Raw genomic sequence first — 53,418 nt, forward strand, 5'->3', positions numbered from 1 at the left:
CCTAACTCTATTATACTACTTTACATATGAAAAAGCCGTTAGAAATACAATTCTAACGACTTTGTCTTCAGTCTGAAGGCTTTACAGAGCCTTTTTTTTGTGTTATACTATTCTTTGTGCGAAATAACAGCAGGGCAAAATGAAGCTCGTCAACAGAAGGTCAGCAAGAAGAGTAATCGTTGCTGTTTCGATGAAGACCTCCTGCACGAATCAGGTTTGCCTAAGACGTTATTTCCTACAATATATTTATTTTATTGAGGAGGACATAACTATGTCACGTTATACAGGACCATCTTGGAAACAAGCTCGTCGTCTTGGCTTGTCATTGACAGGTACAGGTAAAGAATTGGCACGTCGTAACTACGTACCAGGTCAACACGGACCAAACAACCGTTCTAAATTATCAGAATACGGTTTGCAATTGGCTGAGAAACAAAAATTGCGTTTCTCTTACGGTTTGGGTGAAAAACAATTCCGTAACTTGTTCGTACAAGCTACTAAAATCAAACAAGGTACCCTTGGTTTCAACTTCATGCTTCTTTTGGAGCGTCGTTTGGATAACGTAGTTTACCGTCTTGGTTTGGCAACTACTCGTCGTCAAGCACGTCAATTCGTAAACCACGGTCACATCCTTGTTGACGGCAAACGCGTTGATATCCCTTCATACCGTGTTGAAGTTGGTCAAGTTATCTCAGTTCGGGAGAAGTCAATCAAAGTTCCAGCTATCTTGGAAGCAGTTGAAGCTACTCTTGGCCGTCCTGCTTTCGTATCATTCGATGCTGAAAAGCTTGAAGGTTCATTGACTCGCTTGCCAGAGCGCGACGAAATCAACCCAGAAATCAACGAAGCACTTGTCGTAGAATTCTACAACAAAATGCTCTAAGATATTCTATATCTTCAAAGCCCTGTTTATGGGCTTTTTGTGTATGTTTAGGAGGTTCTTATGTGGCGTAAGTATCTTGTCGCTGTCTTGCTGGCAGTCCTGGGGCTTGCTACTATCTGGTTCTTCGTTGGTCAAATTAGTCAACCAGCTGTAGCTGAGTCTGATTATGCAAAGGCAGTAAAAGATTTTCAGGAAATTAGTATTGAGGATTTGGAAGAGAAATTAGGGACGGATGAAGACTTTATTCTCTATATTGGTCGCGAGACTTGTCCTTATTGTCGTGCCTTTGTTCCAAAATTGCATCAGGCTGCTAAGGAAACGGAGATTCCAGTCCTTTACATTGATAGTGAGGAGGATCCAACTGGAAAATTGGAGCTTTTCCGTCAGGCCAGTGGGATTAAAACAGTTCCAAGTCTGACCTATTTTAAGGACGGTAAACTGTCCGCCTTTCTTCAAAAAGGTAGCCAGGCCACTGAAGAAGAAATCACACAATTTCTGCAATTGCTCTCAGAATAAGTATAATGCGCAGGCTATCTAGCTTGTGCATTTTATTTCATGTAAATCAAAAATCATTTCAAAATTTTGTGAAAAATATCTCAAAAATAATTGAAAACTCTTTCACAAAATGGTATAATGTGAATATCATAACAAATCGGAGGAGTTTATGAAAAAGAAAACTTTGTTAGGCTTGCTTTTTAGCCTAGTTGCAGTTCTATTTCTAGTCGCATGTGGTGGTAAGGCTGAGAAAACAGTTACATCTACCTCTTCTTCAAGCACAACAGAATCATCTTCAAAAGAAGAAGCTGTTTCAGGTGCGTCACAACGTGAATACACGGACCCATCCGAATTGAAAGACAGCTATGATGTTGTCGTAGTTGGTTCCGGTGGTGCAGGTATGGCATCAGCAATCGCTGCTAAACAAGCAGGTGCGACAGTTACCGTTCTTGAAAAAATGCCAATTATCGGCGGGAACACGTCTAAGTCATCTGGTGGTATGAATGCCTCAGAAACTAAGTTCCAAAAGGAGCAAAATATTCCTGATACCAACGACCTCTTCTACGAAGAAAGTCTTAAAGGTGGTAAGGGAACAAACAACCCTGAATTGCTGCGTTACATGGTAGATAATTCAGCAGAAGCTATTGATTGGTTGGATAGCATTGGTATCACACTTAGTGACGTTACCTTCTCTGGTGGTTTCTCTCAACCTCGTATCCACCGTCCAGCGGATGGTTCAGCAGTTGGTGGCTACCTTGTCAATGGTCTTTACAATAACTTGATGGAAAATGAGATTCCAATCTTTGTCAATGCGGATGTGACTGAAATCACTGAAAAAGATGGCGCGGTTTCAGGTGTCAAAGTGAAAGTTGCTGGCGAAGAAAAAACAATTGCTGCTAAGGCTGTTGTCGATGCGGCTGGTGGTTTTGGTGCTAATATGGACATGATCACCAAGGAAAAACCTGAATTGGACGGTTATGTAACAACCAACCATGAAGGTGCAACTGGTGACGGTATTGCCCTCGCTCAAAAATTGGGTGCAGCAACTGTCCAAATGGACCAAATCCAAATTCACCCAACTGTATACCAAGAAGAAGGTCAGGATCCATTCCTTGTATCGGAAGCAATCCGTGGGGAAGGTGCGATCCTTGTCAACAAGGAAGGAAACCGTTTCTACAATGAAATGGAAACACGTGATAACGTTTCTGCAGCTATCAATGCTTTGCCAGAAAAACACGCCTTCATCGTCTTTGGACAAGATCTTCGTGAGCATTCTAAATCAATCGATACTTATGAAGAGCGTGGTATGACAGTTAAGGCTGACACAATCGAAGATTTGGCAAAAGAAATCGGTATTCCAGCTGAAAACTTGAAAGCAACTATTGAAAAATGGAATGGCTATGTGGCCGCCAAAGACGATACAGAATTTGGTCGTAAAACAGCTATGGACCGTGATATTGCCAAAGGTCCATTCTATGCGATTAAGATTGCACCAGGGATCCACCATACAATGGGCGGTCTTAAAATCAATACCAATACAGAAGTATTGAAGGAAGATGGTTCAGCAATTCCTGGTCTTTATGCGGCAGGTGAGGTTACTGGTGGCGTACACGGTAACAACCGTATGGGTGGTAATGCCGTTGCGGACATAGTAGTCTTCGGTCGCCAAGCAGGTACAAAAGCTGCTGAATTTGCGAAAAAATAATCAATGATATAACGGAAAGGGTTCTTCGGAGCCTTTTCTTGTTGTCTACTTTTATCAATGATATACTGGAGTTATGAAGAAAAAAGTTATCCCAATTGTTTTATTGCTTAGCCTGATTTTGGTTTGGCGTCTTTCTTTTCATCAATCGGTCGCTGCCTATCCAAGCGTTACCTTGACCAAGGAGGATCAAATTTGGATTATCAGTGATCTCCATTATCTGTCACCAACTTTATTTGATTCAGGAGAGGCTTTCTCCTATATCGAAAAGACGGCTGCTGGTAAGGAGCTCCGCTATGGAAAAGAGCGGATGGATGCTCTTTTGGAGCAGGTCAAACGGGATAAGCCCAAGCATTTGCTGGTCAGTGGAGATTTGACCCTCAATGGTGAAAAGCAGAGCATGCTGGAGTTGGCGGAGTATTTTGGGAAGATGGAGAAAGCTGGTACCCAGGTGCAGGTGATACCCGGAAATCATGATATAGCCAGTGGCTGGGCGCGCGCCTTTAAGGGAGACCAGCAGGAAGTGGTTGCTCAGGTTTCCCATAAGGATTTTGCGGAGATTTTTGCAGATTTTGGTTATAATCAAGCGGCCAATCGCGATGCCCATTCTCTTAGTTATTTGAGCAAGGTTTCTTCTAATCTGTGGTTTATCATGTTGGATTCCAATATCTACAGCGATGGGATGGGAAAAGGAGGTCCAAAGACCAATGGTCGGATTAAGAAGGAGACGCTAGACTGGATGGAGGAGCAGTTGCAGGCGGCTGAAGAGGCTGGTGTGCAGGCCCTTCCAGTTGTTCACCACAATGTCCTTCGGCAGCACCACATACTGTCCAAAGGCTATACTCTGGATAATGCGATAGATGTCAAGCGGCTATTGGATCGCTATGGGGTTCAATTTGGTTTTTCTGGCCATACGCATGCCCAGAACATTGTTTCAGAGGACCTTGGAAAGACCACTTATACTGAGGTGGTGAACGGAGCCTTTTCAGTCTATCCTGCTGTAATAGGTCAGGTGACTGTGGATAAGTCTGGCTTAGATTATCAAAAAGGGCAATTGGATACGGCTTTTTGGGCAAAAAATGCTCAGCCTACAAATCCAGATTTGCGTGAATTAACAGCTCATATGCAGTCTGTTTTTGACAATAGTAGCGACATTATGGTCCACCGGATGATGCACGATGAGGGTTGGTACTCTACGGAGGTTGCGGAGAGCATTTCTCGGTTTATGGTACCAGTCAATCGCGCTTACTTTTCTGGTGAAAAGATTGACCAGAATTGGTTGGCAAAGGATGTTTATTCTAGCCAGGCTTATAAGGAGCTAAGCAAGGTCAATCCTAAGAGTTTCCTTTATGATTATGCCGAACATATCTTTTTACGAAGTCAAGAAAGGGATGTGGAGAAGTTTTTTATGGAAATGAAACCCTAGTTTTCCACAGAAAATGTCATTTTTACACAAGTTTTCCACAGTTTGTGCAAAACTCGTTCATAGATTTTCAAAACCCGGCATTTGTCGGGTTTTTGTGCTATAATGGGAATAGAAAAACGTTTTCAAAAGGAGTATCCAATGCAAGAATTAGGACAAACAGGTTTACAGGTATCACGGATTGCTTTGGGCTGTATGCGCATGGTAGCCCTGTCAGATCAGGAAGCTAGTCGGGTCTTAGAGACCAGTCTGGAAGAGAGAATAAACTTTTTCGATCACGCCGATATTTATGGTGGCGGTCAATCGGAAATCCGCTTTGCCTCTGCCATGAAGGAGCTGGGTATCAGGCGCGAGGACATCATTCTCCAGTCCAAATGCGGTATCCGCAAGGGCTATTTTGATTTTTCAAAAGACTATATTTTGCAGTCGGTTGATGGGATTTTAGAGCGCTTGGATACGGACTATCTGGATGTGCTATGTTTGCACCGACCGGATGCTTTGATGGAGGCAGAGGAGGTAGCTGAAGCCTTCTATTTGCTAGAAAAAGCCGGTAAGGTTCGCCATTTTGGCGTCAGCAACCAGAATATTTACCAGATGGAACTGCTCCAGTCCTATTTGGATAAGCCCTTGGCTGTAAATCAACTCCAGTTGTCGCCTGCCCATACGCCTTTGATTGATGCGGGTCTCCATGTCAATATGAAAGATGATGTGGCTACGATGCGGGATGGTGGACTGATTGATTATTGCCAGCTCAAAAAAGTCACTATTCAGGCTTGGTCCCCCTTCTTGATTGACTTACAAAAGGGGATTTTTGCTAACCATCCAGACTATACAGAGCTCAATCGCACCCTTGAGGAAATAGCAGAGCGCTACCATGTTTCACATGAAACAATTGTCGTAGCTTGGATACTGCGGCATCCTGCGAAGATTCAGACCATTGCCGGTTCTATGAATGTAGATCGTTTGAAACGGATTGCTCAGGCCAACAAGTTTGAACTGACTCGTCCGGAATGGTACGATATTTACAAGAGTGCAGGCAATTTCTTGCCTTAGGAGGGGATATGAATTGGGAAATCAAGGCCTTTGACCAATTAAGTTTACAGGAGCTTTACAGCATCTTGACACTGCGAACGGATGTCTTTGTTGTAGAACAAGCTTGTCCCTATCCTGAAGTTGATGGAAAGGATCCAAACTGTCTTCATCTTTTGGGAACTGATGAAGGAGATTTAGTAGCTTACTTGAGAATCTTGCCGGCTGGTCTAAGTTATGATGAAGTTTCCATCGGTCGTGTGGTCATCCAGCCAAGTCATCGTGGCAAAGGTTTAGGTCGCCCAATGATGGAGCAGGCAATTCACTATATTACAAACGAATGGAAAGAAAGTCAGATTAAAATCGGTGCCCAAGCCTATTTGGAAAAATTCTATCAATCGCTTGGCTTCGAACCTATTTCTGAAGTATATTTGGAGGATGATATCCCACATTTGGATATGTTATACCGTAAACCAGTCAACTAGGGGCTGGTTTTTCGATTTTTCTCAGCAATTTCCCCCAAAAATGAGCCATTTTATGGTAGAATGAATAGGTATAAAATCAGTAAAAGAGGAAGAAAATGAAACGTTCTATGTATGCTGGACGTGTTCGTAAGGAGCATGTCGGACAGGAAATTACTTTGAAAGGTTGGGTCGGCCGCCGTCGTGACTTGGGTGGTTTGATTTTCATTGACTTACGTGACCGCGAAGGTATTATGCAATTGGTGATTAATCCTGAGTCAGTTGATACGGAATTGATGGCAAAAGCAGAGGGACTTCGCTCTGAATTTGTTATTGAGGTGACAGGAACAGTTGTGGAGCGTGAGCAAGCTAATGACAATATCCCAACAGGAGCTGTTGAACTACAAGTATCCGGTTTGACAGTGTTGAACACGGCCAAGACGACTCCATTTGAAATCAAGGACGGGATTGAAGCTAGTGATGATACCCGCCTTCGTTACCGTTATTTGGATCTTCGTCGTCCAGAAATGCTCAACAACTTCAAATTGCGTGCAGCCGTAACCCACAGCATTCGTAACTACCTAGACGAGCTTGAATTTATCGATGTGGAAACACCAATGTTGACCAAGTCAACGCCAGAAGGTGCGCGTGACTACTTGGTGCCATCTCGTGTATCAAAAGGTCATTTCTATGCCCTTCCGCAAAGTCCGCAGATTACTAAGCAGCTCTTGATGAATGCAGGTTTTGACCGCTACTACCAAATCGTTAAGTGTTTCCGTGATGAAGACTTGCGTGGGGACCGTCAACCTGAGTTTACACAGGTGGATTTGGAAACCTCATTCTTGAATGAAGTTGAGATCCAAGACGTAGTAGAGGGTTTGATTGCCAAGGTCTTGAAAGATACCAAAGGAATCGATGTGACCTTGCCCTTCCCACGTATGTCCTATGACCATGCGATGAACTTCTATGGTTCTGACAAACCAGATACTCGTTTTGAGATGCTTTTGCAAGACTTGACAGAGGTTGTCAAGGAAGTTGACTTCAAAGTCTTCTCAGAAGCACCAGTTGTCAAAGCCATTGTGGTCAAGGGTGTGGCGGATAGCTACTCACGTAAAGACATTGATAAATTGACAGAATACGCTAAACAATTTGGTGCCAAAGGTCTTGCTTGGGTTAAAGTAGACAAGGGAGAATTAACGGGCCCAGTTGCTAAGTTCTTGACAGACATTACAGCAAACTTGACAGCAAGTTTACAACTTGAAGACAAGGACCTAGTTCTCTTTGTGGCAGATGAATTGGAAGTTGCCAACAATACCTTGGGTGCCTTGCGTAATCGCTTGGCTAAAGAGCAGGGATTGATTGACGAAAGCAAGCTCAACTTCCTCTGGATTGTGGATTGGCCAATGTTTGAGTGGTCTGAAGAAGAAGGTCGCTACATGAGTGCCCACCACCCATTCACCTTGCCTACAGAAGAAACGGCTCATCATTTGGATGGTGATTTGGCACAGGTGCGTGCAGTTGCCTACGATATTGTCTTGAATGGTTATGAGTTGGGCGGCGGTAGCCTTCGTATCAACCAAAAAGACATGCAAGAACGGATGTTCAAGGCTCTTGGTTTCTCAGCTGAGGATGCCCATGAGCAGTTTGGTTTCTTGCTCGAAGCTATGGACTACGGTTTCCCACCACACGGTGGCTTGGCTATCGGTTTGGACCGTTTTGTCATGCTCTTGGCAGGTGAGGACAATATCCGTGAAGTAATTGCCTTTCCGAAGAATAACAAGGCATCAGATCCGATGACACAGGCACCAAGTACGGTTGCATCAGCTCAATTAGAGGAATTGGCTTTAGATATTACACTTGAAAATGAATAAATTTTTCAGAAAACAGCGTGTTCTTTTCTTAAGAAAGGCCAGAAAGAATAAATTTTGGTCAGTTATTTCGGGGATTTCTCGAGAAAAATATGCAGAACGGATATCGGGGTCCATTATTTATGGACTCCTATCTAGTATTGCGGTGAATTTTTTCTTTCGACCAGGGAATGTCTATTCTTCGGGAGTGACAGGTATAGCTCAGATAGTTTCTGCTTTAGCTGCTTCTTATGCAGATTGGAATGTACCTATGGCTGCGGTATATTATGCCCTCAATATTCCCTTGCTCATTTTGGCCTGGTATAAAATTGGCTACAAGTTTACAATTTTTACCTTTATCACCGTATCTCTTAGCTCCTTGTTTATCCAGTTTATGCCTCCAGTTACCTTGACGACAGACCCCTTAGTTAACGCCATTTTTGGTGGACTGATGCTCGGTACAGGAATTGGTTTTGCCCTCAGGAATAATGTGTCCAGTGGTGGTACGGATATTGTTTCCATTATCATTCGTCAAAGGACGGGACGGCAAGTTGGTTCCATTTCTTTGATTGTTAATATCCTGATTATGCTGATTGCGGGGATGACATTTGGTTGGAAATACGCTCTTTATTCGATGGTGGCACTTTTTATTTCCAGTCGTATGACAGATGCTATTTTTGTCAAGCAGAAGCGAATGCAGGCTATGATTATTACCAATCAGCCTGAGCGGGTTATCAAACAAATTCACAAAAAACTCAATCGTGGAGTGACCATCATCAATGGTGCGGAGGGTGCCTACAATCATGAGCAAAAGACTGTTCTAATTGTCATAATCACTCGTGCTGAGTTTAGTGAATTTAAGCAAATTATGAAAAAGGCAGATTCTCAGGCTTTTGTATCCGTAGCGGATAATGTCAATATAATTGGTCGGTTTGTGGAAAGTGACTAATTGACAAAAAACTACATATAGGAGTACAATAGTATTTGTATTCTATATGTAGTGTTTTTCTTCGGAGAGGAGACTTATGAAACCAACCGTTTACCTAGTTTATATTAGCCTGAGTGGCAATACGGAGAGTTTTGTCAAACGCCTGAAAGACTTTTTCCAGTTCCAGACCGATTGGCAGGTGGAGACTGTTCATGTCAAAGACCTGGTCAAGCAGGATATTCCTTTCTATCAGCTAGATGCACCCTTTGTCACCTTTTTACCAACCTACTTAGAAGGTGGAAATGGAGTGGACAATGGAGATGTGGAGATTTTGACCAATCCTCTTGGAGATTTCATTGCTTTTGAGAACAATGCAGAGCTCTGTCTGGGTGTTGTTGGTTCGGGCAATCGAAATTTCAACAACCAATATTGTCTGACTGCTAAGCAATATTCTGAGCGCTTTGGATTCCCTGTTATTGATACCTTTGAACTTCGAGGTATGCAGAATGATATTGAGAGAATTGGTCGGAAAATCATAGACTTAATGTAAGATGAACAACCCAGTCAAGAACTGGGTTGCTTTATATCATGCAAAAAACTCACCAGCATAAGCTGATGAGTTCTAAGGAGATATGAAAAATATTTAGGATTGACTATAGTATACTCTAGGGGGGCAGTTCAGACATCGGTCTAAAGTCCTATTTAGTTTCCAAAATACAAATGCTTTGTCCAGCAAGGGTGATTTGTTGGGCTTTATTATCGTCAACGGGTGGGAAGCTGAAACGAATGGTTCGTTCTTCTTCATTTTCAAAAACAAAATCGCTATCCGCAAAGTTGATAATAAACTGGATAGTCTTGTCGCCATTTGTGACTTGATAGCGGAGGACATACTCAGTCAACCAGTAGAAGTCACAGGTTTCTTGGATGGTTTCATAGCTGTTCTGGCTGAGAATTGGATTGTCCTTCCGGAAGGCAATTAACTCTTGAATAAATTGAATATGTTCCTTATAACGAATTGCCCGTGTCCAATCTAGGCGATTGATTCTATCCGGAATATTGTAGCTATTATCAATCTCATCTTTGGTACGGAAGAATTCTTGTCCGCTATGGATAAAGGCCATCCCTTGAGAAATGAGGACCAATTGTAGACCAAAGCTAGCAGCTCGTTTTTGTTGCTGAGGTGTCCAGTCTGGATGTTCAATATGGAAGTAGTCAAAGGCAGTCGCATTGTCATGACACTCGATGTAGTTCAGTGACTGTTGCGGTGTGATGAAGTGGCTGTAGCGGCTTCCCGTCAGGAGGTGTTGCACTTTTTCGTGTAGTTGTTTGTCAACTAGACGGGTAGGGTTGAGCAATAGTTTCTTAAAGGTATCACGATAGTCATCGTTGAAGAAACTCACTTCTGGGAGCTGGTCTGCATTGTACTGGTGGGCCAGTTTTTCATAGTCTAGACCAGTTGCCATCTTCCACCCTTCGCCATAGAGATAGATATTTGGATGAATGGCTAACAATTCTTCTTGGATTTGGTTGATGGTTTGGATGTCCAAAATGCCCATCAAGTCGAAACGGAAGCCATCAAAACCATAGATACTAGTCCATTGGCGGAGGGATTGCTTGATGTAGTTTCGGACCATGCTGCGTTCGCTAGCGACATCGTTGCCGCAGAAGGTACCATCCGTCCGCATACCATGCTCGTTGTAACGGTAGAAATAACCAGGGACAATTAGCTCGAATGCGTATTTCTCAGCATGATAAACATGGTTGTAAACAACGTCCATATTGACGGAAATATCGGCATCGTGATAGGCTTGGATAGCTTCTTGGAGTTCTAGAATGCGGGCATAGGGATCATCTGGTAGGCTGGAGAAGGAGCCTTCTGGCAGGTTGTACTGCATAGGGTCGTAACCCCAGTTATAAACAGCTTGGGGTTTGTTTTCATCTACGCTACCAAAATCGTAAACAGGAAGAAGCTGAATATGGGTAACGCCCAGATTTTTGATATAGTCCATTCCCAGTTTCATACCGTCCAAGACAGGTGATTCGGTCAGACCGAGGAATTGACTACGGTGTTTGAAGCCAGCTTCTGTCTGCCAAGAGAAGTCGCGGACACTCATTTCATAGACAATAGCTTGAGAAATCGGTCGTTGGGTCTTGGCGCGACGAACCTTATGAAGTTTATTTGGGTTGATGACATAGCTATCGCCAGAGTTTGCCTTGGATGAAAGGGCGTAGGGGTCATGAACAGAAATCCACTCGCCATTGACTTTGTGGAGATAGTGGTAGCTTTGACTGTCCAAGTCACCCTCTACTGTGACCTGCCAGACACCTTTTGAACCCTTTTTCATAGCATATGGTGTCCCCTCAAGGACTAAAAATACCTGCTTGGAGATAGGTGCCCAGAGTTTGAAACTTGTGGACTGAGGGCTATAAGTTGTCCCCAAATCACTGCCATCATAGGTATAGTTTTGTTCGAAAATAGCAGAGCGGACAATATGACCATAGCCTAGCTCTGTTTTATTGCGGTCTTGGTCGTAAATGGCATAGTCCTTGTCCAAATTTAAGGCGTGTAGACTGGTCAGATAGTAGAGAACTAGGTTTTCTACCTCTAGACAGGAATGAATGAAAAGTTGAGATGTGGCATCGTCGGACTCGAGGGAAAAACTCATGTGCTCGGTATCAAATCGTTTTTCCATAACCAAGCGAATAGTAGCTACATCATCTAGAAATGCTTGAAATTGTCGTAATGCCATGAGCCGAACGGCTCCTTTCTAAGTTAAAGTTCAGTAATCGTATGCGGAATGACACGACGGTAGCAAACCTGCTTGTCTTCCTTATTGTCGCTGATGATTTGGTGCAGGGTATTGAAGGCCACGCGTCCCAGCTTGATGGCGTGGACATCGACATAGACTTCAATATCCAATTTTGGTTTGACAGAGTCAAAGGAGATGATAGGGAGTTTTGTACCGACTTCGTTGAGGTATTTGACAATCCCTTCTGCCACCATGGTATCGGTTGTGACGATAGCATCAATATCTTGTTTGAGTAATTTTTTTGAAATCTTGTAGGAACTGTCTTCCAATAGGAAACCAGACACAAACTTGACCTTGTTTTCATCAAGAGGGATATTATGAGATTTGAGGGCGTTTTTATAGCCAGTATAGCGGTCTTGGGAAACGACTAATTCCCTGTTCCCAGCGACAAAGGCAATATTCTTGTAGCCCTTATTGATAAAGTAATTGGTCGCTTCAAATCCAGCCTGGATATTGTCATTGTCGACTAGGGAGATAAATGGAGAATCTGCCTTACCGAGAATGAGGAAGGGAAACTTATGCTGAATGGCTAACTGGACCAGTGGGTCATCTGGCTTGGAATAAAGGAAAATTAGACCATCAACTCGTTTTCCGTAGACCATCTGAGAAATAGCTTCCAATCGCTGCTCTTCATTTTTTCCCGTAGAAATTTGAATCGCATAATTGTGGTCAGCAGCCACCTGTGAAATGCCACGCAGGGCTGTTGGGAAGAAAGGGTTTTGGTAGAAGATATCAGAATCTTCAGGAAGTATCAAGCCAATCACTTGTGTGTAGCTGGAAACCAGACTACGAGCATTGAGATTTGGGTGGTAGTTAAGGTCCGCCATAGCCTTTCTAACTAGGTCTTTGGTTTTTTGACTAATAGAAGAGCTGTTTTGGATGACGCGGGTCACCGTAGACGGCGACACACCAGCCAGTTTGGCTACGTCCTTGATGGTTGCACGCATAGGAACCTCCTAAAGTTGATTACGGAATTTTGTTTTGAAAAATACCCACAAGAGACAGAGGACAAAGAGGATATTTTGAATGGTTAAGATAGTTGTTACAGGCTGACCAAAGAGTCCAATCAAGCAGGCAATCAGACTTGGCACACCCAGGCAATTCAGGGCGAAGTTATAGCACTCCTTGAAGGTTTCAAAGTGGAAGAAACGAGATTTCTTGGTCAGATAGAGAAAGAGACTGGCCCCCAAGAGGATAAAGAGTAGATTGGCTGCCAAGATAAAGCTTGATACCAGGCTGATACCCAGCCCAATCAAAGCCTTGTTTGCCTGGTACCAATTTTTAGAGATGGCCTTGGTTAGCTTTTCCTTACTAGAAAAATCATCGGCGGTCATGCCAGTGTAACCCAGCTCAGCCAAGGTATCGCTGCCCTTGCGAATGGTCAGCATGTCCTGGCCAAATTGATAGGAAAAATCCGAGCTCTGGCTGACTTGATTGCCAAAGGTGATTTGGTCTGAAATGCCCTGTCCTGTGTAGGTCAATTGATTGTTTTCCAGCTGGCTATGTTGCTGTAAATCCTCGACCACCTGGTCTGTCAGTGGTGCATAAACACCCTCGACAAAATTGTCCAAAGGATAGCTTTCTAGACTCAAGGTCTGTAAGGAAGTCGGCAGGACCAAGAGGGCCACCAAAAAGACGGTGGTAAAGAGACGCTGCCAGAGAGTCAGCAAGCGACGGTTATCAAACATTTTCCGAGCAGAGAAAATACTGGAAAAATAAGAAAATGGATAAGGCAGCATGGAGTGTCCTTTCTAGGAAGAAGTGTCTATGGTTGAGTCTGTATCTGAACAGCCTTGGTTTCTCGATCAAGTCAAGGCAAAGGATATGACCGAAAAAGGGAAAAGGTGGGATAAGGTACTACCCCTTATCACCACCGCTAGTTAAACCAGATACAAAGTTCTTTTGTAGGAAGAAGAATAGAATACTGATTGGGAGGGCGATGAGAACAGCCCCTGCTGCAAAATAGGCAACCTTGAGGTTTTTCACATCTGAGATGAAGGTTTGCAGACCAACGGCAACAGTATAGAATTCTTTTTCACGAAGCAAGAATTTGGAGAGGATGTAATCTCCAAATGGTCCCATGAAGGCCCAGAGTGCTTGTACGGCAATCATTGGGCGTACCAATGGCAGAACGATTTGCCAGAAACGTCTGAAGTGACCAGCACCGTCCAGTTTTGCAGATTCATCCAGAGAGATTGGCACTGTATCGAAGTAGCCTTTCATGAGCCAAGCGTTCATCGGGATACCACCACCAACATAGAGAAAGATGAGGAACCAGCTTTGGTTGAGTGCATTGAGCATGAGGGCCATAACGAAGAAGGCTGTAAGGGCAGCCATGGTTGGCACCATTTGAATAATCAGGAAGAAGACCAAACTCTGCTTACGAGCGATGAAATTATAGCGACTGTAAGCGTATCCCGCTAGTACCACTATACTGGTTTGGATAAGCATTGTCAAAACCGCGATAATCAGCGTGTTGAGGTACCAGGTACCGTAGAGAGTTTCGGTAAAGAGTCCCTTGAAATTGTCCAAGGTAAGTGCTATCGGTTCTAACTTGAAGGCTACCACGTTCCCTGACTTAAAGGCAGACATAATGGTAATCAAGAGAGGATAGATGATAATAATAGACAGGGCAATCAGATAGAGATAGGTCAGGGTTTGCCCTAGTTTGCGTTTGAAACTTACTGACATTTTCATCTTATACATCCTCCATTTCAAAAGCATTTAATTTCTTGAAGGCAATCATGGAAATACTGATGACAATCATGGAAATAATCAAGGTTACGGCAGCCGCCATTGAGTATTGTGGAGCTGTACCTGTGGTCAATTTGTAAATCCAAGAAATCAAGATATCGGTTGAACCAGCACCGCCACCGACACTACCAGGACCACCATTGTTAAAGAGATAGATGATCGAGAAGTTGTTGAAGTTGAAGGTGTACTGACTGATCAGAGTAGGAGCAGCCACTGCCAAGATCATTGGCAAGGTAATGCTACGGAATTTTTGAATGGCACTTGCACCATCAATGTAGGCAGCCTCGTACAAATCGTTTGGAATAGATTGCAAAATACCCAAGGTCAAGACATAGATATAAGGGAAACCAAGCCAGGCCTGCATCATGATCAGGGCTACTTTTGTCCAAAACGGATCGGTCTTCCACGGAATCAGGAAATTATCGATAAATGGCAAGAATTTGCTGAGGAAAGGCAAGACCTGAGTGTTGATAGCGCCGACACTATCGTTGAACATGTTACTGAAGGTCAAGATAGTCACAAAGGCAGGTACTGCCCAAGGGAGCAAGAAGATAACACCGAAGATGCGTTTGCCCTTGATAAATGGCTGGTTGGCAACGATAGCCGTAAAGATACCAATGACAATCTGTGCTGTTGATGCTGCCAGAGCCCAGATAATGGTCCAACCAAGGACAGAACCGAAGGCGGCACGGAAGGTGCTGAGTTTCCAAATATTGCTAAAGTTGGTAAAGCCAATCCAGTCTAGAAGAGCACCTGGTGGCAGGTGTTGGAAGTCGTAGTTGGTAAAGGCGATGAAAAGAGTCACCACAACCGGGAAGATGATAGCAAAGGTCATGGCAATGTAAGACGGAATAATCAAGAGATAGGGGAAACCATTCTCATAGATGCCTTTGATCATGTCCTGCAGGCTTGTCGCTACTGGTAGACCAGCATTCCAGCGTTTGGCTGTAGAGTGGGCATCCTTTAGGTTTAGGGCGTAGAAAGCAAGATAGACAACTGTAATGATGAGGTGGAAGGAACCACGGATCAACATGAAGAGGGAGTTGTCACGGCCGCGTTGGCTACCAAGGGTAATCAAGTTTCCAATTTCTCCACCTGCTATTGCAATGAAGTAGACTAGAAAAGCGGCAGTTACACCCAGGAAGATGTAGCCTTTGGCTTTCTGCTTGTTGTAAATCTGTCCCAGTCCAGGAAGGAGGGACATCAGGAGGGCTTTGGTTGGGTTTTGTTTCATATCATAGTCTCCTTAGGTGTTATGGTTATTTGACAGAAGAACCGAGTGCTTCAGTCCTTTTGTGAAACAACCATTACTGGTTATTTCTAACAAAAAAGTGGGGCTAGGCCGCTTGCCCAGCCCTACTTCTATGGTTGATTAGTTGCTGTATTTTTGAGCGATTGTATCTTCAATCAATTTCACAGCGTCAGTTGCAGCTGTTTTAGCGTCTTTTGCACCGCTTGCTGCTTCGAAGAGCATGTTAGCAGCTGGTTCCCAAACTGTGCTCATTTCTGAGATGTTTGGCATTGGTTGAGCTGATGCGAATTGGTTGATAACCGCTGTAGTCAACTCATCGTTTTTGCCAACTGCGTATTCACGAGCTTCTGTGTTAGCAGGAATTTCGTTGGTTGCATCGTAGAAGGCTTTTTGTTGGTCAGTTGATGTCAAGAAATCAACGAGTTTTTGTGCCAATTCAGGGTTTTTAGAACCTGAAGGAACGATCCAAGCTTTACCACCACCGAATGCAGTGTACTGTTTGCCGTCAGCAAGAGTTGGGATAGTTGCTACACCGTAATTGAGGCCTGCGTCTTTGTAAGATGCTGCTTTCCAAGGACCTTCGATGATTGCTGCTGCCTTACCGTCTGTGAATTGTGTGTTGATCAAGTTATTAGCAGCTGAACTGTCTTGGAGACCTTGAGGCCATTTTTCATACCAAGTTTTAGCGTATTCAATCGCCTTGATAGCACCGTCGTTAGCCAAACCGATGTCTTTTGGATCCGTACCGTTAGCACCAAATACATAACCGCCGTAACCGCCAAGCAAACCGTAAGTGTAGTAGAAGTTTGTCCAGTCAGCTAGGAAGGCAGTTGTTTTACCATCTTCCCCTTCAAAAGCGTACTTGCTGTCTTCTGCCAATTTTTCAAGATCCGCAAAGGTTTTTGGAGCTTCTGACAAGAGGTCTTTGTTATAGTAAAGAACCAATGTCTCGATAACAGCTGGTGATCCGTAAACCTTACCACCGTTGCTTACAAGTGCTTTAGTCGTATCGTCTGTCTTGCTAGTGTCAGCCAATGTCAACTCAGACAATTGACCTTCTGAACCAAGGCTACCTACGCGGTCGTATGGTGCCATCATGACGTCTGGAGCCGAACCAGATTGGTTGTCCAATGAAAGGTTGTCAAGACCTGTGAGGGCATCACCTGTTTTAACTGTAACGGTTACACCATTTTCTTCTTCAAAGGCAGCTTTGGCTTCGTTAATGTAGCTTTCGTACTGACCTTCAACGTAGATGGTCAATTCTTTTCCTGCTTCAGCAGAATCAGATGAGCTTGACGAGCTTGAATTTGAACAAGCAGCCAAAACAGCAGTTGATGCAGCGAGAAGAGCAACGCTCTTGAGCAAATTGAGTTTCATATTATTCCCTCCAAGAATAAAGTTTTGATGTTATCGCTTGCTTGTGCAAACGATTTCCTAACGTGAATTAATTATACACCATTATAAAAACGTTTGCAAGCGTTTTTATAAAAATTTTTAAAATTTTTTTCTGCTAATGAATTCAGCACAGAAAAAGTCTTTTATTATCACTCTTTAGAGTTCGAAGCTAGTGATTTATTGAGCAAATTTTCATAGGAATTTTTGAAAGAACTTGATTTGTTACCGTTTACATAGTATAATAGATGGAAAGCAATCGTTTGCGCCCTGACGCAGATAACCATTCATTAATAAAGGAGAAAAATATGAAAGTGAGACAAAGTGGAGTACTCATGCACATTTCATCATTGCCAGGTGCCTATGGCATCGGCTCCATGGGGAAATCAGCCTATGAATTTGTAGACTTTTTGGTACGAGCCAAGCAACGTTACTGGCAGATTTTGCCATTGGGAACCACCAGTTACGGTGATTCTCCCTATCAATCATTTTCAGCCTTTGCAGGGAATACGCACTTTATTGACTTGGACCTACTGATTGAAGAGGGCTGGTTGACAGAGAAAGATGTGCAGGGTATTGACTTTGGTCAGAGTGCAAAAGAAGTAGATTATGCCAAAGTTTTTACTGCCCGCCGTCCAATTTTGGAGCAGGTTGTTGCCAATATGAAAGAGGCAGGTCTGCCACAAGACTATTGGAATTTCTTGGGTGAAAATGATTTTTGGATCCATACTTTTGCAGAATATATGGCTATCAAGGAGCATTTTGACAACAAGTCCTGGATTGATTGGGAGGATCAGGGAGCACGTTTGCGCTACTATGATACCTTGGAATACTACCGTCATCTCTTGGTGGAGCGCATCGATTACCACCGCATCACCCAGTATTTATTCTTTAAGCAGTGGCAGGCTTTGAAGGCTTATGCCAATGCCAAAGGAATTGAGTTTGTTGGGGATATGCCCATTTATATCTCGGCAGATTCTGCTGATATGTGGGCCAATCCACATTTCTTTAAGACGGACGAAGAAGGGAAACCGAGCGTAGTTGCGGGTTGTCCACCAGATGCCTTTTCAGAAATCGGTCAGCTTTGGGGCAATCCGATTTACGATTGGGAGGCCATGAAAGCAGATGGTTTTACTTGGTGGGTTGCTCGTCTGCGCGAATCCTTTAAAATCTACGATATGGTCCGCATCGACCACTTTATCGGCTTTGCCTCTTTCTGGGAAATTCCTGCGGGTGAAGAAACGGCTGTCAACGGCTATCGTGTTGAGGCGCCGGGCTTTGAATTGTTCGATACCATAAAACGCGAGCTGGGCGATTTGAATATCATCGCGGAAGATTTGGGCTCTGTCACAGATAAGGTGATTCAATTACGCGATTGGACTGGTTTCCCGGGCATGAAGGTCATCCAATTTGCCTTCGATCCAAACAGAGACAGCATTGAAATGCCTCATAATCATACCAATAATGTGGTTGCCTACACAGGAACACATGATAATGATACGATTATGGGCTGGTATGAGAAGGATACGACGGCTGAGACGCGGGCCTTTTTGGACAAATACAGCAACCGAAGAGAGGATGAAACGATTACACATGCCCTCTTCCGCTTGCTCTATGGTTCACCAGCCTTTATGGCCGTTGTGACCATGCAGGATTTGCTGGGGCTGGATAGCTCGGCACGGATGAATTTGCCCAATACGCTAGGTAGAAACTGGACTTGGCGCATGGAAGGAGGTCAGTTGACCGATGCCATTGAGGCTGAATTGCTGGATTTGACAGAAATCTACCGTCGGGTCAATGTGGCTTTGGTGAGTCCAAAAGATAGTGAAGAAGACTAAAAAGAACTCCTCTGGGTTTGCTCAGAGGAGTTAATATTTTCATTTATTTTTCCGTACATAGATCCAGTAGCTGACCCAGTAATAAATCAGGTAGAGCAGCCAGGCTAGAACCGTAAGAGCCAGTAGGCTGTTCAGGACCTTGGAGACGCTTGGGAGAAGCCAGTTTATCAGCAAAGTTGTTACAAAAATCGCTATCCCTGCATAGGTCGGTAGTTTTTTCATCTCAAAGCCCTCCTTTGTGATTATTATATCAAAATCATATTGACAAAACAAATATAAGCGTGTAATATAATGTAAAAAGGAGTATTCTTATGAAAAGACCAATTCATCTCTATATTTTTGTAGCTCTATCAGCTATTGCCAGTCTCTTGCGGGTCTACAATGCATTTTTCTCACATTATAATGAGGAAGCCATGCTTCAACTGGTGCAAAGTGCTCCAAGTATAGACGAAAACTTCCTCATCTATACCAAGGAGGCTATCGGTTTCCAAACAAATCTTATCAATAAGGTTCTGGCAGCGCTTTTGCTGTTGACCGTAGTAGCAACAATCGTCTTCCTCTTCATGAAAAAGAACGAGCAGGCCTCCTTTACCTATCTCGGTTATGTCTTTGGAGCCTTGTTATTTAACACCTACGCCTTTATTGGTGGTAAGGGCTTAGTCTCTATCTTCACGGATGAATTGACCCGCCAAGGAACATCTGCAACCTTGATGGGAGGCTATATTGTCAATATTGTCTTGTTTGCTATCTATTTTGGTGTGACTGTATTTTTCCATTTGCGTAAGCCCAAGGAAAAGCCAAATGCAGCAACCAATGCAACCGACATCTAATAATTAGAAAATGCACAGCTGATGTAGCGTGTGCATTTTTTGTTGCTTAAGGTAGGGCAATGTAGCGACGAGCACCAGAATAGGATAAGTAGCTCAACCACTGCTTGCCTTCTGCCTGGACGATTCGGTCATAGTTGACGCTTTGACCGACGTTATAGTAGGCTAGAATTGAAGCTGATAAACTAGCTTGATTTCGAATGGCCAATCGGTTCTTGAAGGTATAGGTGCCCGACGAAGGTAGGGCCGGTGTGCTTGGGCTGGTTGGTGCAGGTTTTGGAGTAGGTGTGGTCGTAGTAGTAGCGGTTGTTGTCAATTTTTTAATCGGTATATAGCGACGATTTCCAGCAAAGCTGAGGTAGCTAATCCACTGGTAGCCGTCTGCTTCCAAGACACGGTCGTAGTTAACGCTTTGCCCTGCTTGATAGTTTGCCAAGGTTGGACTAGCTATTTTTGCCTCAGCCTTGATGGCGGTTTGGGCGGTGAAAGTGTAGGTTCCGCTTGGAGCTAGGTTGGTTGTTGAACTTGCAGGCTTGGTTGGTGTCGTCGAGACCGGTGTAGTGGTAGTCGCTCCAGAATAGCCGGTCAAGTCCTTGAAATGAATATAGCCGCTGACTGAATTTTTATGAATCCAGCGTTTATTGTAACTTTCATTATAGTTAAAATTATATTCTTCAATCTCTACCATATCACCATTGATAGCGGATACCCAGGCCACGTGCATGCTATTCCACCAAGCAACAGAGCCGATGGCAGGGTTCATGTCTACGCGGTAGCCTTCACGTTGGGCGCGGTAACCCCAAACATCGGCATTACCGTAAGCACGCGGTAGGGTAAAGCCGTTTGTAGTACTGAGGCGGAAGGCGACGAAGGATGTGCACTGGCGCGTGTACATTCCCCAAGGGTCGACCTGCCAGCCAATTTTATAGGGATAGTTGTCCCCAAGGGCTGCAGAAGTGGTTGTTGTGCTAGCTGTTCGCATTTGGTTACTTGGAGTGACCGCAGTGCGCGCGGTCCCAGTATTTGTCGTGGTATTGCTTGTCCCAGCTGTTTGCGGGATTGTTATGGTTCTGGCTTGGTTTTTGGAAATGGCAGAGCTACTGCTGGTAGTTGCAGGAGCTACTGCTTGTATCGTACTTGTATTTGTTTGTGGGGTAATCACTTCTTGTGGCTTGGAAATTATTCCTGCATCACTGGTCTTTGTAGCAGTCGTTTGCTGGCTGGCTTGGTTTGTATTGGTAGAAGATGTACTTGTTTCAGTACTTGTTTGACTTGCCTGACTCGTTTGAACTGGGCTACCTGCTTGTGCCGTAGAAGGATTGGTGGTAGAAGCTGTCGTACTAGCCGCAACCAGTTGGGCATTTAGCAGACTGACAGTTGCCAGCAGGACTGAGGCAGCACCGAAAGAATATTTTCGGATAGAAAAGCGTGATGCATGGTGTGTAAGTGATTGTTTTGTCATTCAGACTCCTTTTAAAAATTTTTTATGTGGAAGTTTCGGAGGCAGCCAATCATATTGTTCAGGATTGGGGGTTAGAACCTGTATTCACATCTCGGCATTTGAGCTAATTAAGGTAGCTTACTTGTGACTACAGTTTCTTAGTTCTTTATGAAATTTAGATTTATATTGAATGAACCTCACATTCAGATTCGTTGCATATACTCAATGAAAATCAAAAGTAGCCTAGGAAACGACGCCGAAGGTAGAACTGGAGTTCACCAAGGCAAGTTGACAACGGATAAGATGATTTTCGAAGAGTATTAATCTGGATATGACCTTCATTGAGCATTCGGAGTTGATTGACTGCTCCTCGCCTCCTCACTTACTCTGTTCGCAAGTCGGCTGGAATTTTTCCAAAAAAATTGGGAAAAATAAAAAATCCTTAACCAAAATGGTCAAGGATTGGGATGAATTACATTTTTTCAGGGGCTTGGACACCGAGAAGGCGGAGAGCCTCTTTGAGAACGACACCAGTTGCGTAGGCAAGGGCCAGACGGCTGTCACGTTCTGGGCTTTCGTCCAGGATACGTGTGTGGGCGTAGTATTTGTTGAAGGCTTGAGCCAGATTGATAGCATATTTGGCAATCAAAGATGGGTCAAATTTGTCACCGGCACGTTCAACAACATTTGAGAAGTTTTGGATGTGCTTGATGATATCCCAGCTTTCTGCGTCAGCCAGCTTGTAGTCATTGTCAGCGCTTGGTGTAAAGTCAGCCTTGCGCAGGATAGACTGGATGCGGGCGTATGCGTATTGAACATAAGGACCAGTCTCACCTTCGAAGGATACCATAGCCTCTAGGTCAAAGTCATAGCCGTTGTCGCGGTCGGTTTTGAGGTCGTAGAACTTAACAGCTCCGACACCGACTGCATGCGCGACTTCTTCCTTGTTTTCCAGGTCTGGATTTTTAGCTTCGATTTGAGAAAGGGCGCGTGAGATAGCCTCATCAAGCGTCGGCTCGAGCAGGATAATATTTCCCTTACGAGTAGACAATTTTTTCTTGTCTTTTGTCACCAAGCCGAAGGTGATATGTTTCATATCGTCGCTCCAGTTGAAACCCATTTCCTTGAGAACAGCTTTCAGTTGCTTGAAGTGGTTAATTTGCTCCTGACCAACGACGTAGATGTTTTTCACGAAGTCATAAGTGCGCTTGCGGTACATAGCTGTAGCCATGTCGCGGGTGATATAAAGTGTGGCACCGTCTGTTTTCATAATGAGGGCTGGTGGCAGGTTGTAGCTTTCCAAATCTACAATGCGGGCACCTTTAGACTCATGGAGCAGGCCTTTTTCTTCTAAGATTTGAATTCCTTCATCCATCTTGTCATTGTAGAAGGCTTCACCGTTGAAGCTGTCGAAGGTAACGCCTAGCTTGTCGTAGATGCGGTTAAATTCCACCAAACTTTCGTCGCGGAACCATTGCCACAATTCTTTTGCTTCAGGGTCGCCGTCTTCCAATTTTTTGAACCATTGGCGAGCTTCTTCGTCCAGTTCAGGTTTTTCTTCGGCCTCAGCATTGATACGGACATAGAGTTTGAGCAATTCAGAGATTGGGTCAGCTTCAACCGCTGCCTTGTCGCCCCAGAGTTTGTAAGCAACAATCAGCATACCGAACTGTTTGCCCCAGTCGCCCAGGTGGTTGATACGAATTGGCTTGTAGCCCAGTTTTGCATGGATATTTGCCAGAGCGTCCCCGATAACGGTCGAACGGAGGTGTCCAACAGAGAAGGGTTTTGCGATATTAGGACTAGACATATCGATAGTGACATTGCGGTCTTGACCGATAGTTAGTTGACCGTAGTCTGCCTTTTCGGTGATGACCTGGGTCAGGACATCGTGCGAAATTGCGGCCTTGTCCAAGAAGAAGTTGACATAAGGACCAGTTGCCACGACTTTTTCAAAACCTGCAGTATCCAGCTTTTCAACAATGTCAGCTGCGATGGCTTGTGGTGCCTTGCGCTCAACCTTTGCTAGTGAGAAAGCCGGAAAGGCGATGTCGCCCATTTCGGATGACTTTGGTTTTTCAAGCAGTGCATAAATGGCTTCAACTTCCAAGTTAGGAAGCACAGCAGCCAATTTTTCAGCAATCATTTGTTTATGATTCATATAAATCCCTCCAGGAGTTATTGATTCTATTTTAACATAATTCTAAGTCAATAGTTGTGAAAAATGATATAATATTTATAAATATACATTCAGAGGTAAGATGATGAACAAGCTAGAACGCCATGACTTGATCAAGTCTATGATTCGTCAAGAAAAAATAGGTCGTCAAACAGATATTCAAAGAGGCCTGGAAGAGCAGGGGGTTGTGGTAACGCAGACCACTCTTTCTAGGGATTTGCGAGAGCTGGGAGTTGTGAAAGTGTATGAGGGTGGACGATCCTATTATTCCATGACTGTCGAGGATGACCAGGTCCACTTTGTCCAATTGCTGGCCCAGTATGCCTACAAGGTCGAGCGCGCTAGTTTTATATTGGTACTCCACTCAGACTTGGGTGAAGCAGCCTTGATGGCCAATATTATTGACGCGGAAAAGCCTGCGCCAATCTTGGGAACTATTGCAGGAGCTGATACCCTCTTAGTCATTTGCCGAGACGAGTCAGCGGCCCAGCAGGTAGAGGCAGAGATTAACTCTTATTTAGTATAGAATGTGAGAGACTATGGCAACAGAAAAAATTTCTCCAGGAATGCAGCAGTATCTGGATATTAAGGCACAATATCCAGATGCTTTTTTGCTTTTCCGTATGGGAGACTTTTACGAGTTATTTTATGAAGATGCGGTCGAGGCGGCTCAGATTTTGGAGCTGTCTCTGACTAGTCGCAATAAGAATGCGGACAATCCTATTCCCATGGCCGGTGTGCCTTATCATGCGGCCCAGCAATATATTGACACGTTGGTGGAGCTGGGGCATAAGGTCGCCATTGCTGAGCAGATGGAGGATCCTAAGCAGGCTGTCGGTGTGGTCAAGCGTGAAGTAGTTCAGGTCATCACTCCGGGGACGGTGACGGATTCCTCGAAAATGGGAGCCGATAGTAATTTCTTGGTTGCCATTGAGCGTAGCGGGGCTCATTTTGCTCTGTCTTATATGGACGTGGCAACCGGACAATTTTTCGTGACTAGTTTGGATGATTTTGCTAGTCTCTGCGGAGAAATCCGCAATCTGCGGGCGCGTGAAGTGGTCATCGGCTTTACCCTTTCTGAAGAGGAAGAGCAGGTGTTTGCCAATCAGATGAATCTGCTCCTGTCTTTTGAGGATGAGGTTGCAGATGATGTTCATCTGATTGACCAATCCTTGACGGACTTGGAGAAGGCTGCGGCAGGGAAATTGTTGTCTTATTTGCATAGGACCCAGATGCGAGATTTGGCGCATTTGCAAAAGGTAGTCCACTATGAAATCAAGGATTATTTGCAGATGGATTATGCGACCAAGTCCAGTCTGGACTTGCTTGAAAATGGACGGACAGTCAAGAAGCATGGTAGTCTTTACTGGCTCATGGATGAGACCAAGACGGCTATGGGGATGCGGCTCTTGCGGACTTGGATTGACCGCCCTTTGATTGATCAGGGGCGAATTGAGGCGCGGCAGGCAGTTGTGCAGGTCTTTTTGGATTATTTCTTTGAGCGTAGCGACTTGATTGAGGCGCTGAAAGGGGTCTATGATATTGAGCGCTTGGCCAGCCGAGTATCCTTCGGGAAAACCTTGCCCAAGGATCTCTTGCAACTTTCTCAGACCTTGGGAAATGTGCCGGCTATCAAAAATATCTTGTCGCAGATGGGAGAGCCTGCTCTGGCTAGCTTGGTTCAGGGGCTGGATCCCATCCCAGAACTTCATGCGCTGATTAGCTCTGCTATTGACCCAGAGGCCAATGGACCGATTACCGATGGCAATATCATTAAGACGGGCTTTGATGAAAGGCTGGATCAGTATCGTCTGGTCATGCGTGAGGGGGCGGGCTGGATTGCCGAAGTTGAGTCCAAGGAGCGGACGGCGTCTGGTATAAATAATCTCAAGATTGATTACAACAAAAAAGATGGTTATTATTTCCACGTGACCAATTCTAATTTGGGCAATGTGCCAGCTCATTTTTTCCGTAAGGCGACGCTGAAAAATTCGGAGCGCTATGGGACGGAAGAATTATCCAAAATCGAAGGTCAGATGCTGGAGGCGCGTGACAAATCAGCCAATCTGGAGTACGAGATTTTTATGCGCATCCGTCAAGAAGTGGAGAAATACATCGGTCGCCTGCAGAAATTGGCTCGTACCATTGCGACTATTGATGTCCTGCAGTCTTTTGCGGTTGTGGCGGAGCAAGAGCGCTTGGTTTGTCCGACCTTTACGGAGCATCGCGAATTGACCATTGACCGAGGTCGCCATGCCGTAGTGGAAAAGGTTATGGGTAAGCAGACCTATATTCCCAACTCAATCCATCTGGATGCGGAAACTCACATGCAGCTGATTACGGGGCCCAACATGTCCGGTAAATCGACCTATATGCGCCAGCTAGCTATGATTGTTATCATGGCGCAGATGGGTTCCTATGTGCCGGCTGATCAGGCGGAATTGCCAATTTTTGATGCGATTTTCACTCGGATTGGTGCGGCGGATGATTTGGTCAGTGGGCAGTCGACCTTCATGGTAGAAATGATGGAGGCCAACAAGGCCGTGCGTTTGGCGACAGACCGCTCGCTCATTCTCTTTGACGAGTTGGGGCGTGGGACAGCGACTTACGACGGTATGGCTCTGGCCCAGTCCATTATTGAGTATATCCACGACAAGATTGGTGCTAAGACCTTATTTGCGACCCATTACCATGAATTGACCGAGCTAGGACAGACCTTGGAGCACTTGGAGAATGTCCATGTGTCGACCTTGGAGCAAAATGGTCAGGTGACCTTCCTTCACAAGATTGCGCCAGGTCCTGCCGACAAGTCTTACGGTATCCATGTGGCCAAAATCGCAGGTATGCCAGAAGATTTGCTCAAGCGGGCGGATAATATTTTGCAGCAGTTGGAAAATCATGCGTCGTCCAGTCAGTCTAGTCAGCCAAATCTAGTGAGTGAACCAGCCTCGGGTCAGTTGGATTTGTTTGCAGAAATTAGCAGCCATCCTGTGTTGGATGAATTGCAGGCTCTGGACATCCACAATATGACCCCTATGGAGGTCATGATGGTGGTTGCAGAGTTGAAGAAGAAGCTGTGAGATGAGTATCGGCAGGAAGAAATAATTGAGGTAAGGAATGAAAAAAATCACGACAACTCATTTTACATGGTTGGTGGCAGATGCGGGCGAGACAACAGATATTGATTTTTTGAAGGAAAATCTCCATTTGGATTCGGAAATCCTGTCCTACGTATTGGATAAAAACGAATTTGCGCGTTTGGAGTATGACAAACATAGTCAGGAACTGTTGGTGATTTACAATGCCCTGCGTTCAAATTCTAAGTCAGATTTGACCTACCAGACAGCTCCGGTGTCTTTCTTTGTATCTGGCAATCAGTTACTGACGATTTTTGGTGAGGATACCAATTATTTGCAGGCCAGTTTTGAACGAATATTGCATAGGCGACAGGATGCGACCATGCTAGAATTTGTTTTCACTGCCCTGTTTCTGATTTCAAAAGCCTATTTCCCAGTTCTGGAGAAATTGAACCGCAAAAGTTCGGAATTAAACAGGGTCTTGCGCGATGAGACGACTAAAAAATCTCTTTTGGAATTGTCAGATTTGGGAACTGGTCTAGTTTATCTGGCCTCTGCCAGCAAGCAAAATGCTTTGTTATTGGAACAATTGCAGGGGCAGACCTTTTACAAAAGCTTGTCGGAAGATGAACTGGAACAATTGGAAGATGCCCACATCGAGGCCCGTCAGCTGATGGAAATGACCAATCTATCAGCCCAAGTCATCGAGAAGTTGGAAGGCACCTACAATAATGTCCTTAACAACAATTTGAACGATACCATGAAAACCATGACCAAATTATCTATCCTTTTGGCCATCCCAGCCATTGTCACAGGATTTTTCGGTATGAACGTGGAACTTCCTAGTATTTTCATGAAAATCAGCCAGTCTTGGTTTTGGGTCATTATCCTCTCGGCAGGTCTGTGGGGAGTGATTGCACTCTTTCTCAATCGCATTATGCGCAAGGAGACTAGACGTTAAAATGATGTTAGTCAGAACAGTGGTTCTGGCTTTTTTGCCGTTTAGACGTGGAATTTGACCGAATGGCGACAGGCTATTGAAATTCGTCTGTTAATGGGTTTTAATAGTCTTAGAAGTTAGCTGGCTTTGAAAAAAGAAGGGAGAGCATATGAAAGTGAAGGTTGCTATTTCGCCCGAAATCCTAGAAGATTTGGTTACGGTTGAAGCGAGAAAATTAACATCACAGATTAGTAGTTTGGTGGAAATGATTGAGACCTTTGGTAGGCAGGCGGAGCGTCTGACGGTCAAAAAAGGTGAGGAGGTTCACTTGTTGGAGTTGTCGGAGATTTACCGACTCTATTTGGAAAATAAAATATTGCAGATTGAGACGAGGGATGCAGTTTACCAGTCAGATTTGCGGCTTTATCAGGTCAAGGAGGCATTGTCATTGGATTTTCTACAGGTCTCTCAGTCAGAAATCATCAACTTGAAGCAATTGGGTCACTTAAAACAGACACCTAATGGCTTGGTCAAGTTAGTCATGAAAAATGGGGCGGGAACATATTCATCTCGCCGTTATTTGAAAGTTATTAAAGAAAGGTTAGGATTATGAAAAAATATCTCTTATCGGCATCTTTGGGTGTCACCATTGGTAGTTTAATTTCAATTGTTATGGCAAGCTTCTTTGGCGAAGGTTACTATTTGCCAATTAATCCTCATTCGACCATGGGAGCCATTTATCTGGAGCGGTTTTCGCAGCCGCTGATTATGCTGATTTCGGTTGTTATTTGGGGGGCAATTGGTGTGCTCTTCCAAGCTGCGGACAAGATTTTTGAGCAAGATTGGAGCTTGGTTCGGATGACGGTGATGCATTTTCTGGTAACGGCAATCGGTTTTACACCGCTATCGATTTTAGCGGGATGGTTCCCAGTCAATCTTGCAGGACTGCTCTTTTTCTGGCTGCTCTTTATCTTGATTTATGCCTTGATTTATTGGTTTAATATCCATCAGATGCGCCAACAAATTGAACGAATCAATCGTTCTTTGGATAAATAAGCAAAATTTGCTACAATGGATATTGGAATAAACAAGGAGTTTTCATGAAGACAATTCAACTTGTATTTTTTGGTTTTTTCTTATTGTTTAATTGTGGCTATATTCTTTATAATCTCATCACAGGCTTTGATTGGTCTCAAATTCTCTTGCCAGTTGCCTTTGCCCTGTTTAGCGGATGGGGATGTTACTCACTTTTTAAGGAGATGAAACAAGCCAAATAATCTCTTAGATGTAAAACATTCGTCTAAGGTTAGGGAATATCGTTCTCTTTTTATAAATTGCCCGTTCTTTTTAGCTGATATAGAAGAAATCGATAGGATATTGTCTTTGTGCTATAATAAAAGATATGACAAATGAGAGAACTAAAACAAATCATATTATTGAATTGCCAGATATTCTAGCCAATCAGATTGCAGCCGGAGAGGTCATTGAGCGTCCGGCCAGTGTCGTTAAGGAGCTTTTGGAAAATTCCATCGATGCAGGCGCGACTCAGATTCAGATTGTGATTGAAGAAGCGGGGCTCAAGACCATTCAAATTACGGACAACGGCGAGGGCATTGCGCATGATGAGGTGCGCTTGGCCCTTCGCCGTCATGCGACTAGCAAGATAAAAAATCAAGCGGACCTTTTTCGTATTCGGACCTTGGGTTTTCGTGGTGAGGCCCTGCCCTCTATCGCCTCTGTCAGCCAGATGGTGATTGAAACGGCCACTGCGGATCATCCTCACGGCATCTTGCTGGAGGCTAAGGGCGGGGTAGTTGAAAAAGAAGAACCTATCAGCCGTCCAGTCGGGACTCAGATGACGGTTTCGGATTTATTTTACAATACCCCTGCTCGGCTCAAATATGTCCGCAGCCAGCAGGCCGAATTATCTCACATTATCGACGTTGTCAACCGTCTCAGCCTAGCCCATCCAGAAATCAGCTTTACTCTGATAAATGAAGGTCGGGAATTGCTTGCCACTGCTGGAACAGGCAATCTCCGTCAGGCCATTTCTGGTGTCTACGGCATTGCATCGGCTAAGAAAATGGTTGAAATTGTTGCCGAGGACTTGGATTTTCAGGTGTCGGGCTATGTTTCCTTACCCGAATTGACCCGGGCCAACCGCAACTACATCAGCATTTTCATCAACGGCCGCTACATCAAGAATTTCCTGCTTAACCGAGCGATTTTGGAAGGATATGGCAGTAAGCTCATGGTCGGACGTTTTCCACTGGCGGTGCTTGCCATTGAGATTGACCCTTATCTTGCTGATGTCAATGTCCATCCGACCAAGCAGGAAGTCCGTATTTCCAAGGAAAAGGAGCTGATGCAGCTCATTCGTGAAGCCATTGCTCAAGCCCTCAAGGAGCAAGATTTGATTCCAGATGCTTTGGAAAATCTGGCGAAATCCAGCACGCGGACCAAGGTCAAAGCTGAGCAGACGACGTTACCGTTGCGTGAGACCAATCTCTACTACGACACGGTCAAGAAAGATTTCTTCCTCAAGCCAGAGGTTGTGGCGGAGGAGATTGCGCCATTGGAAATGGCAGAGCAGTCGAGTCAGCCTGAGCCTCAGGCTGCAGCTATCAAATTTGCCCAGCGTTTGTCAGCAGACGAGCAGGATGCCGAGCATCCTGCCCTCAGTCAGAAAGAATTAGCCAAGTTGGCCAATCAGCTGGACCAAGAACAGACGTCAACCTTCCCAGAATTGGAATATTTTGGTCAGATGCACGGAACCTATCTCTTCGCTCAAGGAAAGGGCGGTCTCTATATCATCGACCAGCACGCTGCTCAGGAGCGGGTCAAGTACGAATATTACCGGGAGAAAATTGGCGAGGTGGACAATTCTGCCCAGCAACTTTTAGTGCCTTACATTTTTGAATTTCCGCAAAATGATGCCCTGACCCTGTCCAGTAAGTTGGACAGCCTGCGCCAGGTCGGCATCAATCTAGAAGAGTACGGTAGCAACCAATTCATCCTGCGGGAACATCCGATATGGATGCAGGAAGAGGAAATTGAGTCTGGGGTCTATGAGATGTGTGACATGTTGCTCTTGACCGACCAAGTTTCCATCAAGCAGTATCGGGCTGAGTTGGCTATTATGATGTCCTGCAAGCGGTCGATTAAGGCTAACCATGCCTTGGATGACTATTCGGCGCGTGACCTCATTCGCCAGCTGTCCCACACGAAAAATCCTTATAACTGTCCGCACGGTCGCCCAGTTTTAGTCAACTTCAGCAAGTCGGACATGGAAAAAATGTTCCGTCGCATTCAAGAAAATCACACCTCTTTACGAGAATTAGGAAAGTATTAGAAAATCATGTACGACTATATCAAAGGAAAACTTACGAAAATCACTGCTAAATACATCGTCATTGAAGTGACGGGTATTGGCTACATTCTTCATGTGGCCAATCCTTACGCTTTTTCTGGCCATGTCAACCAAGAAGTGACGGTGTACACGCATCAAGTCATTCGAGAAGATGCCCACTTGCTTTACGGATTTATGACAGAAGCTGAAAAGTCTGTCTTTCTCAGCCTGATTTCTGTGTCTGGTATCGGTCCGACAACAGCTCTAGCCATCATTGCCGTGGATGATAATGACGGGCTGGTTCGGGCCATTGAGCAGAAAAATATTACCTACCTGACCAAGTTTCCGAAAATCGGTAAAAAAACAGCCCAGCAAATGGTGCTGGACTTGGAAGGCAGGTTTGTTATGAGCGAAGAAACAGGTCCCGTCGAAACGTCGGCTCCGACCAGTGAAAATCATGCCTTGGAAGAAGCAATGGAGGCAATGGAGGCACTCGGCTACCGACCGGCTGAACTCAAGAAAATCAAGAAATTCTTCGACGGCACGACCGATACCGCTGAGAATTACATCAAGTCCGCCCTCAAGATGTTGATGAAGTGAGGATAGTGATGAGATTAAATTTGATACATGCTGGGACTAGCCATAGACCAAACTATCCTTTGTCAGGAAAAGAATTTTCTATTGATTATCACTATATGCCTCATGAAGAGGTTGTCATCATAGGACGCATAGACCCTAATTACCACTTTTTTGAAGCTCGAGCATCTTTGAAAGACACGGAAAAAATATCGTCCATCTATAAGGACTTGATGGCGGATCAACAGGACCATGTTCGCCTTGGGACACTCCATCATCTCGGCTATACCTATTCTGGTCGTCTGAGTGCTTCTCTAATATCGAATTATGTCGGTTATTGGGATACATACACGGGTCTGCAAATTAAGCAGAAAGATGAACATTCTGGCGGACATTTTGCTTATTTTTTACAAAGACACTATCGTGAACAAGTGAGAAAGGCGGAGCTACGCGATAGGAGTGGTTCGTATGTATCAATCCTGGAAAATTATCAAGCCTATCTAAAAACAGTTGATTATATGGCTTATGAGGGTAAGGTAGAACCTCTGAGGCAGATATTGGAGCAAGAGGCTTATGTGCTTCTGTCTCAAAATGAAGAGCTCGTTCAAGCTTATAAAGCTTGTCTAGATTTGATAGGATCGCTCTATAATACTTATCAGACTGCCATTCTTTAATGCTAGAAAGGAAAAATATGAACCGTTGTTCTTGGGTCAATCTCAACAATCCCTTCTATATAGCCTATCACGATCAAGAATGGGGGCGCCCTTTGCATGAGGAGCAGGCTCTCTTTGAATTGCTCTGTTTGGAGACCTATCAAGCAGGTCTGTCTTGGGAAATTGTGCTCAACAAGCGACAGGCTTTCAAGGCTGTCTTTCATGATTATGACTATCAAGCGGTTGCTAGCATGACTGACCAGCAGCTGGATGCCCTGCTCGACAATCCAGCTATTATTCGGCACAAGGCTAAGCTCTACGCGACCCGTGCCAATGCCCAAGCCTTTCTCAAGTTACAGGAAGAATGCGGCAGTTTTGACCATTATATCTGGTCTTGGCTAGCAGGTCGCCCACAGGTCAATTCGGTTGGTGACTACCGTCAAGTTCCTGCTAAAACCTCCCTTTCCGAGGCTATTTCCAAGGACTTGAAAAAACGAGGTTTTAAATTTGTCGGTCCTGTCTGCGTCTATTCTTTCCTACAAGCAGCCGGGCTCATTAACGACCATGAAAATACGTGTGACTGGAAAAATATCTAAAACCACCACCCAATTACGAACTAATAGATAGGCAGGTAACTGCATGCTATCAAAAGTAGAAGGAGGATTATGAAAGCAGAACTCATCGCCGTAGGCACTGAAATTTTGACCGGTCAGATTGTCAATACCAACGCGCAATTTCTATCTGAAAAATGTGCTGAATTGGGTATTGACGTCTATTTTCATACAGCAGTAGGCGATAATGAAAAGCGTCTTTTGTCGGTGTTGGAGATTGCCAGCAAGCGAAGTGATATGGTCATTCTCTGTGGCGGTTTGGGACCGACGGAGGACGATTTGACCAAGCAGACCCTGGCTCAGTTTTTAGGACGCGACTTGGTCTTTGACAAGAGGGCCGTGGACAAGCTGAACCGCTTTTTTGCCAGTCGTCCCGGTCGTATTCGCACACCCAATAATGAGCGTCAGGCTCAATTGGTGGCTGGTTCTATTCCCTTGCACAATCCCACAGGGCTGGCTGTAGGGAGTATGATTGAACAAGACGGCGTTACCTATATTGTCTTGCCAGGACCGCCTAGCGAACTCAAAGCCATGTTTGCCCAGAGTTTGCTGCCGCTGTTGACCCAATCCGAGCAACAACTCTATTCGCGGGTCTTGAGGTTCTTTGGTATCGGCGAGAGTCAGTTGGTTACTATCTTGGCAGACTTGATTGACCAACAGACGGACCCGACTCTAGCCCCTTATGCTAAAACAGGGGAAGTCACCCTGCGCCTGTCTACCAAGGCGACCAGTCAGGTAGAGGCAGATGCCAAACTAGCCCAGCTAGAAAAGACGATTCTGGAGCGAGATAATTTAGCAAAATACCTATATGCCTATGGTGAGGACAATAGTCTGGCTAAAACGGTTGCGGATTTGTTGGTTGACAAGCAGCAAACCTTGTCCATTTTGGAGCAGGGAACGGGAGGTCAGTTGCAAGCGGAATTGAGCGCAACCATGACAGACCAGATGTATTTTAGCGGGGGTCAGGTCAGAGGTCAGGGTCCAATCAGCTCGGACAGCTTGGTGACAGAAGCCAGTCAGTTGCGGAAGGAATTGGCGACAGATTTGACTCTGGCTGTTTCGGTGGCTGTCAAACCCCAATCGACTGTTGACAACGTCCTTGCCAAGGTCAGTCTGGTCTTGGTCAGCACCTCTGGGATTGTCCAAAAAGAAGTGGATTTAGGGGGGTATTCATGGCTCTATCTGCGTCAGTTAGCTTGCCTGCAGGCCTTAGACTTTGTACGAAATACTTTGTGAAATAGCAGAACTTTGCTATAATGGTTTGATTAGAAAAAGAGGAGAAAGAAATTGGCTAAGAAACCATCGAAAAAATTAGAAGAAATTACTAAAAAATATGGAGATGAGCGCAAAAAAGCTTTAGATGACGCTCTCAAGTCTATCGAAAAAGACTTTGGTAAGGGGGCAGTGATGCGCCTGGGTGAGCGTGCCGAGCAAAAGGTTCAGGTCATGAGCTCTGGTAGCTTGTCGATTGACATCGCTCTGGGCGCTGGTGGCTATCCGAAGGGTCGTATCGTCGAGATTTACGGTCCAGAATCATCTGGTAAGACGACGGTTGCCCTTCATGCGGTTGCCCAATGTCAAAAAGAAGGCGGTATTGCAGCCTTTATCGATGCCGAGCATGCTTTGGATCCTGCTTATGCAGCGGCTCTAGGTGTTAACATTGATGAATTGCTCTTGTCGCAGCCGGATTCTGGTGAGCAGGGTTTGGAAATCGCTGGCAAATTGATTGACTCTGGTGCTGTTGATTTGGTCGTTGTCGACTCAGTTGCGGCTCTTGTACCGCGTGCGGAGATTGACGGTGACATCGGTGATAGCCACGTTGGTCTGCAGGCGCGTATGATGTCTCAGGCCATGCGCAAATTGGGTGCATCAATCAACAAAACCAAGACCATTGCTATTTTCATCAACCAACTCCGTGAAAAAGTGGGTGTCATGTTTGGTAACCCAGAAACCACGCCGGGTGGTCGTGCCTTGAAGTTCTATGCCTCTGTTCGTTTGGATGTTCGTGGCAATACCCAAATCAAGGGTACGGGTGATCAGAAAGACCAGAACGTTGGTAAGGAAACCAAGGTCAAGGTCGTGAAAAACAAGGTCGCTCCGCCATTTAAAGAAGTTGTCGTGGAAATCATGTACGGAGAAGGGATTTCGCAGACGGGCGAGTTGATTCAAATCGGTAGCGACTTGGGTATCATCAAAAAAGCAGGTGCTTGGTATTCTTACAACGATGAGAAAATCGGTCAAGGTTCGGAAAATGCTAAGAAGTTCTTGGCTGAAAATCCAGAAATTTTTGCAGAGATCGACCGCAAAATCCGTATTCACTACGGTTTGATTGAAGATGATAACGCACCAGCTGAAACGGCTGATACAAAGGCGGAAGCTACTGAAGAAGTTCCTGCTACTGAAACAGAAACCAATGTAGAATTGGAAGAAGTAGTACTTGACCTCGATGGCGGCATCGAATTAGAAGAATAATTCCGAAAAAGTCTAGTCTAGCTAGGCTTTTTCTCATAAAAACCGAATTTTCCCCCTTAAATTTAAAGTTTTTTTGCAAAATAGGTCTGCAGACTGAGGGATTTTGTGGTATAATGGTTTATAATGTGTTTACGAAGATGTAGCAAAGGAGTGACTACATGATTAAAATTTATACTGTATCTAGTTGTACCTCTTGTAAAAAAGCAAAAAATTGGTTAAATGCTCACCAACTTTCATACAACGAGCATAACCTTGCAAAAGAAGCCATTACTAAGGAAGAAATTATGAATATTTTGACCAAGACAGAAAATGGTATTGCAAGTATTGTTTCTTCAAAAAACCGTTATGCTAAGAGCTTGGACTTCGATATTGAGGATTTAAGCGTTAATGAGGTTATTGATTTAATTACCTCAAATCCTCGGATTTTGAAAAGCCCGATTCTGATTGACGAGAAACGTCTTCAGGTAGGCTATAAGGAAGATGACATTCGTGCCTTCCTGCCACGCTCAGTGCGTAATGTAGAAAATGCTCAAGCTCGGATGAGAGCAGCCCTATAAAGTAGATGAAAGAACTCTAGCTCTAGGGTTCTTTTATGCTATATCATTGAGTTCAGGGGCTATATGTGGTATAATAGACTATAAGATAAGGAAAGAAGGTGTAAGTATGGGATTCACAGAAGAAACTGTCCGTTTTCGTCTGGACGATACAGATAAGCAAGAAATCAGCAAAACGCTGACCAGTGTTTATCGGTCGCTTGACGAGAAAGGCTACAATCCAATCAATCAGATTATCGGCTATGTCTTGAGTGGGGACCCTGCTTATATTCCTCGCTACAATGATGCCCGTAATCAGATTCGTAAACACGAGCGCGACGAAATCATTGAAGAATTGGTACGCTACTACTTGAAAGGGAATGGGATTGACCTCTAATGAGAATTATGGGATTAGATGTCGGTTCAAAAACCGTCGGTGTAGCCATTTCGGATCCCTTGGGTTTTACGGCCCAGGGTTTAGAAATTATTCCTATAAATGAAGAAAAAGGTGAGTTCGGTTTTGAAAGGCTAAGCGAACTTGTTTCCCAGTATAAGGTGGACAAGTTTGTTGTTGGCCTACCCAAGAACATGAACAATACTAGCGGTCCGCGTGTTGAGGCCAGTCAAGCCTACGGTGATTTATTGGTGGAACAGTACGGACTGCCTGTTGATTACCAGGATGAGCGCTTGACCACTGTAGCGGCTGAACGTATGTTGATTGAGCAGGCGGATATCAGTCGCGGAAAACGTAAAAAAGTTATTGACAAATTGGCAGCCCAGCTGATTTTGCAAAATTATTTAGATAGAACATTTTAAAGGAGATACGAATGGCACATCATCACGACCATGAACATGACCACAACCACGACGAGCGTGAATTGATTACTTTAGTAGACGACCAAGGTAATGAAACCTTGTTTGAAATTTTATTGACAATTGACGGTCAAGAAGAATTTGGTAAAAACTACGTTCTCTTAATTCCTGCAAGTGCAGAGGAAGATGAGAACGGTGAGGTGGAAATCCAAGCTTACTCGTATATCGAAAACGAGAACGGCACAGAGGGCGATTTGCAACCAATCCCGGAAGATGCAACAGCAGAATGGGACATGATTGAAGAAGTCTTCAACAGCTTTATGGAGGAATAAAAAGGTCCGGGGGACCTTTTTATCTTTTGCTTGAAAACCAAGGAGCTAATCAAGGTCCTGTGGACATCGAATCATGAGTCCATAAATTAAAAATCGAATAAAGGTCTGGTGATTGTTTTAATCTGCTCCCTGTCGTTAGAATGAAATTTCTAACGATTTTTTTAAGGAAGCTAGAAAAAAATAACACTAAAATCAATGAACAACTTGAAGGTAGAAGATTGTATGAAAGATGAGTTAGAAAGATATTTGTTAAAAGACCCTGATATCATTAGGATTTTGGGGATTGTAAAGGATTTAGACTTAGCGGACTCGTGGATTTGTGCAGGAACAATTCGTAATTTTATCTGGAATCACTATCGTTTTGATAAAAATACGGATGTTGATTTAATCTTTTACGATGAGAAAATATCGCATCAAGCAACAAAAGAATTAGAAGCAAATTTGCGACAAAGATATCCGGAATATCAGTGGGAAATTAAGAATCAAGTATTTATGCACATTCATAGCCCGGCTACCTCTCCTTATCAATCGTCAAAGGGTGCCTATCATATCCCTTGTTGGTTTTGAGCTTGTAGAATATTTCGATGAGGGTTGCCTGTGGATTTCTTCGGATGCAATTTTTAATCCAGGTAAGCTCCTGTTCGGTATGAGCTTTTGGATGAGGTGTTAGAGGTCGATGCGACCGGTCTTTCAGCGATTCTTTGGTGCCGTCGAATCGCTTGTTCCACCGCATGAGAGAGGCTTTTGAGACCTTGTAGCGTCGACAGATGAAGGTGACAGAAGCTCCATTTCGATAGGTTTTAACAGCGTGGTAGCGTGTTTCCAGAGTGTGTGGCAAATAGCGAAGATTTTGTGGTATACTAGTCATGAGAAGATTTCCTTTTTGATGAGTAGGTGGTACTCTTATCATATCAGGGAATCTTCTTTTTGACTTCTAGAAGTTTCACATCTATTGTAACGCTACATTTGATTTTTAAATTTTTAAGTAAAAACTCTTGCAATGCACAATATAATTTGATAGAATGTTCTAGTGCCGTAAAAATTACGGCTGTAGCTTTGATGCAAGAGGTTGCGACACGCTCGGTTGCATTGCCACGCAACACGTGTTGGTTTTCTTGTGGAGCTAGCCTATTATCTTAAATAGACGAAAAGGAGAAAAAGATGGCAAACAAAAAAATCCGCATCCGCTTGAAAGCGTACGAACACCGTACACTTGATACAGCAGCTGCAAAAATCGTTGAAACTGCAACACGTACAGGTGCTCAAGTAGCAGGTCCAGTTCCACTTCCAACAGAACGTAGCCTATACACAATCATCCGTGCGACTCACAAGTACAAAGATTCTCGTGAGCAGTTCGAAATGCGTACACACAAACGTTTGATCGACATCATCAACCCAACTCAAAAAACAGTTGATGCTTTGATGAAATTGGATCTTCCAAGTGGTGTAAACGTAGAAATCAAACTTTAATTGATTTTGAGCATGAAAAACGCTCGTTAAAAACTTTTTAAATACAAAATAAGAAAAGGAATATTTTTCTCATGACAAAAGGAATCTTAGGGAAAAAAGTGGGAATGACTCAAATCTTCACTGAATCTGGTGAATTTATCCCTGTTACTGTCATCGAAGCAACTCCAAACGTTGTTCTTCAAGTGAAAACAGTTGAAACTGACGGTTATGCAGCAGTTCAAGTTGGTTTTGATGACAAACGTGAAGTATTGAGCAACAAACCTGCCAAAGGCCATGTAGCTAAAGCTAACACAGCTCCTAAGCGCTTCATTCGTGAATTCAAAAACATTGAAGGCTTGGAAGTTGGACAAGAAATTACAGTTGAAACTTTCGCAGCTGGTGATGTTGTTGATGTAACTGGTACATCTAAAGGTAAAGGTTTCCAAGGTGTTATCAAACGCCATGGTCAATCACGTGGTCCTATGGCTCACGGTTCTCGTTACCACCGTCGTCCAGGTTCTATGGGTCCTATTGCACCTAGCCGTGTATTCAAAGGTAAAAACCTTGCAGGTCGCATGGGCGGCAACCGTGTAACAATTCAAAACCTTGAAGTTGTACAAGTTGTTCCAGAAAAGAACGTTATCCTTATCAAAGGTAACGTACCAGGTGCTAAGAAATCTCTTATCACTATCAAGTCAGCAGTTAAAGCTGGTAAATAATAAGGAAAGGGGAAATCAGTCGAAATGGCAAACGTAACATTATTTGACCAAACTGGTAAACAAGCTGGTGAAGTAGTTCTTAACGATGCGATCTTTGGTATCGAGCCAAACCAAGCAGTTGTATTTGATGTGATCATCAGCCAACGTGCTAGCCTTCGTCAAGGTACTCACGCAGTTAAAAACCGTTCAGCAGTCTCAGGTGGCGGACGCAAACCATGGCGTCAAAAAGGAACTGGACGTGCTCGTCAAGGTTCTATCCGTTCACCACAATGGCGTGGTGGTGGCGTAGTCTTCGGACCAACTCCACGTTCATACGCGTACAAACTTCCACAAAAAGTTCGTCGCTTGGCACTTAAATCTGTTTACTCAGAAAAAGTTGCTGAAAACAAATTTGTAGCTGTTAACTCACTTGAATTCACAGCTCCAAAAACTGCTGAATTTGCAAAAGTACTTGCAGCATTGAGCATTGATTCTAAAGTCCTTGTTATTCTTGAAGAAGGCAACGAATTCGCAGCTCTTTCTGCTCGTAACATCCCAGGAGTTAAAGTTGCAACTGCAACAACTGCAAGCGTACTTGACATCGCAAATGCAGACAAACTTCTTGTAACTCAAGCAGCTATCTCTAAAATTGAGGAGGTTCTTGCATAATGAATTTGTATGATGTTATCAAAAAACCTGTCATCACAGAAAGCTCAATGGGCCAACTCGAAGCAGGCAAGTATGTATTTGAAGTTGACACTCGTGCGCACAAACTCTTGATCAAGCAAGCTGTTGAAGCTGCATTCGAGGGTGTTAAAGTTGCAAATGTTAACACAATCAACGTGAAACCTAAAACAAAACGCGTAGGTCGTTATGTAGGTCGCACAAACAAAGTGAAAAAAGCAATCATCACATTGGCTGCTGATTCAAAAGCGATCGAATTGTTCGCTACAGCTGACGCTGAATAATCAAAGGAGGAATTAACGTGGGTATTAAAGTTTATAAACCAACGACAAATGGCCGTCGTAACATGACTTCTTTGGACTTCGCTGAAATCACAACAAGCACTCCAGAAAAAAGCTTGCTTGTTGCTTTGAAGAGCAAAGCTGGTCGTAACAACAACGGTCGCATCACTGTTCGTCACCAAGGTGGCGGTCACAAACGTTTCTACCGTTTGGTAGACTTCAAACGTAACAAAGATGGCGTTGAAGCAATCGTTAAAACTATCGAGTACGATCCAAACCGTTCAGCAAACATCGCTCTTGTACACTACACAGACGGTGTTAAAGCTTACATCATTGCTCCTAAAGGTCTTGAAGTTGGTCAACGCATCGTTTCAGGTCCAGAAGCAGATATCAAAGTTGGTAACGCACTTCCACTTGCAAACATCCCAGTCGGTACTGTTGTTCACAACATCGAGTTGAAACCAGGTCGCGGTGGTGAGTTGGTTCGTGCTGCTGGTGCATCTGCACAGGTTCTTGGTCAAGAAGGTAAATACGTTCTTGTTCGCCTTCAATCAGGTGAAGTTCGTATGATCCTTGGTACTTGCCGTGCTACTGTTGGTACTGTGGGTAACGAACAACATGGCCTTGTTAACCTTGGTAAAGCAGGTCGTAGCCGTTGGAAAGGTATCCGTCCAACAGTTCGCGGTTCTGTAATGAACCCTAACGATCACCCACACGGTGGTGGTGAAGGTAAAGCGCCAGTTGGTCGTAAAGCACCATCTACACCATGGGGTAAACCAGCTCTTGGTTTGAAAACTCGTAACAAGAAAGCTAAATCTGACAAACTTATCGTTCGTCGTCGCAACCAAAAATAATAGGTTGTTAGCTTAATTCCGCCAACTCGGTAGCCCGCTATGCGGGCAAGCCGCTGTGGTACATATTTTAAAGGAGAAAACACTAAAATGGGACGTAGTCTTAAAAAAGGACCTTTCGTCGATGAGCATTTGATGAAAAAAGTTGAAGCTCAAGCAAACGACGAAAAGAAAAAAGTTATTAAAACTTGGTCACGTCGTTCAACGATCTTCCCAAGTTTCATCGGTTATACAATCGCAGTTTACGATGGACGTAAACACGTACCTGTATACATTCAAGAAGACATGGTAGGTCACAAACTTGGTGAATTTGCGCCAACTCGTACTTACAAAGGTCATGCTGCTGACGACAAGAAAACTCGTCGTAAATAATTTAGGAGGAAAACACAATGGCAGAAATTACTTCAGCTAAAGCAACTGCTCGCACAGTACGTGTTTCACCTCGTAAATCACGTCTTGTCTTGGATAACATCCGTGGCAAAAGCGTAGCAGACGCAATCGCAATCTTGAAATTCACACCAAACAAAGCTGCAGGCATTATCGAGGGAGTTTTGAACTCAGCAATCGCTAACGCTGAAAATAACTTTGGTTTGGAAAAAGCTAACTTGGTAGTCAGCGAAGCATTCGCAAACGAAGGACCAACATTGAAACGTTTCCGTCCACGTGCGAAAGGTTCTGCTTCACCAATCAACAAACGCACAGCTCACATCACTGTAGTTGTGGCAGAGAAATAAGGAGGTAAAAACGTGGGTCAAAAAGTACATCCAATTGGTATGCGTGTTGGCATCATCCGTGATTGGGATGCTAAATGGTATGCTGAAAAAGAATACGCGGATTACCTTCATGAAGATCTTGCAATCCGCAACTTTATCAAAAAAGAATTGGCTGATGCGTCAACATCAACAATCGAAATCGAACGTGCTGTTAATAAAGTAATCGTTTCTATCCACACTGCTAAGCCAGGTATGGTTATCGGTAAAGCTGGTAGCAACGTTGATGCACTTCGTGCTCAATTGAACAAATTGACTGGTAAGCAAGTACACATCAACATCATCGAAATCAAACAACCTGATTTGGATGCACACCTTGTTGGTGAGTCAATCGCTCGTCAATTGGAGCAACGTGTGGCATTCCGCCGTGCTCAAAAACAAGCTATCCAACGTGCAATGCGCGCTGGTGCAAAAGGTATCAAAACACAAGTTTCTGGTCGTTTGAACGGTGCTGATATTGCCCGTGCAGAAGGCTACTCAGAAGGAACTGTTCCTCTTCATACACTTCGTGCGGATATCGACTACGCTTGGGAAGAAGCTTTGACAACTTACGGTAAACTTGGTGTTAAAGTATGGATCTACCGTGGTGAAGTTCTTCCAGCTCGTAAAAACACTAAAGGAGGTAAATAACAAATGTTAGTACCTAAACGTGTAAAACACCGTCGTGAATTCCGTGGAAAAATGCGCGGTGAAGCTAAAGGTGGAAAACAAGTAGACTTTGGTCAATACGGTCTTCAAGCAACTACTAGCTCATGGATTACAAACCGCCAAATCGAAGCTGCCCGTATCGCTATGACGCGTTACATGAAACGTGGTGGTAAAGTTTGGATCAAGATCTTCCCACACAAATCATACACTGCTAAAGCTATCGGTGTACGTATGGGTTCTGGTAAAGGTGCTCCTGAAGGTTGGGTAGCTCCAGTTAAACGCGGTAAGGTTATGTTTGAAGTAGCTGGCGTTTCTGAAGAAATTGCACGCGAAGCATTCCGCCTTGCAGGTCACAAATTGCCAGTTAAAGTTAAATTCGTAAAACGTGAAGCAGAATAAGGAGAAGACATGAAACTTCAAGAAATTAAAGATTTTGTAAAAGAACTTCGTGGCCTTTCTCAAGAAGAACTTGCTAAGAAAGAAAACGAATTGAAGAAAGAACTCTTCGAACTTCGTTTCCAAGCTGCTGCTGGTCAACTTGAGCAAACTGCTCGTTTGAACGAAGTGAAGAAACAAATTGCACGTATCAAAACTGTGCAATCTGAAACTAAATAATAGATTGGGAAAGGAGAATTTCAATGGAACGCAATAATCGTAAAGTTCTTGTTGGACGCGTAGTATCTGACAAAATGGACAAAACAATCACAGTTGTAGTTGAAACAAAACGTAACCACCCAGTCTATGGTAAACGTATTAACTACTCTAAAAAGTACAAAGCTCATGATGAAAACAATGTTGCTAAAGAAGGCGATATCGTTCGTATCATGGAAACTCGCCCGCTTTCAGCTACAAAACGTTTCCGTCTTGTAGAAGTTGTGGAAGAGGCAGTTATCATTTAATCAACCTGAAAGGAGAAAATTGACATGATTCAAACAGAAACTCGTTTGAAAGTTGCTGACAACAGTGGCGCACGTGAAATCTTGACAATCAAAGTTCTTGGTGGTTCAGGACGTAAATTCGCGAACATCGGCGACATCATCGTTGCTTCAGTAAAACAAGCTACTCCTGGTGGTGCGGTTAAAAAAGGTGACGTTGTCAAAGCCGTTATCGTTCGTACTAAGACAGGTGCTCGTCGTGCAGATGGTTCATACATCAAATTCGATGAGAATGCAGCAGTTATCATCCGTGAAGACAAAAACCCTCGCGGAACTCGTATCTTTGGCCCAGTGGCACGTGAATTGCGTGATGGCGGTTTCATGAAAATCGTTTCATTGGCACCAGAAGTACTTTAATTTAGAATCTAACAAACTAAGTCCCCTGGTTAAATCACTAACCAGGGTGCCCATTAGGGCGTAAGAAATCATAGGAGAAATCAAATGTTTGTAAAAAAAGGCGATAAAGTTCGCGTAATCGCTGGTAAAGACAAAGGCGTTGAAGCAGTTGTCGTAACAGCACTTCCAAAAGTAAACAAAGTTATTGTTGAAGGTGTTAACATCGTTAAGAAACACCAAAAACCAAACAGCGAAAACCCTCAAGGCGCTATCGTTGAAAAAGAAGCTCCAATCCATGTGTCAAACGTTCAAGTTCTTGACAAAAATGGTGTTGCAGGACGCGTTGGTTACAAGTTTGTAGACGGCAAAAAAGTTCGCTACAACAAAAAATCAGGCGAAGTGCTTGATTAATCACGAAGGAAAGGAGAAGTATAATGGCAAATCGTTTAAAAGAAAAATATCTTAATGAAGTAGTTCCTGCTTTGACTGAACAATTCAACTATTCTTCAGTTATGGCTGTGCCAAAAGTTGATAAGATCGTTTTGAACATGGGTGTTGGTGACGCTGTTTCTAACGCTAAAAACCTTGAGAAAGCTGCTCAAGAATTGGCTTTGATCTCAGGTCAAAAACCACTTATCACTAAAGCTAAGAAATCAATCGCCGGCTTCCGTCTTCGTGAGGGTGTTGCAATCGGTGCGAAAGTAACTCTTCGTGGCGAACGTATGTATGAGTTCTTGGACAAATTGGTTACAGTTTCACTTCCACGTGTACGTGACTTCCACGGTGTACCAACTAAGTCATTCGACGGACGTGGTAACTACACACTTGGTGTGAAAGAGCAATTGATCTTCCCAGAAATCAACTTCGATGATGTTGATAAAACTCGCGGTATGGATATCGTTATCGTTACAACTGCTAACACTGACGAAGAATCACGTGCATTGCTTACTGGCCTTGGTATGCCGTTTGCAAAATAAGAGGGAGAGAATAAATGGCTAAAAAATCAATGATCGCTAAGAACAAACGCCCAGCTAAGTTCTCTACACAAGCTTACACACGCTGTGAAAAATGTGGACGTCCACACTCAGTTTACCGCAAATTCAAATTGTGCCGTGTATGCTTCCGCGACTTGGCTTACCTTGGACAAATTCCTGGCGTAACAAAAGCTTCTTGGTAGGAATAACTTGCTATTCCCTTGCAATTCGTTGTCAGCACTTCTGGCCATACCTCAGTATTGCCTGCGAAGTGCTTCCTAGATTTGCTTAGGACTAGCAACTTATTCTATATATACACTTACTACTTGTCCGCAAGGACATCATTAACTAGCAAGTGATTCAATCAAACTGCTAGTAAGAGGAGAAACAACAAATGGTTATGACTGACCCAATTGCAGATTTTTTGACACGTATTCGTAACGCTAACCAAGCAAAACACGAAGTGCTTGAAGTACCTGCATCAAATATCAAAAAAGGTATTGCTACAATCCTTAAAAATGAAGGTTTTGTAAAAAACGTTGAATTCATCGAAGATGACAAACAAGGCATCATCCGCGTATTCTTGAAATACGGACCAAACGGTGAAAAAGTTATCACTAACTTGAAACGCGTTTCAAAACCAGGTCTTCGTGTTTACTCAAAACGTGAAGATATTCCAAAAGTTCTTAACGGACTTGGTATCGCAATCATCTCAACATCAGAAGGTCTTTTGACTGACAAACAAGCTCGTCAAAAGAACGTTGGTGGTGAGGTTATCGCCTACGTTTGGTAATCTTTTAGCTTCCAATTTCATCATGTGCCTGTGTTAGAGCGTCTTGGCATACTCGAGTATAGCCTGTGTCGCGCTCTGCCTTGTCACATTTAGAAATTGAAACCTAAAAGCATGATTGCTTCTCAAATGCGATTATGAAACCTGCTCATTCGAACACGGGCTGAAGTCCATGTTTCATCAATGAGCCCCCGTGAAAACTAGTCGTTTTACGGCTTGATAATTTAACAGGAGAATTAAAAATATGTCACGTATTGGTAATAAAGTAATTACATTGCCTGCTGGTGTTGAGCTTGCTCAAAACAACGGTGTGGTAACTGTAAAAGGACCTAAAGGGGAATTGACTCGTGAATTCCCAACTGCTATTGAAATCCGTGTGGAAGGTACAGAAGTTACTCTTCACCGTCCAAACGATTCAAAAGAAATGAAGACTATTCACGGTACTAGCCGTGCTAACCTCAACAACATGGTTGTTGGTGTTTCTGAAGGCTTCAAAAAAGAACTTGAAATGCGTGGTGTCGGTTATCGTGCTCAATTGGCTGGTAACAAATTGACACTTGCTGTTGGTAAATCACATCCAGATGAAGTGGTTGCACCAGAAGGTATCACATTTGAAGTTCCAACACCAACACAAATCGTCGTGTCTGGTATCAACAAAGAAGTTGTTGGTCAAACAGCAGCTTATATCCGTAGCCTTCGTGCTCCTGAGCCATACAAAGGTAAAGGTATCCGCTACGTTGGTGAATTCGTTCGCCGTAAAGAAGGTAAAACAGGTAAATAATAGCTTGCTGAGGTGGCTTAGCCACCTGGCTGACTATTTCTCAAATTGTTTCGTAAGAAACAGAATCATACATTAAGAGGTGAATATTGTGATTTCAAAACCAGATAAAAACAAAATCCGCCAAAAACGCCACCGTCGCGTTCGCGGTAAAATCTCTGGAACTGCTGCTCGCCCACGTTTGAACATTTTCCGTTCTAATACAGGCATCTACGCTCAAGTGATTGATGACGTAGCGGGTGTAACGCTCGCAAGCGCTTCTACTCTTGATAAAGAAGTTTCAAAAGGTACTAAGACAGAACAAGCTGTTGTTGTAGGTAAACTCGTTGCTGAACGCGCGGTAGCTAAAGGTATTTCTGAAGTGGTCTTTGACCGCGGTGGATATCTCTATCACGGACGTGTGAAAGCTTTGGCTGAATCAGCTCGTGAAAACGGATTGAAATTCTAATAGGGAGGACACTAAGAAATGGCATTCAAAGATAACGCAGTTGAAATTGAAGAACGCGTAGTAGCCATCAACCGTGTTACAAAAGTTGTTAAGGGTGGACGTCGTCTTCGCTTCGCAGCTCTTGTGGTTGTTGGTGACCGTAACGGTCGCGTAGGTTTCGGTACTGGTAAAGCTCAAGAAGTACCAGAAGCTATCCGCAAAGCAGTTGAATCTGCTAAGAAAAACATGATCGAGGTACCAATGGTTGGTACAACTATTCCTCACGAAGTTCGTTCAGAATTCGGTGGAGCTCGTGTTATGTTGAAACCAGCTTCAGAAGGTTCTGGGGTTGCTGCCGGTGGTGCAACTCGTGCCGTAATCGAATTGGCTGGTATCGCTGATGTGACATCTAAGTCACTCGGTTCAAACACACCAATCAACATCGTTCGTGCAACTGTTGAAGGTTTGAAACAATTGAAACGTGCTGAAGAAGTGGCTGCACTTCGTGGCATCTCAGTTTCTGATTTAGCATAAGAAAGGAGATACTCATGGCTCAAATTAAAATTACTTTGACTAAGTCTCCAATCGGTCGCAAACCAGAGCAACGTAAAACAGTTGTTGCACTTGGACTTGGTAAATTGAACTCTTCAGTTGTTAAGGAAGATAACCCAGCTATTCTTGGAATGGTGAACGCTATCTCTCACTTGGTAACTGTTGAAGAAGTTAAGTAACTTATACTAAAGTTAACAATAAACAGACTAGGTCGCATGGAGAAATCTTTGCGACTTCTAGTCAATTTTGATAGAAGCGAGTTTGTGGGCGGCTTACTCTAACTCCCCACAGGCGCTAGCATATAAAAGAGGAGAAATATATAATGAAACTTCATGAATTGCAACCTGCAACAGGTTCACGTAAAGTCCGCAACCGTGTAGGTCGTGGTACATCATCAGGTAACGGTAAAACATCTGGCCGTGGTCAAAAAGGTCAAAAAGCTCGTAGCGGTGGCGGTGTTCGTCCTGGTTTTGAGGGTGGACAAACTCCATTGTTCCGTCGTCTTCCAAAACGTGGATTTACAAACATCAACGCTAAAGAATACGCAATCGTTAACCTTGATCAATTGAACGCTTTTGAAGATGGTGCTGAAGTAACACCAGTTGTACTTATCGAAGCTGGTATCGTTAAAGCTGAAAAATCAGGTGTTAAAATCCTTGGTAACGGCGAATTGACGAAGAAATTGACAGTGAAAGCTGCTAAATTCTCTAAATCAGCTGAAGAAGCAATCACTTCTAAAGGTGGCTCAGTAGAAGTCATCTAAGAGGTGACCGCCTATGTTTTTTAAACTTTTAACAGATGCTCTAAAAGTAAAAGCTGTTCGTAAGAAAATCTTATTTACAATTTTTATCCTTTTGGTGTTCAGGATTGGTACACATATCACCGTTCCTGGTGTCAATGCCAAAAGCTTAGAAGCATTGTCAAACGTTCCCTTCCTAAACATGATGAGTTTGGTTTCGGGTAACGCTTTGAAAAATTTCTCTGTTTTTGCACTGGGTGTCAGCCCTTATATCACGGCTTCGATTATTGTTCAACTGCTTCAGATGGACATTTTGCCGAAGTTTGTAGAGTGGGGCAAGCAGGGCGAGGTTGGTCGTCGGAAATTAAACCAGGCGACTCGCTATATTTCCTTGGTTTTGGCCTTTGTCCAATCCATGGGGATTATCGCCAGCTTTAATGCCCTATCAGGAGCACGACTGACCAATATGCCAATGACTTGGCAGACCTATCTTTTGCTGGGTTCTATCTTGGCAACCGGTTCTGTCATTGTGACTTGGTTGGGAGAACAAATTTCTGATAAGGGCTATGGTAACGGAACATCAATGATTATCTTTGCGGGAATCATTTCATCCTTGCCAGATACTTTTAGAGAAATTTATATCGACCGTTTTGTCAATATTGAGGCTAGTCGGATTACAGAATCCATCATTTATGTTGGACTTTTGATTGTACTCATCTTGTTTGTAGTCTACTTTACAACCTACATTCAACAAGCTGAATACAAGATTCCGATTCAATATACAAAACGTGCTCAAGGTGCGCCATCTAGCTCATATCTTCCCTTAAAATTGAATCCTGCAGGCGTTATCCCCGTTATCTTTGCCGGGTCTATCACTGCACTACCAAGTTCTTTGATTCAATTTTTTGCTAGTCAAAACAGAAGTGCGGGTTGGTTACTAGGTATTCAAGAGTATTTTGATTATTCCACTGTTAAAGGGATGCTGGTATATGCTGGATTGATTATCATTTTTACCTTTTTCTATACATTTGTACAGGTAAATCCTGAGAAAACGGCAGAGAGTCTTCAAAAAAGTGCGGCATATATCCACGGTGTTCGTCCAGGTAATGGAACGGAGAAGTATTTCTCTGTCCTGTTGAAACGTCTGGCGACAGTTGGTGCCTTGTTCTTGAGTTTTGTAGCCTTGTTACCAATTCTTGCTCAAAATATTTTTGGTCTTTCTTCCAATATTGCCTTCCTGGGTACTAGTTTGATTATCTTGATTATGACAAGTATCGAGGGTATCAAGCAATTGGAGGGATACCTTCTCAAGAGAAAATATGTAGGCTTTATGAACGTAACAGAATAGAATATAGGTTGACCTAGTCAACCTTCTATTTTGTTTTTAGATAAGTTTGTCAATTGTGGCAAATTTATGTGAAAACAAAATAAGGAGTTTGTCATGAATCTTTTAATTATGGGTTTGCCAGGTGCTGGTAAAGGGACTCAAGCGGCTAAGATTGTTGAAAAATTTAATGTTGCTCACATTTCTACAGGCGATATGTTCCGTGCTGCTATGGCTAATCAAACGGAAATGGGGTTACTTGCTAAATCGTATATCGACAAAGGCGACTTGGTTCCGGACGAAGTAACCAATGGTATCGTCAAAGAGCGTTTGGTGCAAGACGACATCAAGGAAAAAGGTTTCTTGCTAGATGGTTACCCACGTACGATTGAACAAGCGCATGCCTTGGATGCCAACCTAGCAGATCTAGGAATTGAACTTCAGGGTGTTATCAACATTGAAATCGATCCATCTAAATTGGTTGAGCGTCTTAGCGGTCGAATCATCCATAAAGAAACCGGTGAAACCTTCCATAAAATCTTTAACCCACCTGTTGGAGATTATAAAGAAGAAGATTTCTATCAGCGTGAAGATGATAAGCCTGAATCTGTTCAACGCCGTTTGGAGGTCAATATTGCCCAAGGTCAACCAATTATTGACCACTATCGTGCCAAAGGTTTGGTCCATGATATTGAGGGAGACCAAGACATCGAACTTGTTTTCCAAGCAATTGACACAGTCTTGTCAAATTTAAAATAATCTAATGGATTTGGCTTGCATTTTTCTTGTGAAAGTGATAAAATAGCCTAGTCTGACTTATAATTGTTACCTCTGTGTTCAGAGGGCATCAAATCGATATTTAGAGAGGGGATACTTTTGCATGGCAAAAGAAGATGTGATTGAAATTGAAGGCAAAGTAGTTGATACAATGCCAAATGCTATGTTTACTGTTGAGTTGGAAAATGGACACCAAGTCCTTGCAACTGTTTCTGGTAAAATCCGTAAGAACTACATTCGTATTTTGGTCGGAGACCGCGTAACTGTTGAGCTTAGTCCGTATGACTTGACTCGTGGACGTATCACATACCGCTTTAAATAGCCGAAATACTTGGAGGGATAAAACATGAAAGTAAGACCATCGGTCAAACCAATTTGCGAATACTGCAAAGTTATTCGTCGTAATGGTCGTGTTATGGTGATTTGCCCAGCAAACCCTAAACACAAGCAACGTCAAGGTTAAAATATAGAAAGGAGAAAACATGGCTCGTATTGCTGGAGTTGACATTCCAAATGACAAACGTGTAGTTATTTCATTGACATACGTATACGGTATCGGTCTTGCAACATCTAAAAAAATTCTTGCAGCTGCAGGCATTTCAGAAGATGTACGCGTGAAAGATTTGACATCAGATCAAGAAGATGCTATTCGTCGTGAAGTTGATGCAATCAAAGTTGAAGGTGACCTCCGTCGTGAAGTTAACTTGAACATTAAACGTTTGATGGAAATCGGTTCATACCGTGGAATCCGTCACCGTCGTGGACTTCCTGTCCGTGGACAAAACACTAAAAACAATGCTCGTACTCGTAAAGGTAAAGCCGTTGCGATTGCAGGTAAGAAAAAATAATATAGGAGGTAGAAAAATTGGCTAAACCAACACGTAAACGTCGTGTGAAAAAGAATATCGAATCTGGTATTGCACATATTCACGCTACATTTAATAACACTATTGTTATGATTACTGATGTGCATGGTAACGCTATTGCTTGGTCATCAGCTGGTGCTCTTGGTTTTAAAGGTTCACGTAAATCTACACCATTCGCAGCCCAAATGGCTTCAGAAGCAGCTGCTAAATCTGCACAAGAACACGGTCTTAAAACAGTTGAAGTTACCGTTAAAGGCCCAGGTTCAGGTCGTGAGTCTGCTATCCGCGCTCTTGCTGCCGCTGGTCTTGAAGTAACAGCAATTCGTGATGTGACTCCTGTACCACACAATGGTGCTCGTCCTCCAAAACGTCGCCGTGTATAATCATACCAACCATACACAGCTTTTCGTTTAAGAGGGAGTAAGAAATGATTGAGTTTGAAAAACCAACAATAACAAAAATTGATGAAAATAAAGATTACGGCAGATTTGTAGTCGAACCGCTTGAACGTGGTTACGGAACAACTCTTGGTAACTCTCTTCGTCGTGTACTTCTTGCTTCACTTCCGGGTGCTGCAGTAACATCAATTAAGATTGATGGTGTACTCCACGAATTCGACACAGTTCCAGGTGTCCGTGAAGATGTTATGCAAATCATTCTTAACATCAAAGGCATTGCTGTAAAATCTTATGTCGAAGACGAAAAGAAAATTGAACTTGATGTAGTAGGTCCAGCTGCGGTAACAGCAGGTGATATTCTTACAGATAGTGATATTGAAATTGTAAATCCTGATCATTATCTCTTCACAATTGCTGAAGGTGCAACATTTAAAGCGATTTTAACTGTAAATGCAGGTCGCGGTTATGTACCAGCTGAAGGCAATAAGAAAGATGATGCACCAGTAGGTACACTTGCGGTAGATTCAATCTATACGCCAGTTACAAAAGTCAATTATCAAGTTGAGCCAGCTCGTGTTGGTAGCAACGATGGATTTGACAAATTGACACTTGAAATCAGTACAAACGGTACAATTATTCCTGAAGATGCACTTGGGCTTTCTGCTCGTATCTTGATGGAGCACTTGGGTCTCTTTACAGATTTGACTGAAGTTGCAAAATCAGCTGAAGTGATGAAAGAATCTGAAACAGCATCTGATGACCGTATGCTTGATCGTACGATCGAAGAATTGGATCTTTCTGTTCGCTCATACAACTGTCTTAAACGTGCAGGCATCAATACTGTGTTTGACTTGACAGAGAAAACTGAGCCAGAAATGATGAAAGTGCGCAATCTGGGCCGTAAGAGTCTTGAGGAAGTGAAGATTAAACTTGCTGAACTCGGTCTTGGATTGAAAAATGATAAATAAATATAGGAGGAAATCATGGCATACCGTAAACTAGGACGCACTAGCTCACAACGTAAAGCAATGTTGCGCGATTTGACAACTGACCTTTTGATCAACGAATCAATCGTTACAACTGAAGCTCGTGCTAAAGAAATCCGTAAAACAGTTGAAAAAATGATCACACTTGGTAAACGTGGTGACTTGCACGCACGTCGTCAAGCTGCTGCATTTGTTCGTAACGAAATTGCATCTGAAAACTACGATGAAGCAACTGATAAGTACACAGCTACTACAGCTCTTCAAAAATTGTTCTCAGAAATCGCACCTCGTTATGCTGAGCGCAATGGTGGATACACTCGTATCCTTAAAACTGAACCACGTCGTGGTGATGCTGCCCCAATGGCAATTATCGAACTTGTATAAGATCATCAATTTTGTTGAGTGTTATGATGATGGAAGAGAAATCTTCTTAGTCTAGCTCTGGTCTACCGCTGGGCCTGCCCCAGCGGTAACACTCATCATATTGATTTGACGCTTGTTTACGAAATTACTCTAAGCTAGAATAATTTCGTAAGCAGGCGTTTTTTAGCTCTTGTTAACTATGAATGTCGGAGAATTCTTGTGATTCAATAAGTCTGTAGTGTTAGACGCAACTGCCCAATAACGAAGTATATTGGGCGGTTGCACTTGTCCTAAATCACTGAGCTGGATGGTCATAGTGCAGTACCTTATCCAAGAGTGTTTCTAGTGTCTCTTGGTGGATCGCTTGAAAGAATGTGAGTTCCACTTTTCCGAGACGAATTTTCATTAGAATATCGTTTCTGCCTTTCTTCTCAAAGCGACGAGATTTGGGAACAGTCAATGGGACGATGGGGTGTGATATAAAAAAATCCTCCAGTTCTGTTTTCTCTAACAGTATACTGGATAATAGGGAAGCTGAAAAGATACTCCGTTATTGGGCGGTTACGTTAGACTCATCTGTTAGCCCAATACGGTGCCCAGTTTAAGTGATGAGGGAGGATCAAAGCTATCAGATGGCCTGGATAATGAATTTTAGGTCTATTAGCTAAGTGATACTGAGAGTGGGGTTAGTTGATGATAGGATGTTGATGAAGAATATCTATCTCTGAGTATGAACTTATTTCTCATTTTCAGGAAGCTTGAAGTTGAGAATGTACCTTTGTCAATGATGTGAGACCAAAAAGGTGATTTTGAAGTTATCCATTTGTTAAGCTTTACTAGGAGCTAGCTTCTAGTAAAGCTTTTCTGATATCGATAGGAGATTTCCAGCCTAAAGTTTGCATAGGGAGTCGATTAGAACGATAAAGATAGGTTTTCATCTGCTTGATCAGATCGTCATAGGAGTAAAAGGTCAAGTGCTGGTAGAAACGTCGGTTATCATTTCGATGACTGCGCTCAACCTTGCCATTATGTCTGGGTGTTCGAGGACGAATTAGTTTGTGCTCAATACCAAGTTCCTGACAAAGTAGGTCTAGGGGGTGAATTTGCTTGGTCTCTTTGAAATGGGTAAACTCAAAACCATTATCCGTTTGAATAATTTTGGGTTTGTATCCAAA

Annotated in this window: 68 protein-coding genes and 1 pseudogene; 57 read left to right on the plus strand and 12 right to left on the minus strand. The window is 43.5% G+C overall.

What is annotated here, in order from left to right:
• Nucleotides 1-271 precede the first annotated feature (271 nt).
• The 9 genes from rpsD (at nucleotide 272) to nrdI (ending at nucleotide 9,318) form a co-directional block, all read left to right on the plus strand.
• Nucleotides 272-883, plus strand: coding sequence for a 30S ribosomal protein S4 (rpsD, locus tag ACHBIE_RS08230; protein WP_002938227.1), 612 nt, complete (start codon nucleotides 272-274; stop codon nucleotides 881-883).
• Between the two features lie 60 nt (nucleotides 884-943).
• Nucleotides 944-1,399 carry a thioredoxin domain-containing protein gene (locus ACHBIE_RS08235; RefSeq protein WP_105122425.1) on the plus strand — a complete coding sequence of 152 codons (456 nt, stop codon included), beginning with the start codon at nucleotides 944-946 and terminating at the stop codon, nucleotides 1,397-1,399.
• Between the two features lie 148 nt (nucleotides 1,400-1,547).
• On the plus strand, nucleotides 1,548-3,083 hold the full coding sequence (locus ACHBIE_RS08240) for a flavocytochrome c (protein WP_105122424.1): 1,536 nt from the start codon (nucleotides 1,548-1,550) through the stop codon (nucleotides 3,081-3,083).
• A 73-nt stretch (nucleotides 3,084-3,156) separates the two neighbouring features.
• Nucleotides 3,157-4,506 (plus strand): metallophosphoesterase, encoded by a 1,350-nt coding sequence (locus ACHBIE_RS08245; RefSeq protein ID WP_394733137.1) that lies wholly within the window; start codon nucleotides 3,157-3,159, stop codon nucleotides 4,504-4,506.
• A 138-nt stretch (nucleotides 4,507-4,644) separates the two neighbouring features.
• Entirely contained in the window at nucleotides 4,645-5,556 is a 912-nt protein-coding gene (locus ACHBIE_RS08250; protein ID WP_125266286.1) for an aldo/keto reductase family oxidoreductase, read from the plus strand.
• 8 nt (nucleotides 5,557-5,564) lie between these two features.
• Entirely contained in the window at nucleotides 5,565-6,017 is a 453-nt protein-coding gene (locus tag ACHBIE_RS08255) for a GNAT family N-acetyltransferase (protein ID WP_125266287.1), read from the plus strand.
• 95 nt (nucleotides 6,018-6,112) lie between these two features.
• Nucleotides 6,113-7,864 carry an aspartate--tRNA ligase gene (gene aspS / locus ACHBIE_RS08260; protein ID WP_394733138.1) on the plus strand — a complete coding sequence of 584 codons (1,752 nt, stop codon included), beginning with the start codon at nucleotides 6,113-6,115 and terminating at the stop codon, nucleotides 7,862-7,864.
• Nucleotides 7,851-8,789: a YitT family protein gene (locus ACHBIE_RS08265; RefSeq protein WP_105122419.1), complete on the plus strand. Its 939-nt coding sequence runs from the start codon at nucleotides 7,851-7,853 to the stop codon at nucleotides 8,787-8,789. The genes aspS and ACHBIE_RS08265 overlap by 14 nt, the downstream gene beginning before the upstream one ends.
• A gap of 76 nt (nucleotides 8,790-8,865) precedes the next feature.
• The gene (nrdI, locus tag ACHBIE_RS08270) at nucleotides 8,866-9,318 is read left to right on the plus strand and encodes a class Ib ribonucleoside-diphosphate reductase assembly flavoprotein NrdI (protein WP_105122418.1); all 453 of its coding nucleotides are present in this window, start codon (nucleotides 8,866-8,868) and stop codon (nucleotides 9,316-9,318) included.
• Nucleotides 9,319-9,466: 148 nt separating this feature from the next.
• Here the strand turns inward: nrdI and pulA are convergent, their stop codons facing one another.
• The 6 genes from pulA to ACHBIE_RS08300 form a co-directional block, all read right to left on the minus strand.
• Nucleotides 9,467-11,518: a type I pullulanase gene (pulA, locus tag ACHBIE_RS08275; protein WP_105122417.1), complete on the minus strand. Its 2,052-nt coding sequence runs from the start codon at nucleotides 11,516-11,518 to the stop codon at nucleotides 9,467-9,469.
• A 23-nt stretch (nucleotides 11,519-11,541) separates the two neighbouring features.
• Nucleotides 11,542-12,525, minus strand: a complete 984-nt coding sequence (locus ACHBIE_RS08280; protein ID WP_394733139.1) for a LacI family DNA-binding transcriptional regulator — start codon at nucleotides 12,523-12,525, stop codon at nucleotides 11,542-11,544.
• Nucleotides 12,526-12,534: 9 nt separating this feature from the next.
• A complete protein-coding gene (locus tag ACHBIE_RS08285; RefSeq protein WP_105122415.1) occupies nucleotides 12,535-13,317 on the minus strand; it encodes a hypothetical protein in 783 nt (260 codons plus the stop codon).
• Nucleotides 13,318-13,435: 118 nt separating this feature from the next.
• Nucleotides 13,436-14,275, minus strand: a complete 840-nt coding sequence (locus tag ACHBIE_RS08290) for a sugar ABC transporter permease (protein WP_105110256.1) — start codon at nucleotides 14,273-14,275, stop codon at nucleotides 13,436-13,438.
• A 1-nt stretch (nucleotide 14,276) separates the two neighbouring features.
• Nucleotides 14,277-15,566 carry a sugar ABC transporter permease gene (locus tag ACHBIE_RS08295; protein WP_105122414.1) on the minus strand — a complete coding sequence of 430 codons (1,290 nt, stop codon included), beginning with the start codon at nucleotides 15,564-15,566 and terminating at the stop codon, nucleotides 14,277-14,279.
• Nucleotides 15,567-15,704: 138 nt separating this feature from the next.
• Entirely contained in the window at nucleotides 15,705-16,961 is a 1,257-nt protein-coding gene (locus ACHBIE_RS08300) for an extracellular solute-binding protein (RefSeq protein WP_105110255.1), read from the minus strand.
• Between the two features lie 323 nt (nucleotides 16,962-17,284).
• On the opposite strand from ACHBIE_RS08300, the gene malQ reads away from it, so the two are divergent.
• On the plus strand, nucleotides 17,285-18,814 hold the full coding sequence (gene malQ, locus ACHBIE_RS08305) for a 4-alpha-glucanotransferase (protein WP_394733140.1): 1,530 nt from the start codon (nucleotides 17,285-17,287) through the stop codon (nucleotides 18,812-18,814).
• A gap of 39 nt (nucleotides 18,815-18,853) precedes the next feature.
• Here the strand turns inward: malQ and ACHBIE_RS08310 are convergent, their stop codons facing one another.
• Nucleotides 18,854-19,036 carry a hypothetical protein gene (locus ACHBIE_RS08310; RefSeq protein ID WP_125266291.1) on the minus strand — a complete coding sequence of 61 codons (183 nt, stop codon included), beginning with the start codon at nucleotides 19,034-19,036 and terminating at the stop codon, nucleotides 18,854-18,856.
• An 89-nt stretch (nucleotides 19,037-19,125) separates the two neighbouring features.
• Here ACHBIE_RS08310 and ACHBIE_RS08315 point away from each other — a divergent pair, with 89 nt between their 5' ends.
• Complete coding sequence (locus ACHBIE_RS08315; RefSeq protein ID WP_105110245.1) at nucleotides 19,126-19,644, plus strand: hypothetical protein; 519 nt, start codon at nucleotides 19,126-19,128, stop codon at nucleotides 19,642-19,644.
• Between the two features lie 46 nt (nucleotides 19,645-19,690).
• Here the strand turns inward: ACHBIE_RS08315 and ACHBIE_RS08320 are convergent, their stop codons facing one another.
• Together ACHBIE_RS08320 and argS are read right to left on the minus strand one after the other, a co-directional pair.
• Entirely contained in the window at nucleotides 19,691-21,103 is a 1,413-nt protein-coding gene (locus ACHBIE_RS08320; RefSeq protein ID WP_125266292.1) for an SH3 domain-containing protein, read from the minus strand.
• Nucleotides 21,104-21,554: 451 nt separating this feature from the next.
• Nucleotides 21,555-23,243 carry an arginine--tRNA ligase gene (gene argS / locus ACHBIE_RS08325; RefSeq protein ID WP_105110243.1) on the minus strand — a complete coding sequence of 563 codons (1,689 nt, stop codon included), beginning with the start codon at nucleotides 23,241-23,243 and terminating at the stop codon, nucleotides 21,555-21,557.
• A 103-nt stretch (nucleotides 23,244-23,346) separates the two neighbouring features.
• Here argS and argR point away from each other — a divergent pair, with 103 nt between their 5' ends.
• The 17 genes from argR (at nucleotide 23,347) to ACHBIE_RS08410 (ending at nucleotide 37,184) form a co-directional block, all read left to right on the plus strand.
• Nucleotides 23,347-23,787 carry an arginine repressor gene (gene argR / locus ACHBIE_RS08330; RefSeq protein ID WP_105110242.1) on the plus strand — a complete coding sequence of 147 codons (441 nt, stop codon included), beginning with the start codon at nucleotides 23,347-23,349 and terminating at the stop codon, nucleotides 23,785-23,787.
• Nucleotides 23,788-23,800: 13 nt separating this feature from the next.
• Nucleotides 23,801-26,341: a DNA mismatch repair protein MutS gene (gene mutS / locus ACHBIE_RS08335; protein ID WP_394733141.1), complete on the plus strand. Its 2,541-nt coding sequence runs from the start codon at nucleotides 23,801-23,803 to the stop codon at nucleotides 26,339-26,341.
• 37 nt (nucleotides 26,342-26,378) lie between these two features.
• On the plus strand, nucleotides 26,379-27,299 hold the full coding sequence (locus ACHBIE_RS08340) for a magnesium transporter CorA family protein (RefSeq protein ID WP_394733142.1): 921 nt from the start codon (nucleotides 26,379-26,381) through the stop codon (nucleotides 27,297-27,299).
• A gap of 148 nt (nucleotides 27,300-27,447) precedes the next feature.
• On the plus strand, nucleotides 27,448-27,891 hold the full coding sequence (locus tag ACHBIE_RS08345) for a LytTR family transcriptional regulator DNA-binding domain-containing protein (RefSeq protein ID WP_172096631.1): 444 nt from the start codon (nucleotides 27,448-27,450) through the stop codon (nucleotides 27,889-27,891).
• Entirely contained in the window at nucleotides 27,888-28,334 is a 447-nt protein-coding gene (locus tag ACHBIE_RS08350; protein ID WP_170243159.1) for a DUF3021 domain-containing protein, read from the plus strand. Before ACHBIE_RS08345 ends, ACHBIE_RS08350 begins: the two co-directional genes overlap by 4 nt.
• A gap of 44 nt (nucleotides 28,335-28,378) precedes the next feature.
• On the plus strand, nucleotides 28,379-28,555 hold the full coding sequence (locus tag ACHBIE_RS08355; RefSeq protein WP_161942998.1) for a hypothetical protein: 177 nt from the start codon (nucleotides 28,379-28,381) through the stop codon (nucleotides 28,553-28,555).
• Between the two features lie 125 nt (nucleotides 28,556-28,680).
• Nucleotides 28,681-30,630: a DNA mismatch repair endonuclease MutL gene (gene mutL / locus ACHBIE_RS08360; protein ID WP_105122401.1), complete on the plus strand. Its 1,950-nt coding sequence runs from the start codon at nucleotides 28,681-28,683 to the stop codon at nucleotides 30,628-30,630.
• Between the two features lie 6 nt (nucleotides 30,631-30,636).
• On the plus strand, nucleotides 30,637-31,227 hold the full coding sequence (gene ruvA / locus ACHBIE_RS08365; RefSeq protein ID WP_105122400.1) for a Holliday junction branch migration protein RuvA: 591 nt from the start codon (nucleotides 30,637-30,639) through the stop codon (nucleotides 31,225-31,227).
• 8 nt (nucleotides 31,228-31,235) lie between these two features.
• A complete protein-coding gene (locus tag ACHBIE_RS08370) occupies nucleotides 31,236-31,877 on the plus strand; it encodes a hypothetical protein (RefSeq protein ID WP_125266299.1) in 642 nt (213 codons plus the stop codon).
• A 17-nt stretch (nucleotides 31,878-31,894) separates the two neighbouring features.
• Complete coding sequence (locus ACHBIE_RS08375) at nucleotides 31,895-32,452, plus strand: DNA-3-methyladenine glycosylase I (protein WP_105122398.1); 558 nt, start codon at nucleotides 31,895-31,897, stop codon at nucleotides 32,450-32,452.
• A 69-nt stretch (nucleotides 32,453-32,521) separates the two neighbouring features.
• Nucleotides 32,522-33,703: a competence/damage-inducible protein A gene (locus tag ACHBIE_RS08380; RefSeq protein ID WP_105122397.1), complete on the plus strand. Its 1,182-nt coding sequence runs from the start codon at nucleotides 32,522-32,524 to the stop codon at nucleotides 33,701-33,703.
• Between the two features lie 51 nt (nucleotides 33,704-33,754).
• Nucleotides 33,755-34,939 (plus strand): recombinase RecA, encoded by a 1,185-nt coding sequence (gene recA / locus ACHBIE_RS08385; RefSeq protein ID WP_105110232.1) that lies wholly within the window; start codon nucleotides 33,755-33,757, stop codon nucleotides 34,937-34,939.
• Between the two features lie 158 nt (nucleotides 34,940-35,097).
• Entirely contained in the window at nucleotides 35,098-35,496 is a 399-nt protein-coding gene (gene spx, locus ACHBIE_RS08390) for a transcriptional regulator Spx (RefSeq protein WP_105111770.1), read from the plus strand.
• 106 nt (nucleotides 35,497-35,602) lie between these two features.
• Nucleotides 35,603-35,869 carry an IreB family regulatory phosphoprotein gene (locus tag ACHBIE_RS08395; protein WP_105111771.1) on the plus strand — a complete coding sequence of 89 codons (267 nt, stop codon included), beginning with the start codon at nucleotides 35,603-35,605 and terminating at the stop codon, nucleotides 35,867-35,869.
• Nucleotides 35,869-36,288, plus strand: coding sequence for a Holliday junction resolvase RuvX (gene ruvX, locus ACHBIE_RS08400; RefSeq protein ID WP_105138617.1), 420 nt, complete (start codon nucleotides 35,869-35,871; stop codon nucleotides 36,286-36,288). Before ACHBIE_RS08395 ends, ruvX begins: the two co-directional genes overlap by 1 nt.
• An 11-nt stretch (nucleotides 36,289-36,299) precedes the next feature.
• The gene (locus tag ACHBIE_RS08405; RefSeq protein WP_004195480.1) at nucleotides 36,300-36,617 is read left to right on the plus strand and encodes a DUF1292 domain-containing protein; all 318 of its coding nucleotides are present in this window, start codon (nucleotides 36,300-36,302) and stop codon (nucleotides 36,615-36,617) included.
• A 222-nt stretch (nucleotides 36,618-36,839) separates the two neighbouring features.
• Nucleotides 36,840-37,184 (plus strand): nucleotidyltransferase family protein, encoded by a 345-nt coding sequence (locus ACHBIE_RS08410; RefSeq protein WP_238140699.1) that lies wholly within the window; start codon nucleotides 36,840-36,842, stop codon nucleotides 37,182-37,184.
• Here the strand turns inward: ACHBIE_RS08410 and ACHBIE_RS08415 are convergent.
• Nucleotides 37,144-37,485: pseudogene (locus ACHBIE_RS08415) on the minus strand (transposase); the annotation flags it as partial. The gene ACHBIE_RS08410 and the pseudogene ACHBIE_RS08415 overlap by 41 nt on opposite strands.
• Before the next feature lie 293 nt (nucleotides 37,486-37,778).
• Between ACHBIE_RS08415 and rpsJ the strand changes: the two are divergent.
• From rpsJ to rplQ, 29 genes are all read left to right on the plus strand, one after another.
• Complete coding sequence (rpsJ, locus tag ACHBIE_RS08420; protein ID WP_002939332.1) at nucleotides 37,779-38,087, plus strand: 30S ribosomal protein S10; 309 nt, start codon at nucleotides 37,779-37,781, stop codon at nucleotides 38,085-38,087.
• Nucleotides 38,088-38,158: 71 nt separating this feature from the next.
• On the plus strand, nucleotides 38,159-38,785 hold the full coding sequence (gene rplC, locus ACHBIE_RS08425) for a 50S ribosomal protein L3 (RefSeq protein ID WP_004195488.1): 627 nt from the start codon (nucleotides 38,159-38,161) through the stop codon (nucleotides 38,783-38,785).
• A gap of 24 nt (nucleotides 38,786-38,809) precedes the next feature.
• Nucleotides 38,810-39,433: a 50S ribosomal protein L4 gene (gene rplD / locus ACHBIE_RS08430; RefSeq protein WP_004195490.1), complete on the plus strand. Its 624-nt coding sequence runs from the start codon at nucleotides 38,810-38,812 to the stop codon at nucleotides 39,431-39,433.
• Nucleotides 39,433-39,732, plus strand: coding sequence for a 50S ribosomal protein L23 (locus tag ACHBIE_RS08435; RefSeq protein ID WP_004195491.1), 300 nt, complete (start codon nucleotides 39,433-39,435; stop codon nucleotides 39,730-39,732). Before rplD ends, ACHBIE_RS08435 begins: the two co-directional genes overlap by 1 nt.
• Nucleotides 39,733-39,749: 17 nt before the next feature.
• The gene (gene rplB, locus ACHBIE_RS08440; protein ID WP_002936663.1) at nucleotides 39,750-40,583 is read left to right on the plus strand and encodes a 50S ribosomal protein L2; all 834 of its coding nucleotides are present in this window, start codon (nucleotides 39,750-39,752) and stop codon (nucleotides 40,581-40,583) included.
• A gap of 87 nt (nucleotides 40,584-40,670) precedes the next feature.
• The gene (gene rpsS, locus ACHBIE_RS08445) at nucleotides 40,671-40,952 is read left to right on the plus strand and encodes a 30S ribosomal protein S19 (RefSeq protein WP_000533766.1); all 282 of its coding nucleotides are present in this window, start codon (nucleotides 40,671-40,673) and stop codon (nucleotides 40,950-40,952) included.
• A 17-nt stretch (nucleotides 40,953-40,969) separates the two neighbouring features.
• Nucleotides 40,970-41,314: a 50S ribosomal protein L22 gene (gene rplV, locus ACHBIE_RS08450; protein WP_002936662.1), complete on the plus strand. Its 345-nt coding sequence runs from the start codon at nucleotides 40,970-40,972 to the stop codon at nucleotides 41,312-41,314.
• Nucleotides 41,315-41,326: 12 nt separating this feature from the next.
• A complete protein-coding gene (gene rpsC, locus ACHBIE_RS08455) occupies nucleotides 41,327-41,980 on the plus strand; it encodes a 30S ribosomal protein S3 (RefSeq protein WP_002936661.1) in 654 nt (217 codons plus the stop codon).
• A gap of 3 nt (nucleotides 41,981-41,983) precedes the next feature.
• A complete protein-coding gene (gene rplP, locus ACHBIE_RS08460; RefSeq protein WP_002936660.1) occupies nucleotides 41,984-42,397 on the plus strand; it encodes a 50S ribosomal protein L16 in 414 nt (137 codons plus the stop codon).
• Nucleotides 42,398-42,406: 9 nt separating this feature from the next.
• Nucleotides 42,407-42,613 (plus strand): 50S ribosomal protein L29, encoded by a 207-nt coding sequence (gene rpmC / locus ACHBIE_RS08465; RefSeq protein WP_002936659.1) that lies wholly within the window; start codon nucleotides 42,407-42,409, stop codon nucleotides 42,611-42,613.
• 23 nt (nucleotides 42,614-42,636) lie between these two features.
• On the plus strand, nucleotides 42,637-42,897 hold the full coding sequence (gene rpsQ, locus ACHBIE_RS08470; protein WP_000440801.1) for a 30S ribosomal protein S17: 261 nt from the start codon (nucleotides 42,637-42,639) through the stop codon (nucleotides 42,895-42,897).
• Nucleotides 42,898-42,921: 24 nt separating this feature from the next.
• Complete coding sequence (gene rplN / locus ACHBIE_RS08475; RefSeq protein WP_002936658.1) at nucleotides 42,922-43,290, plus strand: 50S ribosomal protein L14; 369 nt, start codon at nucleotides 42,922-42,924, stop codon at nucleotides 43,288-43,290.
• Between the two features lie 84 nt (nucleotides 43,291-43,374).
• The gene (gene rplX, locus ACHBIE_RS08480) at nucleotides 43,375-43,680 is read left to right on the plus strand and encodes a 50S ribosomal protein L24 (RefSeq protein WP_002936656.1); all 306 of its coding nucleotides are present in this window, start codon (nucleotides 43,375-43,377) and stop codon (nucleotides 43,678-43,680) included.
• A gap of 23 nt (nucleotides 43,681-43,703) precedes the next feature.
• Entirely contained in the window at nucleotides 43,704-44,246 is a 543-nt protein-coding gene (rplE, locus tag ACHBIE_RS08485; protein ID WP_002936653.1) for a 50S ribosomal protein L5, read from the plus strand.
• Nucleotides 44,247-44,260: 14 nt separating this feature from the next.
• Nucleotides 44,261-44,446 carry a type Z 30S ribosomal protein S14 gene (locus ACHBIE_RS08490; protein ID WP_002936651.1) on the plus strand — a complete coding sequence of 62 codons (186 nt, stop codon included), beginning with the start codon at nucleotides 44,261-44,263 and terminating at the stop codon, nucleotides 44,444-44,446.
• 191 nt (nucleotides 44,447-44,637) lie between these two features.
• Complete coding sequence (gene rpsH / locus ACHBIE_RS08495; protein WP_002936647.1) at nucleotides 44,638-45,036, plus strand: 30S ribosomal protein S8; 399 nt, start codon at nucleotides 44,638-44,640, stop codon at nucleotides 45,034-45,036.
• A gap of 241 nt (nucleotides 45,037-45,277) precedes the next feature.
• Nucleotides 45,278-45,814 (plus strand): 50S ribosomal protein L6, encoded by a 537-nt coding sequence (gene rplF, locus ACHBIE_RS08500; RefSeq protein ID WP_002936644.1) that lies wholly within the window; start codon nucleotides 45,278-45,280, stop codon nucleotides 45,812-45,814.
• Nucleotides 45,815-45,902: 88 nt separating this feature from the next.
• On the plus strand, nucleotides 45,903-46,259 hold the full coding sequence (gene rplR, locus ACHBIE_RS08505) for a 50S ribosomal protein L18 (protein ID WP_002936641.1): 357 nt from the start codon (nucleotides 45,903-45,905) through the stop codon (nucleotides 46,257-46,259).
• 18 nt (nucleotides 46,260-46,277) lie between these two features.
• A complete protein-coding gene (gene rpsE / locus ACHBIE_RS08510; RefSeq protein ID WP_105111775.1) occupies nucleotides 46,278-46,772 on the plus strand; it encodes a 30S ribosomal protein S5 in 495 nt (164 codons plus the stop codon).
• A 14-nt stretch (nucleotides 46,773-46,786) separates the two neighbouring features.
• On the plus strand, nucleotides 46,787-46,969 hold the full coding sequence (gene rpmD / locus ACHBIE_RS08515) for a 50S ribosomal protein L30 (protein WP_002936638.1): 183 nt from the start codon (nucleotides 46,787-46,789) through the stop codon (nucleotides 46,967-46,969).
• A 143-nt stretch (nucleotides 46,970-47,112) separates the two neighbouring features.
• Nucleotides 47,113-47,553 (plus strand): 50S ribosomal protein L15, encoded by a 441-nt coding sequence (rplO, locus tag ACHBIE_RS08520; RefSeq protein WP_105107796.1) that lies wholly within the window; start codon nucleotides 47,113-47,115, stop codon nucleotides 47,551-47,553.
• A gap of 13 nt (nucleotides 47,554-47,566) precedes the next feature.
• A complete protein-coding gene (gene secY / locus ACHBIE_RS08525) occupies nucleotides 47,567-48,877 on the plus strand; it encodes a preprotein translocase subunit SecY (RefSeq protein ID WP_105122396.1) in 1,311 nt (436 codons plus the stop codon).
• 93 nt (nucleotides 48,878-48,970) lie between these two features.
• Complete coding sequence (locus ACHBIE_RS08530; protein WP_105122395.1) at nucleotides 48,971-49,612, plus strand: adenylate kinase; 642 nt, start codon at nucleotides 48,971-48,973, stop codon at nucleotides 49,610-49,612.
• A gap of 121 nt (nucleotides 49,613-49,733) precedes the next feature.
• Nucleotides 49,734-49,952 (plus strand): translation initiation factor IF-1, encoded by a 219-nt coding sequence (gene infA, locus ACHBIE_RS08535; RefSeq protein ID WP_002936627.1) that lies wholly within the window; start codon nucleotides 49,734-49,736, stop codon nucleotides 49,950-49,952.
• Between the two features lie 24 nt (nucleotides 49,953-49,976).
• A complete protein-coding gene (gene rpmJ / locus ACHBIE_RS08540) occupies nucleotides 49,977-50,093 on the plus strand; it encodes a 50S ribosomal protein L36 (RefSeq protein ID WP_001808836.1) in 117 nt (38 codons plus the stop codon).
• 19 nt (nucleotides 50,094-50,112) lie between these two features.
• A complete protein-coding gene (gene rpsM, locus ACHBIE_RS08545) occupies nucleotides 50,113-50,478 on the plus strand; it encodes a 30S ribosomal protein S13 (RefSeq protein ID WP_002936622.1) in 366 nt (121 codons plus the stop codon).
• A gap of 17 nt (nucleotides 50,479-50,495) precedes the next feature.
• Complete coding sequence (gene rpsK, locus ACHBIE_RS08550) at nucleotides 50,496-50,879, plus strand: 30S ribosomal protein S11 (RefSeq protein WP_004195509.1); 384 nt, start codon at nucleotides 50,496-50,498, stop codon at nucleotides 50,877-50,879.
• 44 nt (nucleotides 50,880-50,923) lie between these two features.
• Nucleotides 50,924-51,862 (plus strand): DNA-directed RNA polymerase subunit alpha, encoded by a 939-nt coding sequence (locus tag ACHBIE_RS08555; RefSeq protein ID WP_105111778.1) that lies wholly within the window; start codon nucleotides 50,924-50,926, stop codon nucleotides 51,860-51,862.
• A gap of 15 nt (nucleotides 51,863-51,877) precedes the next feature.
• On the plus strand, nucleotides 51,878-52,264 hold the full coding sequence (gene rplQ, locus ACHBIE_RS08560; RefSeq protein WP_024532345.1) for a 50S ribosomal protein L17: 387 nt from the start codon (nucleotides 51,878-51,880) through the stop codon (nucleotides 52,262-52,264).
• Between the two features lie 274 nt (nucleotides 52,265-52,538).
• On the opposite strand, the gene ACHBIE_RS08565 is transcribed toward rplQ, so the two are convergent.
• Together ACHBIE_RS08565 and ACHBIE_RS08570 are read right to left on the minus strand one after the other, a co-directional pair.
• The gene (locus tag ACHBIE_RS08565) at nucleotides 52,539-52,724 is read right to left on the minus strand and encodes a hypothetical protein (RefSeq protein ID WP_105122394.1); all 186 of its coding nucleotides are present in this window, start codon (nucleotides 52,722-52,724) and stop codon (nucleotides 52,539-52,541) included.
• A 355-nt stretch (nucleotides 52,725-53,079) separates the two neighbouring features.
• Nucleotides 53,080-53,418: integrase core domain-containing protein (locus ACHBIE_RS08570; protein ID WP_394733143.1), on the minus strand; the 339-nt coding region annotated here is incomplete at its 5' end.

This window comes from Streptococcus sp. A23, assembly GCF_043674155.1.
In the GTDB taxonomy this organism is placed as follows: Bacteria; Bacillota; Bacilli; order Lactobacillales; family Streptococcaceae; genus Streptococcus; species Streptococcus suis_V.

Excerpts from the sequence above, each read along its gene's own strand:
- ACHBIE_RS08300 (WP_105110255.1), bottom strand. The coding sequence starts at position 16,961 with ATGAAACTCAATTTGCTCAAGAGCGTTGCTCTTCTCGCTGCATCAACT.
- ACHBIE_RS08315 (WP_105110245.1), top strand. The coding sequence starts at position 19,126 with ATGAAAAGACCAATTCATCTCTATATTTTTGTAGCTCTATCAGCTATT.
- rpsE (WP_105111775.1), top strand. The coding sequence starts at position 46,278 with ATGGCATTCAAAGATAACGCAGTTGAAATTGAAGAACGCGTAGTAGCC.
- rplC (WP_004195488.1), top strand. The coding sequence starts at position 38,159 with ATGACAAAAGGAATCTTAGGGAAAAAAGTGGGAATGACTCAAATCTTC.
- mutS (WP_394733141.1), top strand. The coding sequence starts at position 23,801 with ATGGCAACAGAAAAAATTTCTCCAGGAATGCAGCAGTATCTGGATATT.
- ACHBIE_RS08555 (WP_105111778.1), top strand. The coding sequence starts at position 50,924 with ATGATTGAGTTTGAAAAACCAACAATAACAAAAATTGATGAAAATAAA.
- rplX (WP_002936656.1), top strand. The coding sequence starts at position 43,375 with ATGTTTGTAAAAAAAGGCGATAAAGTTCGCGTAATCGCTGGTAAAGAC.
- ACHBIE_RS08280 (WP_394733139.1), bottom strand. The coding sequence starts at position 12,525 with ATGCGTGCAACCATCAAGGACGTAGCCAAACTGGCTGGTGTGTCGCCG.
- ACHBIE_RS08235 (WP_105122425.1), top strand. The coding sequence starts at position 944 with ATGTGGCGTAAGTATCTTGTCGCTGTCTTGCTGGCAGTCCTGGGGCTT.
- rplO (WP_105107796.1), top strand. The coding sequence starts at position 47,113 with ATGAAACTTCATGAATTGCAACCTGCAACAGGTTCACGTAAAGTCCGC.
- aspS (WP_394733138.1), top strand. The coding sequence starts at position 6,113 with ATGAAACGTTCTATGTATGCTGGACGTGTTCGTAAGGAGCATGTCGGA.
- malQ (WP_394733140.1), top strand. The coding sequence starts at position 17,285 with ATGAAAGTGAGACAAAGTGGAGTACTCATGCACATTTCATCATTGCCA.
- ACHBIE_RS08395 (WP_105111771.1), top strand. The coding sequence starts at position 35,603 with ATGGGATTCACAGAAGAAACTGTCCGTTTTCGTCTGGACGATACAGAT.
- ACHBIE_RS08410 (WP_238140699.1), top strand. The coding sequence starts at position 36,840 with ATGAAAGATGAGTTAGAAAGATATTTGTTAAAAGACCCTGATATCATT.
- rpsH (WP_002936647.1), top strand. The coding sequence starts at position 44,638 with ATGGTTATGACTGACCCAATTGCAGATTTTTTGACACGTATTCGTAAC.
- rpmD (WP_002936638.1), top strand. The coding sequence starts at position 46,787 with ATGGCTCAAATTAAAATTACTTTGACTAAGTCTCCAATCGGTCGCAAA.
- rplQ (WP_024532345.1), top strand. The coding sequence starts at position 51,878 with ATGGCATACCGTAAACTAGGACGCACTAGCTCACAACGTAAAGCAATG.
- ACHBIE_RS08375 (WP_105122398.1), top strand. The coding sequence starts at position 31,895 with ATGAACCGTTGTTCTTGGGTCAATCTCAACAATCCCTTCTATATAGCC.
- argS (WP_105110243.1), bottom strand. The coding sequence starts at position 23,243 with ATGAATCATAAACAAATGATTGCTGAAAAATTGGCTGCTGTGCTTCCT.
- rplD (WP_004195490.1), top strand. The coding sequence starts at position 38,810 with ATGGCAAACGTAACATTATTTGACCAAACTGGTAAACAAGCTGGTGAA.
- rpsQ (WP_000440801.1), top strand. The coding sequence starts at position 42,637 with ATGGAACGCAATAATCGTAAAGTTCTTGTTGGACGCGTAGTATCTGAC.
- spx (WP_105111770.1), top strand. The coding sequence starts at position 35,098 with ATGATTAAAATTTATACTGTATCTAGTTGTACCTCTTGTAAAAAAGCA.
- ACHBIE_RS08320 (WP_125266292.1), bottom strand. The coding sequence starts at position 21,103 with ATGACAAAACAATCACTTACACACCATGCATCACGCTTTTCTATCCGA.
- rpmJ (WP_001808836.1), top strand. The coding sequence starts at position 49,977 with ATGAAAGTAAGACCATCGGTCAAACCAATTTGCGAATACTGCAAAGTT.
- rpsS (WP_000533766.1), top strand. The coding sequence starts at position 40,671 with ATGGGACGTAGTCTTAAAAAAGGACCTTTCGTCGATGAGCATTTGATG.
- rpsJ (WP_002939332.1), top strand. The coding sequence starts at position 37,779 with ATGGCAAACAAAAAAATCCGCATCCGCTTGAAAGCGTACGAACACCGT.
- ACHBIE_RS08345 (WP_172096631.1), top strand. The coding sequence starts at position 27,448 with ATGAAAGTGAAGGTTGCTATTTCGCCCGAAATCCTAGAAGATTTGGTT.
- ACHBIE_RS08435 (WP_004195491.1), top strand. The coding sequence starts at position 39,433 with ATGAATTTGTATGATGTTATCAAAAAACCTGTCATCACAGAAAGCTCA.
- argR (WP_105110242.1), top strand. The coding sequence starts at position 23,347 with ATGAACAAGCTAGAACGCCATGACTTGATCAAGTCTATGATTCGTCAA.
- mutL (WP_105122401.1), top strand. The coding sequence starts at position 28,681 with ATGACAAATGAGAGAACTAAAACAAATCATATTATTGAATTGCCAGAT.
- rpmC (WP_002936659.1), top strand. The coding sequence starts at position 42,407 with ATGAAACTTCAAGAAATTAAAGATTTTGTAAAAGAACTTCGTGGCCTT.
- ACHBIE_RS08340 (WP_394733142.1), top strand. The coding sequence starts at position 26,379 with ATGAAAAAAATCACGACAACTCATTTTACATGGTTGGTGGCAGATGCG.
- rplV (WP_002936662.1), top strand. The coding sequence starts at position 40,970 with ATGGCAGAAATTACTTCAGCTAAAGCAACTGCTCGCACAGTACGTGTT.
- ACHBIE_RS08530 (WP_105122395.1), top strand. The coding sequence starts at position 48,971 with ATGAATCTTTTAATTATGGGTTTGCCAGGTGCTGGTAAAGGGACTCAA.
- nrdI (WP_105122418.1), top strand. The coding sequence starts at position 8,866 with ATGAAACCAACCGTTTACCTAGTTTATATTAGCCTGAGTGGCAATACG.
- ACHBIE_RS08245 (WP_394733137.1), top strand. The coding sequence starts at position 3,157 with ATGAAGAAAAAAGTTATCCCAATTGTTTTATTGCTTAGCCTGATTTTG.
- ACHBIE_RS08255 (WP_125266287.1), top strand. The coding sequence starts at position 5,565 with ATGAATTGGGAAATCAAGGCCTTTGACCAATTAAGTTTACAGGAGCTT.
- ACHBIE_RS08490 (WP_002936651.1), top strand. The coding sequence starts at position 44,261 with ATGGCTAAAAAATCAATGATCGCTAAGAACAAACGCCCAGCTAAGTTC.
- ACHBIE_RS08310 (WP_125266291.1), bottom strand. The coding sequence starts at position 19,036 with ATGAAAAAACTACCGACCTATGCAGGGATAGCGATTTTTGTAACAACT.
- ruvX (WP_105138617.1), top strand. The coding sequence starts at position 35,869 with ATGAGAATTATGGGATTAGATGTCGGTTCAAAAACCGTCGGTGTAGCC.
- rplE (WP_002936653.1), top strand. The coding sequence starts at position 43,704 with ATGGCAAATCGTTTAAAAGAAAAATATCTTAATGAAGTAGTTCCTGCT.
- ruvA (WP_105122400.1), top strand. The coding sequence starts at position 30,637 with ATGTACGACTATATCAAAGGAAAACTTACGAAAATCACTGCTAAATAC.
- ACHBIE_RS08290 (WP_105110256.1), bottom strand. The coding sequence starts at position 14,275 with ATGAAAATGTCAGTAAGTTTCAAACGCAAACTAGGGCAAACCCTGACC.
- ACHBIE_RS08380 (WP_105122397.1), top strand. The coding sequence starts at position 32,522 with ATGAAAGCAGAACTCATCGCCGTAGGCACTGAAATTTTGACCGGTCAG.
- ACHBIE_RS08355 (WP_161942998.1), top strand. The coding sequence starts at position 28,379 with ATGAAGACAATTCAACTTGTATTTTTTGGTTTTTTCTTATTGTTTAAT.
- rplF (WP_002936644.1), top strand. The coding sequence starts at position 45,278 with ATGTCACGTATTGGTAATAAAGTAATTACATTGCCTGCTGGTGTTGAG.
- ACHBIE_RS08285 (WP_105122415.1), bottom strand. The coding sequence starts at position 13,317 with ATGCTGCCTTATCCATTTTCTTATTTTTCCAGTATTTTCTCTGCTCGG.
- rpsD (WP_002938227.1), top strand. The coding sequence starts at position 272 with ATGTCACGTTATACAGGACCATCTTGGAAACAAGCTCGTCGTCTTGGC.
- ACHBIE_RS08295 (WP_105122414.1), bottom strand. The coding sequence starts at position 15,566 with ATGAAACAAAACCCAACCAAAGCCCTCCTGATGTCCCTCCTTCCTGGA.
- ACHBIE_RS08240 (WP_105122424.1), top strand. The coding sequence starts at position 1,548 with ATGAAAAAGAAAACTTTGTTAGGCTTGCTTTTTAGCCTAGTTGCAGTT.
- ACHBIE_RS08350 (WP_170243159.1), top strand. The coding sequence starts at position 27,888 with ATGAAAAAATATCTCTTATCGGCATCTTTGGGTGTCACCATTGGTAGT.
- rpsM (WP_002936622.1), top strand. The coding sequence starts at position 50,113 with ATGGCTCGTATTGCTGGAGTTGACATTCCAAATGACAAACGTGTAGTT.
- pulA (WP_105122417.1), bottom strand. The coding sequence starts at position 11,518 with ATGGCATTACGACAATTTCAAGCATTTCTAGATGATGTAGCTACTATT.
- rplP (WP_002936660.1), top strand. The coding sequence starts at position 41,984 with ATGTTAGTACCTAAACGTGTAAAACACCGTCGTGAATTCCGTGGAAAA.
- ACHBIE_RS08405 (WP_004195480.1), top strand. The coding sequence starts at position 36,300 with ATGGCACATCATCACGACCATGAACATGACCACAACCACGACGAGCGT.
- ACHBIE_RS08250 (WP_125266286.1), top strand. The coding sequence starts at position 4,645 with ATGCAAGAATTAGGACAAACAGGTTTACAGGTATCACGGATTGCTTTG.
- ACHBIE_RS08370 (WP_125266299.1), top strand. The coding sequence starts at position 31,236 with ATGAGATTAAATTTGATACATGCTGGGACTAGCCATAGACCAAACTAT.
- infA (WP_002936627.1), top strand. The coding sequence starts at position 49,734 with ATGGCAAAAGAAGATGTGATTGAAATTGAAGGCAAAGTAGTTGATACA.
- secY (WP_105122396.1), top strand. The coding sequence starts at position 47,567 with ATGTTTTTTAAACTTTTAACAGATGCTCTAAAAGTAAAAGCTGTTCGT.
- rplN (WP_002936658.1), top strand. The coding sequence starts at position 42,922 with ATGATTCAAACAGAAACTCGTTTGAAAGTTGCTGACAACAGTGGCGCA.